Origin of the sequence: Paenibacillus sp. S-38 (assembly GCF_049942825.1) — a bacterium.
GTDB lineage: Bacteria > Bacillota > Bacilli > Paenibacillales > NBRC-103111 > Paenibacillus_G.
Genome location: NZ_CP187970.1, coordinates 7002381 through 7060051, shown reverse-complemented (window position 1 = coordinate 7060051; position 57671 = coordinate 7002381). Strand labels below are relative to the sequence as shown.

Below are 57671 nucleotides of genomic sequence, written 5' to 3'. Positions count from 1 at the left end.
CCGCCGCCTTCGAGCCGAAGGCGCAGACCCTTCTGCTTGATTGGCTGCATCTGGGTGCGGCCGCCGTTTGGGCCGGCGGGCTGGTCATGCTGCTCCTGCTCTGGAGGACGGAGCGGGAGCAGGCGAAGCGCCTGCTGCCCCTGTTCTCCACCGCGGCGCTGCTCAGTCTGCTGCTGCTGACCGTTTCGGGCGTGCTGACGACGTTTATTTTTCTGCCGGATATCCGCTACATCATCGAGACCTCCTGGGGCCGTCTGCTGCTTGTCAAATGTGTGCTGGTGCTCGCAGTGATCCTGACGGGTGCCTTGATCCGCTTCTCTTACCGAAGAGTGCGGGACCGCACGTCGGGCCGTCTGCTGGTGCTGGATGCCCTCCTGATGACCGCAACGGTCGGGATCGTCGGGGTATTCACCTACTTGTCCCCGCTGCCGGCCAATGAGCCCTTGCACTGGCACGTGATGGGGGAGAAAATCCATATGACCGCGCAGATTTCGCCGAAGGTGCCGGGGGTCAATGATTTTACAGTTAAGGTTTGGCTTCCCGAGAAGCTGGGGAAACCTAAGCATGTGATCATGAAATTGCATTCTCTGGATGGGCCGGAGATCGCGCCGCTGGTTGTGCCTGTTGAGCCGTTCGAGGATGCGAGCTTCGAGGATTCCTACGATATGAAGCGGTACAGCTACCGGGTCCGCGGAGCCTACCTGCCGTATGCAGGGCGCTGGAAAGTGGAAGTGCGCGTGATGGACTCGGAGGATAACGAGACGGTATACGACTCCGAAATCCGTGTGTATTAATTGCCCAATGGACTCCGGCGCGAGACCTCTAATAATTCCGCTCCGTTCTGTCGAAATATAAGGTGAACTATTCTAGAATCTATTGTCCATTTCCACCACTGAAATAACAATGGAAGTACACCTTTCAAGAAGGAAGCAGAGGATTGACATGGTCTATAAGGACAGCCGAGCCGGCGAAGGACCGCCTAAGAACGCTTGGCGGGACTGGATATTTCAACATGCTTCATTAATTCGATTATGGTTTACGCTGTCCGGGGCCGAGCTGATCTGCCTCGCTCTCGGGCAACTGATCGGTGAGAACAATGATATGCTGGACATGGTCAAGTCGGGTATCGTGATCCTGCTGACCGCTCCGGTGTTCTACTTCACGATCCACCGGTACCAGGTGAAAATATCGAGCATCTGCTCAGCAGCGCTGTTCATCTTGTTTGCGTCCGAACTGCTGGAAAACCTGACGAGGCTGGTTATCGAAGGCACGGTGAACTGGAGCGATTCCGGATTGGATCTGCTCTTGACCTTGATCCTGGTGGGGCCGCTCATGATCTGGATCGCGTCGGATATCCGGCGGCGGGAGTTCACCGAGCGCCAGCTGAGCTATCTGGCTTATTATGATCCGCTGACCGGTCTGCCGAACCGCCAGATGTTCCAGCAGTCGCTGACGATGGCGGTCCACTCGGCGAACCAGGACGGCCGCAAGCTGGCCGTCATGTTCATTGACCTTGACCGCTTTAAGAATGTCAACGATACGTTCGGGCATGCATTCGGCGACCAGCTGCTTGTCGAAGCGGCGGACCGTTTGAGGTCGGGGCTTGGCGCGAACGATGTGGTTTCACGCCAGGGTGGGGACGAATTCACCGTACTCGTCATAGATGCGGAGCGGCCGGAGGACGCGGAGAAGGTGGCGAGCCAGATCATCCAGCTGCTCAGCCACCCCTTCACGATCGAGGGGCATGAACTGCGGGTCGGCTGCAGTATCGGCATCGCGATGTATCCGCAGGACGGGGAAGACTCCATCACCCTGATGAAAAACGCGGATACGGCCATGTACCGGGCCAAGGAATACGGGAAGAACGGCTGCCAGTTCTACAATCCTGAGATGAACGATACGGTCATACAGAAGCTGGTGATGGAAGAGTGGCTCAACAAGGCCATCGAACTCGGGGAGTTCGTCCTGTACTACCAGCCCCAGGTAGATATCTTCACGGGCAAAATGAACGGCATGGAGGCGCTCCTCCGCTGGAAGCATCCCCGTCTCGGCTTCATCTCGCCGGGAGAATTCATTCCGCTGGCGGAAGAGACCGGCCAGATTATCCAGATCGGCGAATGGGTGCTGCGGGAGGCCTGCCGGCAGAACAAGGAATGGCAGGACGCGGGCTATGCGCCGCTCAAGATGGCGGTCAATATCTCGCCTATCCAGTTCCATCAGCATAACTTCGTTCAGATCGTGCTCCAAGCGCTCGAGGAGAGCGGCCTCGATCCCAAATACCTGGAGCTGGAGATCACCGAGGGTATTGCCATGTATCACGTCGATCAGGTGATCGAGAAGCTGTGGACACTGAGAGGGCATGGTCTTCATATCTCCATAGATGATTTCGGGACAGGCTTCTCCTCGCTGAGCTATCTCAAGAAGTTCCCGATTACGAAGCTCAAGATTGCGCAGCAGTTTGTCCGTGACATTCCCGAAGATCCGGACGACGCGGCGATTGTGCAGGCCATCATGGCCATGGCGCTAAGCCTGAAGCTTAATGTCATCGCCGAAGGCGTGGAGACCGACGCGCAGCTTTCCTTCCTGCTCGACATCAAGTGCCGGGAGATTCAGGGCTACATCTTCAGCCGGCCCATCCCGGCGGCGGACTTTGTGGAGCTGCTGAAGCAGAACGCGGATTAAGCGCTTTGGGGGTGTGCGGCACCTGCGGCAGGTTGTGAGACAGTATTCCGATGCGGCAGGCAGCTGGTCAACCTAAGGTAACCGGTTGTTCGTTTTGAAGAATCGGGCGTGGATGGTTCGGTCTGTGCAGTTCGCTGTAGGAAGCTGTTGGCCGAAGCAGGATGGCTTTGGCTTCGGCACAGCCCCATCGAAAAAGAGTCCCTATCCGTTGCTGGATAAGGGACTCTTTGGTTTGGTGCGGCGGAGTGAAGCGGTGAGGGCGGATTACCAAAAGTGTGAGGCCGCGGGCCTCCTTGAGAGCCCAAAAGAGATGCGTGAGCTTCGGAGGCTGGGCTCAGGCTGCTCTTCGGAAGTCCGGAGGCAGGACATTCTCTATCCAGCAAACGCTCCTGTATCGGCTGTATGCCGGGATAACGGGCAGGTACCCGAGGAATCGCTGCTGTACTTAGGCTTACTCACCGCTCCAGTGCTGCGGATGGCCTTCACCCACGTAGGCCGCTGCCGCGGCGTTAGCGAGCACCTGCTCAGGACTTTTGCAGCCTGGGATAACCGCTGTAACAGCCGGGTGCTTGAGGCACCAAGCCAGCGCCCACGTCGGCATCGCCATGCCGGCCGGCAGCTCTTCGGCCTTGATGCGCCGCACTTCCTCGAGCTTCAGGCGGGTCTGCTCGGGGTCATGGCGGCGGCGCACGTCATCCTCGGAGAACGTGTCGCCGGGCTGGTACTTGCCGCTGAGGTAGCCGCTCGCCAGCGGCACACGTGCCAGGACGCCAAGGTTCTGGCGGATGCAGGAAGGAAACACGCGCTCCTCGGGTTTGCGGTCCAGCCGGTTGTAGACGACCTGGATGACCTGCGAACCCACTTTGCCCGAGGAATCGGTCTGGTGCAGGTTGTCGTTGCTGGCAATCGACGTGCCGAGATGGCGGATTTTGCCCGCATTCACCTGCTTGTCGAGCAGGGTCCAGAGCTCGTCCTGGTCGAAAGCTTCGTCTGAGCCCGAGTGGAACTGGTAGAGATCGATATAATCCGTCCGCAGGGCCTTCAGGGAAGCGTCCAGCTGATCGAGCACTTCCTGGGGGGACCAGTGCTGGCTGCGGTCCAGATGGGCGTGGAATTTGTGCCCGAACTTGGTGGCGATCACCCAGTCCTCCCGGCGCCTGCGGGACACATAATCGCCGATGAGCGATTCCGACGTGTGGTCGCCGTAGCATTCTGCGGTGTCGATCAGATTGATCCCTGATTCGGCCGCCTGGTCCAGAATCGCGTCCACCTCCGCCTGGGAGAACGGCTTGCCCCATTCGCCCCCGAACTGCCACGTGCCTACGCCAATAACGGATACTTTGAGATTCGTCGAGCCCAGCTTGCGGTATTTCATCATTCGTCCCCTCCTGCGGGATAGTAGTATGGTTTTGCCTGAGCATCCGGTCTGGCAAGCAGCAGGTTTCGTGCTTCAGCATCGTCGACATGCCATCGGTTTAGCTTGCCCGGCCGCCAGACGTTTCTTCCAGTTTTTATGGAAGGTATTCGTCTTTCATTGTACAGGGCAGGAGAGCGGGGATGCAATGTTCCTGGGGAGGGGGAGCAACTGGAAAGGCCGACGGTGCCCCCTAGACAACCTAAAAGAAACCCGATATAATCTTGTGTAAGCGAAGCAAATATTTGGTATGCCGAAGGCTAAGAGCGTTAAATATCACTCCTATTAGCTAACGGGCAACCGAGCTGCACGCTCATTCATGCGGGTGTAGTTCAATGGCAGAACTCCAGCTTCCCAAGCTGGTGGCGTGGGTTCGATTCCCATCACCCGCTTACCGAAAAACCTTGAGAGATCAAGGTTTTTTTCTTTTTATTAAGCAGGTTTTATCATAGCGAGGTTACGAACTTCACCTCCGGAAAGCGGTGATCCGGTCCTTTCATTAAGATTCCGCCTTGATGCTTCAGATACATATCGAAGAAATCCAGCATATAGGCATTGATCACGGAGTTCGCTCTTTCGGGCGCAATCTTTCCTGTAATGCCCAGCATTTTGAAAACCGGAGAAATGAACTGTACGTCGGCAAAATTCAAATGCTCCGTATGGTCGATGTAGAGGACTTGTCCCCCTTCGACGACCGTTTCGCGCATCCGTTCAAGCTCCAGCTTTTTATCTTCCGTTACTTGATCCTCCCACTCTCTTGTTGAGCCCATACGGTTAAGCTCTGCATCCGTGTAGACCCGGTTATCCATCACCCTTTTTAATTGTCCGAAGTAGCTTTCCGAGTGGATGAACAAAAACGGCTTTCGCAGACCCTCTTTGTCACGCAGACGATAAAGCCCTCCATCAAGGTCTATTCCAACCGCGATTCGCGGATCGTAAGAAGCGTCATAGGCCGTCGCTCCGCCGATGGAATGACCGAACACCCCGACATGACCGAGATCCATCCTCCCCTTTAGATGACTTGGAATCTGCCCCGATTGGATGAGCTCGAATTGATCCAGGACAAACGCCACATCGCCGGTTAGAACTTTTCCGAGCTTGTCGCGAATTTCTATGCTCGTCCGGTAATCATCGTGGGGCGAAAATAAGTCGTTGGTCGTGCTGGTCGTGATTCGCCCGTCCGGAAACTCGGTTGCAAATGTATTGTAGGTGTGGTCGATCACGGCCACGATATATCCGTGACTCGCGAGATATTCGGCTTGCGACGTGTGGAGGAACCTGGAGGAGCCGTTGCCGGGATTCGCAAGGATCAGCGGGTATGAAGTCTGTGCCGAAGAGACTTCGGCCCCCGGATAAGCATGACTGGACACGTACTTCAGGTGTTGGAAAGTAAATCCGGGCAGGCCATAGTCCGCGGCCATATAGCGTAAAATCCGGGGATCGGGAACAAAGGGAGCGTACTTGCCGGTGCCGGCTTGAGCCGGATACCATACCTGAACCATCAGTTCTCTCTTCCCGTCTCTGGCATCGCCGAAAATCTCTTCCCTCTTTGTATCCACGAAATGAAAAGTTTGCGTTCCTACCTTCCATTCGCCTGTCGGTTCAGGTAGTTTAAATACAGGAAAAGCATACAGGAGACCCGCTGTTCCGACCAGCATGATCGCTAGAGCGGTATATGCTGAACCCAACATGAATCGCGGGAATTTTTTTGGGCGCGTTTTTTTAAAATAGCTGTAACCTGAAACGGCTAAAAAAACGATCGTTATGCAATATGGGAAAAACAGCTGAACTCTGTATCCTTCCACCGTCCAATGAATGACCAGCAAAAGTGTGGAGATCCCGCTTGCAGCGAATACTGGAAAGCTACGCCGTCCTTTTTTTAACCGGACCGTTAATGCAAACAAGCCGGTGTTTGACAAAAAAAGCAGCAGTTCAAACAGCCTCATCTCAGTTCTCCTTTTAACAAATTTCTATTTTCTTTGGTTTCAATCTTATCCTGCCAAGCTGGCCTAAGCTATCGATTTGCCTTACATCTACCTTACAAGGTTGTAATTCGATCTTGCTCTTCGGCGAAGGCATGCCGGTGTTTTTTTGAATCAGAAAAGGAGCCAAGTCCTATGTCTAGTATCCTGATTGTTGAAGACGATCTTAAGCTGGCGCAGCTGCTTCAATCCTATATGGAGAAATACGGGTATCGAGCTGAAGCCGTCCAGGAGTTCGACCGGGTGATGGAGGTGTTCCAGGGCATTCGTCCGGATCTCGTGCTGCTCGACGTCAATCTGCCCCGTTACGACGGCTACTACTGGTGCAGGCAAATTCGCACGGTCTCCACCTGCCCGATTCTGTTTATCTCCGCCCGCGACGGCAAGATGGAGCAGGTCATGGCGCTGGAGAACGGGGCGGACGATTATATCGCCAAGCCCTTCGATTATGAAGTGGTCATGGCCAAGATCAAGAGCCAGCTTCGCCGTGCTTACGGCTCATACGCCCTGAGCAAGAGGGAACGGACCGTGGAATGCACAGGACTCGTGTTGTATCCCGAAAGGCTCGAGCTGACCTTTTCCGGCAAGACCGTAGATCTCAGTCCTAAAGAATCCTTGCTGATGGAAGCACTGATGGAAAGCAGCTCCAAGGTGGTCAGCCGCGATTGGCTTCTGAACAAGCTGTGGGACGGTCAACAGGTAGTTGACGACAACACGCTTAATGTCAATATCACGCGCATCCGCAAAAAATTATCCGAGCTCGGCGTTGAAGAAGCGTTGGAAACCGTGCGGGGAGCCGGGTATAAACTGCGGCCTTGCTGGAGGGAGGAGCCATGAGGCTGTTTTGGAGAGAGCATGTTCCGTTAGTGTTCATGTATGCCGGACAGCTTCTGCTGACGGTTTATATGTGCCGCTTATCCGGTTTCCGAAATACCTCCGATCTTGTGTACATCTGCTTGGTCAATACGGCCTTGTTCGCTTTTTACTTGATATACCGTTATATCCGCCATGTTCGATTTTATCGGAGACTGACTCGTCCTCTACAGTCCATTGACGAATCGGCCGAATTTGTCGGGAACGCACCCCTCGCGAATGCACTTGGGCATCTGCTCCAGGGAGAGTATCGACTTTATCAGAACGATATCGGGCGATACCGTAAGAAACTAAACGATCACATCACCTTTATCCATCAGTGGGTGCACCAGATGAAAACCCCGCTATCCGTTATGCACCTTGCGGTTCAGGAAGAAACCGACCCCTTCTTTGACAGCATGCGAGAGGAAATAGACAAGCTGAAGAAGGGGCTTGACACGGTGCTGTACACCTCACGATTGGATGCGTTCGAGCAGGATTTTGTGGCGGAGCCGGTGCATCTTCGTCAGCTGGTCGGGAAAGTGGCGGCTGAACACAAAAATTTATTTATCCGCAATAAGGTCTTTCCGGAAATCCAGGTGGATGACCGATTGATGGTCATGTCTGATGACAAGTGGCTTGCCTTCGCACTCGGCCAATTAATCACCAATGCGGTACGGTATTCGGCCGGCGCAAGCAGCCGTGTCCTGATTACCTCTGCTGTGCGAGGACAGCGAGCCGCTCTTGAGATTCGGGACAACGGCGCCGGAATCCCGAAGCAGGATATCAAGCGGGTGTTCGACGCGTATTTTACAGGGGAAAACGGAAGACGGTTCGGCGAATCCACCGGCATGGGGCTCTACCTGGTTCGGGAGATCGCCTCGCGGCTTGATCATCACGTCGAGCTTGAATCCGAGCAGGGACAAGGAACGGCAGTACGTATATGGATGGGAATCGCGCATGTTCAAGCTCCTTGAACATGCTTGGTTTTTTTATTACAGCATTGTAAGGTTGGTTTAAGAATCATCGATGGGATCACGACCCAGGATCGGTTATGATTATGCGAGAGAGCCTTGGACCTTCGAAATTCTGATGGTATGAAAGGAGGAATGTTTGATATGGATATGTTAATCGTGCGCAATCTGGGAAAAGTTTATGATGGCAGCATCGCGTATAGGGCGATGAGCGACATGAACCTGGTTGTCGAGAAAGGCGAGTTTGTCGGCATTATGGGGCCTTCAGGCAGCGGCAAAACAACGCTGCTGAACGTAATATCCACAATCGACACGCCTACCTCCGGGGAAGTGCTGATTCATGGGGAAAACCCCCATTTGTTATTGAAGCACGATCTGGCCCTGTTCCGCAGACGGAAGCTGGGCTTTGTCTTTCAGGATTTTAATCTGCTGGATACGCTGACCATCGGGGAAAATATCATTCTCCCTCTTACGCTGGATGGGAAAAGCGTGAAGGAGATGGACGCCAAGCTTCATCCGGTGGCCGAAAAACTGGGCATCACCCCAATTCTGAATAAACGAACCTACGAAGTGTCGGGAGGGCAGCGGCAGAGGGCCGCCATAGCAAGGGCCATCATACATTCCCCTTCGCTGCTGCTGGCCGATGAGCCGACGGGAAATCTCGATTCCAAGTCCTCACGCGATGTCATGGAAACGATGGAGGCCATCAACCATACCGATCATACGACCATGCTGCTGGTCACCCATGACGCTCTCGCGGCCAGCTACTGCCACAGGGTCGTATTCATCAAAGACGGTCGGCTCTATAATGAATTGCACCGGGGGAACAACCGGCAGGCCTTCTTCCAACAGATTATCGATATGCTTTCGCTAATGGGAGGGAATGCACATGAGCTTTCACCGCTTCGTGTCCTTTAAGAGGAGTCCCCGGCTTATCCTGTCCATGATGACCGTAACGGTAAGGGGGCGGGAGGGTCAATAAATGACGCTGCGACAATTTGCCTTCCGCAATGTTAGCCGGAACAAACGAACCTATGCCGCTTTTTTTCTGAGCAGCACGTTTTCGGTGATGATCTTTTTCATGTATGCTGTTTTTATTTTTCACCCTGCCATTCAAAATTCCGGATTCCATTGGTCGGCGGCTCGGGCAATGACGGTTGCGGAATATATCGTCTATGTGTTCTCGATCTTCTTCGTATTCTATTCCGTCAGTGCCTTCCTGAAATCCCGCAAACGGGAATTCGGTGTGCTCATCATGCACGGCATGACCTACAATCAGCTGCGAGGGATCGTCTTTATCGAAAGCATGGTGATCGGGTTCGCTTCCATTGCGGCAGGTCTTGCCGCCGGCCTGCTGTTCGCCAAGCTCTTCATGATGATCGGAGCCGATGTGATGCAGATGAGCCCGCTGCCATTCTACATGCCAAGCAAAGCCATTCTGCTCACGCTGTCCGCATTCGTGCTGTTGTTTCTCGTCATCTCCACGTTCACTGCCGCATTCGTACGGGCCAGCAAGCCGATCGATCTGCTGAAAGGCGGCGCCAAACCGAAGACGGAGCCCAAATCATCTGTTTTTCTTTCCATTACCGCGTTCTGTCTTCTTCTTGCCGGATACATCATATCGTTCCTGGTTAAAGGCGTCATGGTCGTTTTCGCTCTTTTGCCGGTCACGGTCATGGTCATCATCGGCACTTATTTGTTGTACACACAGTTGAGCGTGTTCGTGATTCACACTTTAAGAAGCAGCCGCGCTGTCTTTTTGCGCAAAACGAATGTGCTCGTTTTTTCCGATATGGCTTACCGCATGAAGGACAACGCGCGCATGTTCTTTCTCGTGACGATTGTGTCGACAGTCGCCATTTGTGCCATGGGCAGCATGATGGGATTTCTGGAAACCATCCACAAACAAATCTCGGATGCGTACCCGTTCGCCTATAACTACATTCAAACCACCGGTGATGCCGGGCAAGCAGCCCGTCAAACGAAAATAATCGAACAAGTGCTCAAAGAACGGGGAATTCGTTATGATAAATGGTCCGTCCATGTAGCGACCTTCGATTCGATCAATGGACAATCGCTGAACTTCATCCGCCTGTCCGAGTATACCAAGCTTGCCAATGCCTTGGATTACCCGGTACTATCGCTGCAGGGCAATGAAGCCGCGATCATCTGGACCATGAAAAACCGGCCGTTTCCGGAGCAAGAGTGGTCAGTAAAGGGAACATCCATCACATTCAACATGAAACAAACCGTCGGAAAGGCGCTCACGCCTCTCATTGTCGATGAGCCCCTGTTGATCGTTCAGGATCGGGTGCTTGACTCTCTTGGCCATCCGAAAAAAGAACAGCTTTTAACCGTTTACGATACGGACAGCGCCGATTCAACGGCGGACACGGGGGAGGCCATCGCCGGGCAGCTCGGATACGCACAAACCTCCGGTTTTTGGTTTGGATCTCCTGCCTATTTGGAGGAACAGATGAAGCGGGCCTATCATCTGATGCTTTTCGTCGGGTTGTTTGTCAGCTGCGTATTTTTTGCTGCATCGGGAAGCTTTCTATATTTCCGGCTGTTTACCGACCTGAACGATGACAAGCAGAAGTACCGTTCCCTAACGAAGATCGGACTGACCGACAAGGAGCTTGAGAAGGTGGCGAATCTACAGATGGCGCTGTTGTTTTTCGTACCGCTCGCGGTTGCGCTTCTCCACAGCTCGGTTGCGCTCTACGCTCTGCATAACCTGCTTCATTCGCCGGTGATTCATTCGGCCGTAACGGTCTGCATCGGGTTCCTTGCCGCGCAATTCCTGTACTTTCTACTGATCCGTGCCCGTTATGTAAAGCATTTGAAACAATCGGCGGGATTTAACTGATTGCTCCTCTTTCTGAAAGGACCGTCGGCTTGAAAGCGGAGCAAGACTTTAACAAAGGCGATTGATTCATCCAGACCATTTTGTGAAAAGAGAAATTTTTTTCCGTTGGCTTAGGTCATTCAGCCAACGAGAGACGATAGCACAACAACCAGGGAGCAGTTCGCCACGCGGCAACGGCTCCCTTCTTCATTGAAGTAACGGGCAGGATAGTTCCAATATATGGTATTATAAAGGGGTAACGAATGTATTATGAATATAAGGGCAACAGGAAACTCAAAACAAAAAAAGTAGTACTGGAGAAGTCGTATGCTTATCCATAATTATGAAAGGAAGGATGATGATAGTGGATGAGGTAGATGAGGACGTAAAGAATGGCCTTGCCAGTAAAAAGGCAGGTCTAATCACCATAATAGTCATCCTTGGTATTTTGAGTTTGTTTTCTGTATTCCCTATTATGCTGCATTTTGCTATGCCTTCTCTATTAAAAATGGATCGTGGGTATGTAACTTTGCCTAATAAATGGTTTGTTACTCAGACTTCGGATGGGGGACCGGGCCCTTATATTATTGAACGATCAGGAAAGGAAATAATATCACCAAACATTACTGAAATAGCTTGGTACCAAAACTATGTAATTTTTAAAAGAGTTCAACCTGATGATTCTGAGTCGGTGGGAGTAATCGATACCTCCCTCCGAAGGAAAAACCTTCATATCCTACAAAATACAAAAGAAAACCTGGAGTTCCTACATAATCAGTATGCAATTCCCCAAGAGATCAAACTAAAGCCAGTGGAAGAAGTGTGGTTCAAACTCAAGCGATAGGCAACGAATGTTAGTGCAATAAGCGCAGGGTAACGTGCTTACCAGACAAAGGGAGTGGCATACCGAGAGTTTAATAAAGAGCTAGGTGAAGTCAATTGAAAAAAGTAGTCAGGATATTTTGGGTGTTAACCTTAATATTATTTTTTTCCATTTTAGGTTACTTGGGGAAAGTTGGTACAAAATCAATTCAATCTACAGATTTATCAGGTGAAAACATCAATGGTATTACAATACTTCAAAGTATACATTCTGAGGAATTAATCAAGAAAAATATAACGCCTGTAAAGAGATTAGAGAATTTATTAGACTCTAATTATTATGAACTAAGTAACGGATTGATTATTGCAATAAATAAAGATGACCTAATTGAGAAGATAATTGTAACATCGTCGACAAGTAATAAAACTTTTAAGACGGCAAGAAGTATCTCTCTCGGAGATTCACTTGAGAAAGTCATTAAGACATATGGAGGCAACTACTATAAGCAGGAAAGCGAATTAACTTCTGAACCTATAACCGGATATATGGATATTGATGAAAAAATCAAAATAGAATTTTGGTCTTATGAAGGTAAAGTTGACGAGATAAGAATTGAACTTACTAATTATTAGAAGAAAATGGAATGAGTAATGAATATCTATTTCGGGTTATGTGCAAGAAGATGGATTAGTGGTACCAAGGACGGAGAGATTACTTGTGGGTCAAGATTTATGGAAAAACCGCTTGTTTCTGCTGCTTTGGATGGCACAAATGACTGCCAATATCGGGAATCAGTGTTACAGCTTTGCCCTGTTCTGGTATTTGTTGAAAACTACCAAATCAGGAACTGTTCTAAGCCTTCTGGCCATCCCGGAGATGGTGGCGGGTCTTTTGTTCTATTTGATCGGTGGCGTTCTCGCAGACAGATACAGTCCCCGGTGTCTGATGGTAGGCTCGGATATGGCACGGATTCTGGTTGCAATATCCGTAGGCATCATGGCGGCGATGGGAGTCGAACAATTATTATACTTTTTGGCGGCTCAATTTCTACTCGGTGTGTTCTCAAGCCTGTTTCAACCAGCCCGGACTGTCGCGTTGAAGACAGTAGTTCCGCTGGAGCAACTGGGCAGGGCCAATGCGATCCTGGACACGACAATGCGGATCATACGGATTTTGGCTCCGATGGCGATCGGTTTGTTCGCTTCATCATTACCGCTCTCCACCCTGTTCTTTGTCAATGCCGGCAGTTATCTCTTATCCGCCTGTTTTCTATACGCTATCCGGGGTTCGCTCCAAAACAAGCTCGGGACTGCGACAATCAAAATGACCCCGGTACAATATCTGCGGGATATTGTTGAAGGACTGGGTGAAATGAAACGAAGCCGCTGCCTTTTCCTCATCCTATTGTTCAGCAATCTGGGATTTCTCGTCTGGCAAGTATGCTGGAATGTGGGTTTCCCCTTTCTCGCAGATGGGATGGGACACGGTGAGGTCAGCACGCTTGCCGTACTGATCGGCTCTTATGGAATCGGCAATCTGCTGGGAAGCCTCTACATGGCACGTGCTCTCTACACCCGTCATTTATTCGTCATTTTGGTGGGATGGGCGCTTCAGTCCGTAGGATGCCTGCTCCTCACATTAGGAACCTCCCAGCACTGGATTGCCTACCTGGCGGCCGTTGTGGCCGGAGTGGGTGGTCCGTTGATCGGGATCCCGACTGTTACCGCCATTCAAATGAACACAACCGATGGAACCACAGGAAAGGTTTACGCTATCTACATGCTGATGTTCACGTTTTTCTGCATGCTTTCAAGCAGCTTGGGTGCCCTATGGCTGGGAAAGTGGCCCGTAGAGCAGTTGTTTCTGGTCAGTGGTCTATTTTTGGCCCTCATGACCGCCACAGGCTTTCTGCTTGAACGGCGAGGTACCGATGCACAAGTAAAACATCAATCCATTTCTCCTTAAGCAGAAATTCGTCCTTGACTCTAATTGGCTCCCAAAAAGATATCCTAATTATTAACTAGTGGGGAGAAGAACCTTTTCATTGAAACAGTCAGCCTTCATTGAACTATCTGGGAACGATAGCTGAGTAAAGATACCGCGGTAGCCGATTATCATAATTTTTTGCCTTTTTTTCGTTGGGGTAATGGGGCAGTTTAGCGTGGAATTAGCAAAGGAACGTACATTCGCTAATCTGTAGTTATACTTAACATATTTAGGGGGGGACGTTAAGGAATGCTTCGTTCTCGTTAAAGAGAATAGGGGGAATATATCCGATTGTTCGATGCGCGAAAACCACCGTTGCGGCCTGGTTCTGTATAGAGCGGAATACCCATCTCACTTATTCAGTCACTTTCGATGAGCCCTCCGTATGGAAACATTGAATTCATGAGCTACATCTTGAGCGGTAAAGGGGGACTGGAATTTACATACATAATAAGGTCGAACAGCAGCTTGTCTTTGGACATCAATGAAGCACTCCTTTCCTATTAACTATGACAATTATTGACATGTTATTATGATAAATTGTTTTATGCAAGATAAACATGTGTTGATTGGAGGAGGTAAGCATGAATAAGAGTCCAGATAAAATGAAAGCTGTAGTTCTGCATAGATTTGGCGGTCCAGAAGAGTTACGCCTGCAGGAGATCGATGTGCCTAAAATTGGTCCGGATGACGTGTTGATTCGATTAGCATATGCCGGTGTGGGAGAGTGGGACGCATTCGAACGACAAGGCGGATACGCGGAAATGCTAGGTACAAATCCGGAATTACCTTACATTCTCGGTTCGGAAGGATCTGGTACGGTTGTTGCACGGGGTGAGAAGGTTTCAAATGTGAACTTGGGAGATCTGGTCTATGCACCTGGGTTTCTGAATCCTAAAGGAGGCTTCTATGCAGAGTACGCAGCCGTTGAATCCCAACATGTGTCCCGTATTCCAGATGGATTAACCAAGCAGGAAGCTGCGGTCATATCTGGAGTCGGGATTACCGCTTTGCGCGGGCTGGAAGATGTACTGAAACTTCAACAAGCAGAGTCTGTTATGATTTTCGGTGCAAGCGGAGGGGTAGGACATATGGCGGTTCAGCTCGCGAGAAGCATGGGAGCCCGTGTATTTGCAATTGCTTCGGGTGAAGACGGTGTTGCCATGGTAAAGAAGCTTGGTTGTGATGCGGTTGTAAATGGTAAAGGCGGGGATATCACTTCGATGGCAATGAAATTTGCCCCAGATGGATTCGACGCTGCTCTGTTCACCGCAGCAGGAGAGACCGCGAATCATGCACTCGGTTGTATCCGTGCAAGCGGACGCGTCGCATATCCTCATGGGATACGCCCTGAATTACGGATATCCTCAGGAATCAGAGTAGAAGGATATAACGGCGAACCGGATCCTGAAATCATTGGCAGACTTCATCGCTACATCATCCAAGGTAGACTATCGGTTCACATCAGCCATACTTTTACTCTGGAGGATGCCTTTATAGCTCATGCAACGCTCAACAGCCATTACCTGGGGAAAATCTGTCTGCAAGTTAATCCCTAATGGAGATGCAGAGGGATGAATTGAAAAGCTAATAAAATAGCACTCTTAAGAGTTTAGTTTGAGCTCACAGGGGGCGATAGCTTCATTCACTACAACAGGGCGGCAGCCGCATATCGATCGGCAGCATTGTTGAAGTAAACTGGGAACGATAGCGTAATAATCCGGGAGCCGGGAGCGGATCTCCCGCCGCATGATAGCTAGAGGCTTCTGGAGTAAATCTGTATCTCATTCACAATAGGATGTTGACAAATGTATAGATGTCACCTATACTGTTCCAATAAATCCCATATTGCAAATGTGTTGATTAGAAATAGTAGAAGTGATCAAACTTTCAGAGAGCCGCTGGGTGGTGGAAAGCGGCAGTGCCGATCACTTTGAACTCGTCTATGAACAGCTTCCTGATAATGTAGGGGTAGCCGGGTTTCCGCCGTTACAAGGATAGATGGTGTTAGCCGTCGAAAAAAGATCATTTCGCATGTTGCGGAATGAATTAGAGTGGTACCGCGGGTTCAACCTCGTCTCTATTGCAGAGACGGGGTTTTTTTGTTGATTAAATTCCGGGTTTAATCAACCCCGCTTTATATAGATCATATTATTCATTTTGGAGGAATTGCAGATGAGCCGTAAGATTACCGTGCTTGACACAACGTTACGTGACGGGGAACAAGTTCCCGGTGCTAAAATGAATGCTAGTCAAAAAGTGGAGTTTGCCCAGCAGCTCAAGCGACTCCGTGTAGATATAATCGAGGCAGGTTTTCCAGCTTCTTCAGCAGGAGACTTTCAAGCGGTACAGGAGATTGTACGGAGCGTGGGCGACAGCGTATCCATTACTGCTTTGGCCAGAGCGGTTAAAAACGATATCGACGCGGTATATGAAAGTATCAAGCTGGCCCAAGACCCGCTCATCCATATTGTGCTCGGCACCTCGAACATCCATGTGGAGAAGAAATTCAGCAGATCCAAGGATGCCGTTTTGCAAATGGGAGTCGACGCCGTCAAATATGCCAAGACGCTGCTGCCTCAAGTGCAGTATTCTACAGAGGATGCATCCCGAGCCGATTTTGAATATCTGTGGAAAACCATCGAGGCCGTAGTCAAGGCCGGGGCCACTGTCATTAATGTTCCTGACACCGTTGGGTATGCGGAGCCTGAAGAATTCGGCGATTTGTTCCGCAGACTTAATGAACGCCTGAAAAACGTCGACGACAAAGTCATGCTAAGCGTACACTGCCATAACGATCTTGGGCTGGCCACGGCGAATACACTCAGCGCGATCAAGAACGGAGCGGATAAAATCGAGTGTACGATCAATGGGCTTGGTGAACGGGCGGGCAATACCTCTTTGGAGGAAGTGGTTATGGCGCTTAAGGTACGGGAGGACCGCTACCATTGTACAACCCGTATTCAAACAACGGAGCTGCTTCGTACCTCCAGACTGCTGACTTACTTGACGGGACTAGATGTACAGGTGAATAAGGCCATCACAGGCGATAATGCATTCGCCCATTCCTCAGGCATCCATCAGGATGGGCTGCTCAAAGATAAGAATGTCTATGAAATTATGTCGCCGGAAGAAGTAGGGGCGGAGAGCATGGAGTTGGTTTTGACGGCGCGTTCCGGTCGTCATGCATTTAAGCACGCTGTCCAAAAGATGGGCTTTGAACCAGGCGAAGATGCTGAGTTTGAAAAGCTGTTCGAGAGTTTTCTCGCTCTGGCCGATTTGAAAAAAGAAGTATATGATCACGATGTTTTCTACCTAATCCAGAGCCAACGGGAAAAAACGGAAAGCAGCTCTCCATTGTATGAACTGGGATCGTTTCAGGTCATAACAGGCGACCTTCATCCGACCGCTACGGTTGAATTGAAGCAGGGAGGCGTAACCTTGAAGGGGAGCGCCATCGGCGACGGACCGGTTGATGCTTTGTACAGCGCGATGAAAGCCTTGATTGGTCTGGATGTTCATTTAAAGCATTATAAAATAAATAGCATATCCGGCGGAAAAGAAGCCATAGGCAGAGTAAACATCCAAATCGATGTTCAAGGCAAAACCTATTCAGGACGCGCGATGGACACCGATATCATCAAAGCAAGCTCGCTTGCTTTCTTGAACGGCATCAACGCAGCACTGCTGGATGCAGCTCATAGCGAATTGGATAGTCAAAAATTATAAGGAGACTTAAAAACGCGGAGAACGGAAAAAACGGATCGTTTTTGAAATGTTGAGCCGATTGGGAATAAGAACAACCGGGAATAGCAGGAGAGTAAACGATAGATAAACAATCCTGGAGCAGTTCGCAGCAGCAGCTGCTCCGGCTTTTCAGAAACAGCAATTTTCGTTGGTCATAGCAACATTTATTCGCGCTCAGCGTCTATGCAGTATGAAATCATCTTCTGTGTAACTGGAGGATCGTTTATGAGAATGAGATTAGTCTGCTTTTCCTTTGCGTTATCTTTATGCTTCAATTTGTTAGCCCCTGGCGGAGCCGGTTTGGCATCTGAAGCAGGTTTGCGAGTGACCTTGCCGCAGTTTTCTGTGAAGCTGAATGGCAATGTGGTGGATAATCAATACAGAGAATATCCGCTGTTGGTCTATAAGGATATTACCTATTTTCCAATGACTTGGGACGATTCGAGGATGCTGGGACTGGAGTCGTATTGGTCACCGGAGAACGGACTCCACATTAACCAAGCCCAAGTGACCTCCTCCTATAATCCCTACAAGTCCGATCATCGCAATGCGACCGTCTACAACGCCCAGTTTCCATTAACGGCTATTACGATAAACGGCAGTTCGGTCGATAATTCACACGAAATGTACCCGTTATTAAGCTTCCGGGATGTTACGTATTTCCCGCTGACTTGGCGGTTTGCTCATGATGAGTTTGGGTGGGATTATCAGTGGAGTGACTCCGAGGGTCTAACCATTCAATCCCATCAAAGCGACTATCAAGCGCCTTCCTCCGTACCGTTGAACATCATTGACGGAAAATGGGCATTTGAGCACCAATATGAGAATGTAAGTTTTAATATACTTTATTCTACGGGTAATAACGTAGCTCCGAACCTCTTTTACCCTCGTGAAGGAGTTAATTTGGGTGAACCTGTTCCTTTGCGTCTCTCCCTTATCAATAGAACCCCAACTCCTGAGGCAGAAGTAACGGTAATCAACCATGATTTTGAGATACAAATTTTCAAAGATCAAGCATTGATATGGAGAGGTAAACCACCTGCGCCAGCAAATATCCCACTTAAAAACTTAGGGACGATGGGGATTCCGTTCCAATGGGATCAAAGGGATTCAGATGGAAAGCAAGTTCCTGCCGGTCAGTATTCCATTTATTTGCAAACCCCTACAACTATAGAATATACGGTTGATGGTAAAGAAGGCACATTTAAGGAGCATATTGAAAAGATGTCCGATAAAACTTTGGGCGGAGTATTTACCATTAAATAATGTGATTACAGTGAACGATTAAGTCCGAAGGGAGCAGGCCAGAACCGATAAATAATTAGGACGTGGCCCGTCTTCTGGCCAGCCATAAATGTATTATGCCGATTTTGTTCTGTGCGCCATTGGACGACAACGTTTATAATTCGCCGCCAGCACTCCTCATGATTTCCTTACGCCTTCAATTATTCTGATTCCGCCAGCTGCCTTTGCGCCTCTTTAATAAAGGCGGCTGCGACTGGGGAGACCATGCGCTGTGAGAGTACAGCTATTCCTATTCTACGAATAATAGGAGGATGTAACGGTTTAACCGCTACATTTGCTGGTACAGCCGGCAGTATCATGGAAGGTACGACGGACACTCCGATGCCTGCCTCAACCATGGAGACAATGGTGGAATTCTCCGCAACCTCGAGCTTCTTATTCAGGCTAAGCCCCTTCTCTTGAAAAGCACTCATCACAAGACGCTCACATCCGGATTTGAGCGAAAGAAACGGTTCATGTGTAAGCTGCTCGATGGAGATCAGCTCGTGCTCCCGCAAAGGATGGTTTGCCGGGAGTACGGCCACATAGGGATCGCTAAGCAGCTGCACGATGTCTAACCCCTCACTTGGATCAGCCAGAAATCCAAGGTCCACGATACCTGTCTTGAGCCATGCTTCAATCTCTGCATAACTCCCTTCAAAAAGAAGCAGTTCTACACCCGGGTAATGGCTCCGAAACGCTTGAAAAATACCTGGAATTACATGGGCCGAGAAACTGGGGAACGCACCGATCCGCAGGGTCCCGCTATTCACACCTCTTGATGCGGCCGCAGCTTGATTGATCTGTTCCTTATGATTCATGATCTCACGAACATGGGTTAAGATTTGTTCTCCCGTATCCGTCAGCTTAACGCCACCCCGATTGCGCGTGAAAAGAAGAATACCCAGCTCTTTCTCCAAATCACCGATGCTGTGGCTAACACCCGATTGGCTTGCATTCAAAAGCTCCCCTGCTCTGGTGAAACTGCCAGTCTGCACGACAGCAAGGAATACTTCTAATTGAAACAGTGTCATTGTCGCCCCTCACTCCCATGAATATTTCTTCATGTAGGATATGGTAAATTTTCATTTTACGCAGGATGGGAACTTCACTATCATGAAAAGTTAAAAGGGAGTGATTCATGACGAGGAAGCAGATACGAGTGTATCATGCTGATGCCGAACCTGCCAACGGGCTAAACCTGCACAGACGGCATATCTATTGCCGCCTACGGAGCCGAAGGCAAACTTTCGAATCCGTTTTCTTCACTCCGCAGGAAGAACTGCGGTTAACGGAAAGTCGAACTAAAAATCAGTTGAATGTCGGAGGGATCCCCATGGTGGAACTGATTAAGGACGTAATGGAAGACATGAATAAGCAGCTTGATCGAATCGAACGAAGCTTACATCTGCTAAACGATGAACTGATTTGGAGACGATTGAAAGATTCCATGAATAGTATAGGTAATATCTGCTTGCATTTGGCGGGAAACGAATATCAGAACTTTGTGAGCGCCATCGGCGGCAGACCGTTCATCCGGGAGCGTTCCCGCGAATTTACTACGGATGGGGGACTATCCAAGGAGGAGTTGATTGGCCTTCTACGCAGAACTCGATCCGAGTCGGAGCGTGTATTATTGGCTTTGGTCCAGGAGGATCTATCCCGGGAAGTCACCATCCGCTATGAACCAGAGGATTGGAGGCGCATGCACCGAAGTGATTCCCCTGTCGGTGAAACCTGCGATACCAGAGTCATCGGCCGACTTCTTGTGCAGGTATGCGCACACTACGGGTACCATGCGGGGCAGATTGTAGTGCTCACCAAAATGTTACGGGATACGAATGAGCATCTAACGGGCCAATACCACTAAACCCGGAGTATATAAACCATCGATCGCTTCTGCAGGTTACTAAATGGGGAAGGAAGGATGTTCGTGATCAAACTGGAACATTTCGAACGTACCGACTTTGCACAGCTTATAGAATGGATCGATTCACCAAAGTTTCTGTTTCAATGGGGAGGCCAAACGTTCAGCTTTCCATTAAATGAAGAACAATTGGAGGAATATATCAAAAACTCAAATACCCATGCTGCTGATGTCCTCATCTATAAGGTCGTACTTGAAGAAAATAAGGAGGTCGTTGGGCATATCCATTTACAAATCGATCGGATAAATGAAGCTGCAAGGATAGGTAAGGTGTTGGTTGGTAAAAGAAACTTAAGAGGACAAGGCATAGGGCAAATGATGATCAAAAAGGTATTACATATTGTTTTCGAAGAATTAAAATTACACAAAGTGAGTCTGGGTGTGTTAGAGTTCAATCTTTCGGCTATTGCATGTTACGAGAAAGCAGGGTTTGTAAAAGAAGGGTTAATCCGGGACAAACGAAGAATAGACAACGAGTTCTGGAGTGTGTGGGAAATGAGCATGTTAGAAAAGGAATGGCTGAAATAAATAAGAAAATTCATATTCAACAAGATTCGGCCCGATCGATAAGATAGGGCCGATTTTCTATTTGAGCGATCCATACAGCATCCTTGAAACAACTTGGTTGCTGTCGTACCAAATGTCTTTACTTTCTGTTTCGGCTTCGCAACAATTGGCGATCCTCGAAGCCATGTGGAATTAGACTGAACATAAAATGAAACAGCGGCCGACCAAGACTGAGAAATCGTCTTGGTCGGCCGCTGCTTTTATTAAACCCACGTTTCCTTTAGTTTGAGAATACGAGGACCGAGCTAGTCATATCATTAAAACCGCTTTTGCCAAATATTTGGAAGCTGGCAGTGAGACTCGGAATATCGCCTGAGAAGGTGCCTGTACTACGCCCCGAAAAACCTAGACCTTCGTATAACGACACTTTGTATTGGGATTGCCCGGTTGATGCTGCACGTGTGATGAGAAGGGAACTCGCTCTATCATTAAAGCTTAGTGATGCAAGGTCAGGCGTATTTGCAGTAATCTTTACCCAATCCCCATGGTAATAATCATGTTCGAATAAATATACACCAGTATATTCAGTATAATTTATGGTTCTTACTTTCAGAGAAGAGAGCCTATCATTACCGACCGCATCTTGGCCTAATTCATCTGACCCAAATCGAATTGTACTTTTTGCCCCTTGAAAATTGGAGTTATCATATACGGCAGCCTCATAATATAGACCTGAAGATGGGTTATTGATAATTTTAATGGAAGACGCAGAGTCATTAGGAATACCCAGAGAAGTTAAATCTGCGTAATCACCAACAGCCACACGGGTACATGCCCCGGAATAATGACCATCTTGGTAAATATAAACCCCAGGACTACCGTCACAAGCATAACCTCCGGCAGCCTCGACTTGACCCGCTGGCAATACATGTAGTGCTGCGATGGACAAGGCCGTTAACATCAATACTTTTGCTTTCTTAAGTAACATCATATGCCTCCTAAAGTTTGTGTTGTACTGCTAAAATGAATTAGTTACATATCGGAATAAGTTTCACCCCCTTCATAAATGGAAAGCTCATTTCACCGGCAAGGTTATAGTATCACTCTCGGATGGATGATATCTTTCCAATTCTTGTGGATTGTTTTAACTATTTTTGCTTTTTGCAGACCTTTCCGTGTGTAATCCGTGTGTAAACTTATCTCCTCACCTTAGTTGAATGGGGATACAAAATTCCATACGAACCGGCTGGAGATTTTCCCACGAGTTGTCCGGGAATATCGCAAGCATACGTCTACTTTCATCCCATTGATAAGGACTGAGTCGAAGCCATTGTAGTGACACCATATGTATGAGCGGGTGCAGCTCATCAATGTGTCCGGTCAGTGGAACAACGGCATACATCCCACCCTTAAGCGTAAGGGGCTGTATCTCTGTGGCAGAGGGGACGGTCTTTGATGTCGTGAAGCAAACCGCATAACGCTGCTTCGAATCCGGGGTAATATAAGGATCGTCAAGTATAGAAACAACCGCCTGACTGTCGTTCTCGATCTGTTCATGAACTCGCATCCAAGTATAGAGTCTGTCGAACTCTAGTTCGACAATCCGCTCGGCCACGTCACGGATAAGTGTCCCTACACGTTGAATGCAGGCCGCACGCCTTTCAGGAAGCCGCCGGATCGTGATTCCCAGGCTCCGGTACTTCTCTTCCATCTTCTCCTCCATTTCTCGAGTCAGGTAGCTCCCGGTCGCTTTAGCCACCCGCGCTTTATCATACCGCTCTTTGGTGGAGTCCATAGAATCCCTGTATTCGGAAGCGCTCATCCCCATATAGCGGCGGAACGTCCTCGCCAGATGAGCGGGAGAATGCAGACCGCAATCAAGCGCAATCTGGGTTAAGCTGCACTCCGGTTTATGATGGATCATTTTGATAACCAATTCCACCCTCAGCCGGTTTATGAACTGAAGCACATTCTCGTTCATCACGCGTTTGAATATACGATGAAAATGATGGACTGAAAAAGCGGAAACGTTGGCCAGTTCCTCTACGGTAAGCGGAGAAGCCAAATTCTCTTCGATGTAGCGGACCACCTGATATATCCGGACTTTATATTCTTTTTCCATACTACCGCAGTCTCCTTTACTATTTTTGGGCATAATTTTACCACAAAAAACCATTTCTTTGTTATTGGACTACATCTGGTTTTTATGGAAGAAGTCCGTTTTCCTTCGCCGTCTCGATGACCCTGTAGATCGCCGCATTTGCCTTCGCGCCGCGAGGCGTATTCGCAAATGACCAGTTCTTTCTCCCGATTACGAATGGCTTGATCGAGCGCTTACTGCGATTCTTATCGATCTCGAGCCGACCATCCCTTAGGAAGGCAGTCAATTTCCCCCAACTGGAAGCTTCATCGTGAGGCCACTTGCCCGATAGGCTGCGATACGTGTGTGCCAATCTTGTCTGCGTTGTTCTTCAGGTTAATCTCATGTATTTGATGCTTACTTTTCTATCCACTATTTGATACAAGCTTAATAAGCCCCGGGATCGTATCGTTATCGGTTGCCATCGTTTGCTGCCGGAGTGCATATGTCTATCATCGTTACAACTGTTATTTTGTTCGGCGGGAGTTTGCTATCGTTTGAAATAGTTTTAGTGGGGGTGTCCTGGTATGGTAAAATATTGAAATCATTCTCGAAAAAAATAGGAGGAAACCGCATGGGAGAACCAATCGTCCAAATGGAGTCCCTGACGCCGATCCTGCGAATATTCGACGAGGAGAAGGCAAAACAATTTTATTTGGGATTTTTAGAATTTCAACTCGACTGGGAGCACCGCTTTGAAGCTGATTTTCCGCTGTATATGCAAGTCTCTTGTGGGCCATGCGTCATTCATTTGTCGGAACACCATGGTGATTGTACCCCTGGAGCGGCGCTCAGAATTGAAGTCAAGGGAATTCGGGAGCTGCATGCGAAGTTATTGTCCAAAGGGTATAAATATGCCCGGCCCGGCCTGGAAGAGGCGCCATGGGGCGGTTTGGAGATCCGAGTGGACGACCCATTCGGTAACCGGTTAACCTTTTATCAAGGAGACTGAACTAACGACGATTATCGCAATAACGAGGCGCGGCAGATGATTCCTGGTTTAACAGGATAAAGAGCACGCTGAACAGTGGATGTGCGGTATGAAAATATTCATTGTGAGCAGCTTAGACATCTTATCGGCGAATGATCAGCTCCATAACATCAGAAGAAGGCTGCCGGCATGGTTCGGCAGCCTCGTTACGTTACCGGTCAGAATAGTGCAACAATCACCCAACAATTCCCGTCAGAGTCATGTGGGATATTATGGATTATTAAGGGAGATGAGTAGTGAATTATAAGAAATTTGTTCAATGCACAAGATCTATAGTCAGCTTTACAGTCATGATCGCAGTTATCATGGCGATAACGGGTATCTCTGAGCCTGCAGCAGTAAGGGCTGAGAGTGCCAGCATTGATACGGCTAAGATTGATAATCTAATGGATACAGCAATGACTAGACTTCGAATACCGGGAGCTTCCTTGGGTATTGTTGTTAAAGGTGATCAGTTGATTTATCAAAAAGGGTACGGAATTGCAGGCCCAGAAAATAATCCGGTTACACCTCAGACTTCCTTTGTTATCGGCTCTGTTAGTAAATCTTTTACAGCAATGGCCATCATGCAGTTGGTCGATCAAGGCAAGATTGATTTGGAGTCACCTGTACAGAACTACTTGCCGTGGTTTCAAGTTGCGGACGCCGAGGCCTCCCAAAAAATAGCAGTCAAACATTTGCTCCACCAAACCAGCGGTCTTTCTACATATGACGGACAAGCCTCGCTAACAAAAGGAAATAAGCCAATAGAGCAGCACATTCGAGAGCTTAGCCGGACCCAACTTACTGAGCCTGTAGGTACCGTATTTCAATATTCGAATTTGAACTACGATATTCTTGGCGGAATTATTGAGGCTGTATCCGGCATGACCTATGCCGAATATATAGAGAAGAATATTTTTAGACCACTGAGCATGGACCACAGCAGTGCTTCTCCTCAAGGGAGCAGCAATCTGGCCTCAGGGTATCAGCCTGTTTTCGGCTTCATGCTCCCAACAAAGCAGTTAAATCATGAGGGAACCGTTCCGTCCGGATATTTAATTTCGAGTGCGGAAGATATGTCCAAGTACTTAATCGCTCAAATGAATCATGGTCGTTTCCAAAACAAAACCATCGTATCCGAACAAAGCGCAGCTCTTATGCATCAACCAGCCGCCGCCATGTGGGGCGATCAATTCTATGCCATGGGGTGGGCGGTCGACAAAAACATAAACATGATCTATCATGACGGATCTACGGAGAATACCTATTCGAAGATGATCATAGATGGTGATTACGGCGTTATCCTGCTTATCAATTCTGTAGATTTCTTTCATATTGATTCTTATGACCAATTGATGGTCGGGGTAAACAGCATTCTCCACGGTAAAGAACCCTCAATAAATATCGCCAATCCTACTAAAACCTATCTGATCATAGGATTCGTTGCATTGGCAATCATAGGATATATTGTTTATTCCGTATACGGCATTTTCGTATGGAAATCCAAATTTAAATCAACAAAATTAAAGCTTGTATTCCATGTATCGGAAATCCTGCTGATCAATCTTTCTATTCCAATTATGATCTTGCTTTTTTTACCGAAACTGGTAGTTCCTTGGTCAGTTATTTTTGTGTTCCTCGTTGGACTCGGCCATTTCATGTTTTTTGTACCCATGATTTTGCTGGTTCTTGGAGTCATGAAAACAATACTCCTTACCAAAAGTATTCGGCTTTACAAGCATGTTGTACAGGCATAATCCAGTGTCACTTTTTTCTCCAAGCCGAACGGTATGTATTGTGACTAACTTTCTTTTCTCTGGGTACCGTATTCAGGTAGACCCAGGAAAGGAGGGGAGCAGGATGTCGAGAAACACGACGAACAACAACGGCAAAGGAAGACAGCCGGGCAACAACCAGGACTCCGACGCAGCCGAGTCGACGAAGGAGAAGAAGTAAACAGCATGAACCATTGAAGTCCTAAAAGAAGCCCCGAACGGGATCTTTTAGGGCTTCTTCTGCTGCGGCTGTTTGTGTGTCAGCTCATCGGATGAAACGACGCTCAGCTTGAGGAGATAGGCCCAAGGTGCTTTTTGGGCAGATTGAAGCGGATCGGTACTGACGCCTGTGCCACCAACCAATGCGAAGATATAAGCTCCCTCGGATTCCGGGGCGGTCAACGGCTGACTTATGGGACTCCAGATGTGATCCATGCTCTCGGCAGTGAAAGGAAAGGTAGCGCTGATGGAAGAGTAACCGCTGCTGCCCGGAACAGCATAAGTGGTTTTTATTTTCCAGGCGGATTCCTTTTCCAAAGAGAGATGTTGAATCGAATAGAGGAGTTCGCCGGTCTTGGGAGGCGTGTCCGGGGGGCTTAGATGAAAGTTAAATATTGCTTGTGCCCCTTTATTCTCCCCATCTTCCCACAATTCCACTTCAGCAAGCAGAAACTTATCCGCTGCGGTGCTGCGAATCCGCACCCCAGCGGCATTGCCGTCGACGAGGCCCTTGAATTTGGCGTTGTTCCCCTGGAAGGGATCGAAAGGCTCGATCGAGAACTGGCCGGGCGGGGGAGTGTTTTTCACACTGGGAAAGGACTTGCCGGTAACCTCGCAGGAGGAGAGCAGAGGAAGGAGCAGTCCGAGCGCCAGGCCCAAAAGGGACGGATTACGATACGATGATAAGCGGGTGGGTACCATGGAGCGGCCTCCTTTGCTGCTGTATTCTTCTATAAATATAGACCGGCATAGGGGGCGAAAAGTTACACAAAAGTTACAGAAAGGAGCCGGCTGTCACCGGCATAAACCTGCAGACAGCAAAAAGGACGCTACCCCAGCGTCCCGGTGTAAAACTCGGTTTCCCTCCGGATATGCTCGACGAAAACCAGCGGCAGCTTATCGAGCACGAGATTGCCGGCTTCAAGCTGTTCCAGCTCACGAAGCGACACTAGGAAAGCCTGGGTCTCCCGCCGGACGATCTCCCTAAAGCGGGTAATGGCGGGAAAATCGGTGAGCCCGGTCCGCAGGAATCCGGCCAGCTCGACTGCATAGGCATACGCATCTTCGAAGCGCTGGGCATGGCCGATGTAGGTGCGGACGAGCTCTTTTTCCACCTCGTCGAGGGCTCCTTGGATGACAAAGGCGTCACCGGCGAGAACAGGCAGCCAGAGCAGATGGCTTCGAAGCTGCGGATCGGTGCTGCCTGAGCCTGGAGAGCTGCCGAGCACGCGCAGGGCTTCTTCGTTCTCCGACACGGTGTGGCTGATATAAGTCGGGGTGAGCAGGATGCCGAGCCCCTCGGTGAGCTGTCTTCTCAGCAGATGCAGCAGAAACATCCGCATGGACTCCGCACCGGGCAGCAGCAGCCGCGGATTGGCGGCGGGACCTTCCTTCAGCCGCGTATCGAACCAGCGCAGGTAATACAGCGCCCTCTGGCGTTCGGCCTCTTCCTGGGGCGAAAGCGTATCGTATACGAACAGCGCGTGGTCCCGCAGATTCCGGGTCCAGAAGGCGGCTGTGTCGGCGTTCAACATCATTCGTTCCTCCCTTCGGGCAGACATCACACGTCTTGTATCATATGTATGTCGCACGGGGTAGGATGATGTCGGCTGAGGCCGAAGTGCCTGGCTTGGCTAGCGGCGGGGAGGTGCTTTAGCGGCGCTCCTGCTGCCCCGGGGGGCGTTCCGCTTTGGGCAGGTTCCGGCAGACGAGCAGGTAGGATTCGTCCAGCATGTCCAGCATCTCGCTGTCGCTTAAGCTGCCGTCGAGCAGAACGGTGTTCCAGTGCCGCTTGTTCATGTGGTAGCCGGGAAGGATGGTGTCCGGATGACTCTCCCGCAGGACCCAGTTGGTCTCGGGGTCCCCTTTGAGATTGACGCTGGGCCGACCGCCATGGGTGCTCAGGAGGGCAAACATCCGGGAGCCGACAAAGAGCACCGGCATCGCCGGATCGAACGGATATCGGAGGCTGACGCCCGGCTTGGCCAGTCCCTGTTCGATGAGATCTGCATGATTCATGCGCGCGGTCTCCTTTTCATATAAATTCGGTCAGTGACAAGCAGGTAATGCAAAGCCGCCGATGCTGTCTACTTGAGCATACCTGATCCTGCTCTTGTTGAACAGATTGCGAAAGCGGGGCCCGAGGTACGCATGGCTTGTGAGACGGGGATCGATAAGGAAGACGATACAGTTCGTTAGAGCAGGGCCAGGTCTGGAATGGAGGGGGTGCCGGTTCACTCAGAAGAAAAGAAGGGATCCCCGCGGTGCGGTTGGCCTGAAGCCCGGCTGTGCGGTAGACAGCTTCGGAACGGACGTGCTATCATGAAGAGCAGTGCAGGATTTACCAAGCTGATGACCAAACCGACAATTTCATATATGGTAACGAACAGGTGACGATATCCCTGCCGGAAGGCGGAGGATTCGGATGAAAAGGGAAGCCGGTGAAACTCCGGCACGGTCCCGCCACTGTAAGCGAGGAGCTTCACCGAGACGACAAGCCACTGTTGAGCATTCGATGGGAAGGCAGCGGAACGAAGCGACGAGACGCAAGTCAGGAGACCTGCCTGTTCGGCTGCGGCTGTATGCCCCGGGGATCCCGGGGGTGCAGTCCGCATCCATTCACCATGCGACCTACGCGGATAGGGAGGTGAACGAGAACGGCAGCAGGCAGTACCCCGCTGGCCGGCAGGATTGATCGAGCCCTAGAGGCTGGGCTGTCCGCCGCCGGGACCCGGGTACGTAAGACCATGAACCGCATTCGTCCAAGCATCTTCCATAAGGAGGATGCTTTTTTTGATTGTTCCGGATAGATCCGTGAGGCTTGCAGGGAAGCGGGAAGGTTTGGCAGAGCGGAGAGGGGGAGCAGGATGAAAGGCAAATTATTGATTATCGGCTTCGGGCCGGGGAGCTTCGAGCACATTACGCAGCGGGCGCGGGAAGCGATTCAGGAAAGCGATGTCGTCATTGGATACAACACTTACGTGGATCTGATCCGGGGGCTGCTGAGCGACCAGCAGGTGGTGCGTACGGGAATGACGGAGGAGGTCTCCCGGGCACAGGAAGCGGTGCGTCAGGCGGAAGCGGGCCTGAAGGTGGCGGTCATCTCGAGCGGTGACGCCGGCGTGTACGGCATGGCCGGCCTGGTCTACGAGGTGCTGATGGAGCGCGGCTGGCGCAAAGAAACCGGCGTGGAGGTCGAAGTAATCCCCGGCATCTCGGCGATTAACTCGACCGCATCGCTGCTCGGCGCGCCGGTCATGCACGATGCGTGCACGATCTCGCTGAGCGACCATCTGACACCGTGGGAGCTCATCATCCGCAGGGTGGAGGCGGCTGCGGCTGCGGATTTTGTCATCGCACTGTACAATCCGCGCAGCGGAAGGCGCACCCGGCAGATCGTCGAGACGCAGAAGATGCTGCTCAAGTACCGTTCGCCGGACACCCCGGTCGGCATTGTCAAAAGCGCCTACCGCGACCGCCAGGAGATCGAGGTCACCACGCTGGAGGCGATGCTTGAACATGATATCGGCATGCTCACGACCGTGATCATCGGCAACTCGACGACCGTCGTGTATGACGGTCTGATGATTACGCCGCGCGGCTACCAGCGCAAGTATACGCTCGGCGCGGACGTGCAGCCGCTGCGTCCGCACGAGCGGCTGCGCCAGGAAGCGGAGCCGTGGTCGCTGGAGGCGACGGACGGCGGCACGCCGGCACAGCAGGCGGCGGAGCGTGCGTGGCCGGTAGGCGACGAGGACGACGGCTGGGAGGCCGAGGCGGCAGGCGGCGCGGTGGCGCAGCAGGCGGCGGAGCGAGCGTGGCCGGTGGGTGACGCGGACGACGGCTGGGAGGCCGAGGCGGCAGGCGGCGCGTTGGCGCAGCAGGCGGCGGAGCGTGCGTGGCCGGTAGGCGACGAGGACGACGGCTGGGAGGCCGATGAGGCTGACGGCGCGGTGGCGCAGCAGGCGGCGGAGCGAGCGTGGCCGGTGGGCGACGAGGACGACGGCTGGGAGGCCGAGGCGGCAGGCGGCGCGGTGGCGCAGCAGGCGGCGGAGCGAGCGTGGCCAGTGGGCGACGGGGCTGCCGGCGTGCGGTCAGCGGCGCGTCCGGCGGGCGGCAGTCCAGCGCCGACAGGGGGCAGCCCGGCCGCAGCGGCGGTCAGCGCTCCGGCAATTGGCGGCGCGGTAGCCGTAGCCGAGCGAGAAGCGGCATCGGTTGCAGCGGCGGCAGGCGCTGCAGGGCCGCTGGCCCTGGCGCTGGAGGCGCTCGGACGCGTCAGCGGGCAGGGCGCCGCGCCGGCAGCGGCAGGTGCGGCGGTGGCCGCGAGGCTGTTCCGGCAGGAGGCGATCCTTGAGTTCGCCGTCTCGCCGGGCTTGGCCGAGAAGCGGATCACGAGCGCCCAGATGATGCTGCTGGCCGAGGTCGTCGGTGAGAAGGGCTCGATGGAGTATACGCCGCATCACCAGCTGCTTATTCGGCTGAAGACGGCCGATCCGGACAGTGTCACGAAGCGGCTGAGGGCCGCCGGGCTGCTGCTCGCCCCGGTGGGCGACGTCGTACAGCTGAAGGCGTGCGATTTCTGCAGCATGGACAAAGGCGACTCGGTGCCGTATCTGGAGCAGATTCATGGGAAGCTCGGCGGCATGAAGGTGCCGAAGGAGCTCAAGATCGGCTTCAATGGCTGCGGGATGGCCTGCTACGGTGCCGTGAAGGAAGATATCGGCATCGTCTACCGCCGGGAGAAGTTCGACTTGTTCCTCGGCGGCAAAACGGTCGGCCGCAATGCACATCCCGGCGTGCCGGTAGCGGAAGGAATCGAGCCGGACCGGCTGATCGAGACCATCGAACGCATCGTCCACGGATATGCGGACAAAGGGCATCCGAACGAGCGGTTCCATAAGTATTTTGCCCGCGTGAAGGAAGTGGAAGGCTTCAAATACCGCGAACCGGCCGCGTTCGAGATCGAGAATGCCCTTTGCGGCGATTAAGTGAGGGCAGACGGCAGGTTACCTCTGTCATGGACGCCATGATGGCTGTCGTTTCTCGAAGAGAGGCCCCGCTGAGTTCCAGCAGAGCCTCTGCACAACAACTCACTCTTCGAGGGAGTGTCTTATCCGTCGGCAGAGGCGATTGCTCTGAAGGTCAGCGCAAATAACGGAACTGGGATGCCTTATTGAGCGGTTTGAGGTAGCAAAATCGGAAATAGCGGAACTCAGGTTCCTTATTTCGTCTGTACGGGTGGCTCAAACCCTGTCCAAGGCGAAATAGCGAACTACAGTTCCGCTATTGGTGAAAAAGGCCGGCTCGGGAGGCAAATAGCGAACTACAGTTCCGCTATTCAAGAAAGTACCGGCTCCAGAGGCAAAAAGCGAGCTGAAGTTCCGCTATTGGTGAAAAAGGCCTGCTCGGGAGGCAAAAAGCGAGCTGCAGTTTAGCTATTGGCGAAAGAGTCAGGCTCTCCAAAGGCGTATAGCAAGCTGCAGTTTAGCTATTAGCGAAAGGGCCTGGCTTCAGAGTCGAATAGCGAGCTGTTGTTCCGCTTTTTGCGTAAGATCTGGCGCTATGGGTATTGGAGGCATGGAAACACCTATACTCGCATGCTTGACGGTCTGGAATGCCCGTCTTCCAACGATAGATAAGCGGACTACAAGTTCTGATTACCTCAGCTCTAGAGGAGAATACAGCCAACTCTAGTTGGGCTGCTTCCCGCTAGGGTAGGAGCCTAGAGCAGTATGGCGGCATATCAAAATTAATTCAAAGGACAAGTGAAAAAAGACGGCGGGTCCGATCATATAACGAGGCTACAAGGAGGGTGACGTATTGAAGGCGATATTATTTGTTGGACATGGCAGCCGGGATGCGGAAGGAAATCAGGAAGTAAGAGAGATGGTGGACTCCCTGTCGGGCCGGCTGACGGTGCCGATTGTGGAGACGTGCTTCCTGGAGTTTGAAGCACCGTCGATCCGCACCGGCATTGCGACCTGCGTGAAGCGGGGTGCTACGCAGGTAGCGGTCGTGCCGATCACGTTGTTTGCGGCGGGGCATGCGAAGCTGCATATTCCGGCGGCGATCGATGCGGCGCGTCTGCAGTATCCGCAGGTACAATTTGATTACGGCCGGCCAATCGGCGTGCACGAGCTCGCGCTCGACATACTCACGTCCCGCGTTCAGGATGCGGGTTTTGATCCTTCACTGGAGTATGACGATACGGCATTGCTGGTTATCGGACGGGGCAGCAGCGATGCGGATGCGAACAGTGATTTGTTCAAAGTCTCCCGTCTGCTGTGGGAGCGCCTGAAGTTCAAGTATGTAGAAACGGCTTTCATCGGGGTGACGGCTCCCCTGGCGAATGAGGGCATTGAACGGTGCATCCGGCTTGGGGCGAAACGGGTAATCATACTGCCTTACTTCCTGTTCACCGGGGTGCTGATCAAGCGGATGGAGGCGATGATGGCAGAGTTCGCGCTTCAGTATCCGGACCACAGCTTCGTGCTTGCCGACTATTTCGGCTTCCACCCGATGCTGCGCGAGATTCTGCGGGACCGGGCTGAGGAGGCGCTGATGGGTGAGGCAAAGGCCAACTGCGACATGTGCCAATACCGCATCGAAGCGCTGAAGCATGCGGACCACCATCACCACGATCATGAACATGGGCACGACCACCACCATCACGACCACCACCATCACGACCACCACCATCACGACCACCACCATCACGACCACGATCATGACCATCACCATCATGACCATCACCACGACCACGATCATGAACATCACCGTCATGACCACGAACATGTGCATGCGCATGATCACCATCACGGACATGAACATGATCAAGTACATACGCATAAGCACGACCATGATCATCACCATCATGACCATAACTACGAACATGTCCATGCTCACGATCATGGACATGTTCACACGGAAAATCAGCAGGGCCTCATCCATACACACGCCGTAAGCAGACACGGGGATGATCAGGGCCATGCTCACGGCCACGACCATGCTCACGATCAAGATCACGGCCATGTGCTTCATCACAGCCAGGGGCATGAGCAGGCTCATGCTCACGATCATGGGCATGGTCACACGGAAGATCAGCAGGACCGCGTCCATGCGCAAGCCGCCAGCGGTCCCGCGCAAGATCACAGCCACGACCCTGCGCATAACGACGGCACCAAGCCGGCGCCGGAGGCGGGAAAAGGGGTGCCGGTATGATCCTCGTCCTCGCCGGTACGAGCGACGCCAGAGAGCTGGCGCTGCGCATCCAGACGGCGGGCTACCCGCTGCTCTGCACCGTCGTGACCGAAAGCGCGGCCTCCTCGCTGGAGGAGGCCGGCCTGCCGGTACAGACCGGACGCCTGAACGCCGAACAACTCCGCGGGCTGATCGCGGAGCGCGGCTTCCGCGCCGTCGTCGACGCTTCCCATCCGTTCGCGGAGGAAGCTTCGCGCAACGCGATGGCGGCGGCCGAAGCCGCCGGCGTGCCGTACGTGCGCTACGAGCGGGAGCGGGGCCAGTATGCGGCCCACCCGAAGCTCCACTTCGTCGACGACTACGAACAGGCGGCGGAGCTGGCCGCCGAGAAGCGGGGTACGATCCTGCTGACGACGGGCAGCAAGACGCTGCAGATTTTCACCGAGAAGCTGCTGGGGCTGCCGGACACGACGCTGGTCGCCCGCATGCTGCCCCGCAAGGACAACATGGAGAAGTGCGAGGCGCTCGGGCTGCCGCAGAAGCACATCATCGCGATGCAGGGTCCGTTCGGCAAGGAGCTGAACCAGGCGATGTACAAGCATTACGGCGTCACCACGATCATCACCAAGGAGAGCGGGCAGGTCGGCGCGGTGGAGGAGAAGCTGTCCGCCGCCCTTGAGCTTGACATCGATACGATCGTTATCGGGCGCCCGCAGCTGGAATACGGGGTGACCCATTCGGATTTTGAAGGCGTGACGGCCGAGCTGGCCGGACTGCAACTATTACAGGAGGTGCGGGACTAATGGATTTTCGTACGGAGTTCAAGCCGCTGAGCGTTCAGCCGCAGGAGATTGAGGAGATTTCGTTCAAAATGATTACCGAGGAGCTCGGCCCCCATGATTACTCGGACGAGCAGTTCAAGGTCGTGCAGCGCGTTATTCACGCCTCGGCGGACTTCGAGCTCGGCCGCAGCCTGCGCTTCCACCCGGATGCGATCCAGGCCGGCATCCAGGCGATCCGCAGCGGCCGTCCGGTGATCGCGGACGTGCAGATGGTGCAGTCGGGCATTTCGAAGCCCCGCATCGAGAAGTTCGGCGGCGACGTCCGCGTCTACATCTCGGACCCGGACGTCATGCAGGAGGCGAAGCGCCTGAATACGACGCGGGCGATCATCTCGATCCGCAAGGCGGCCCGCGAAGCGGACGGCGCGATCTACGCGATCGGCAACGCACCGACGGCGCTGCTCGAGCTGATCCGCATGGTGAAGGACGGCGAAGCAAGGCCGGGCCTGATCGTCGGCGTGCCGGTCGGATTCGTGTCGGCGGAAGAGTCGAAGGACGAGCTCCTGAAGCTCGACATTCCGTTCATCACCAATATCGGGCGCAAGGGCGGCTCGCCGGTCGCGGTGGCGACGGTCAACGCGATCTCGCTGCTCGCGGAGCAGATGGGGTAAGAGGCCATGGCGGAAGCGCAGAAGGACGGCAAGGAAGACAAGCCGCTGCGCCACGGATACACCACCGGCGCGAATGCAACGGCTGCGGCCCAGGCGGCGCTCGAAGCGCTGATCGTGCAGGAGGGGCAGACGCACTCGACGATCCGGCTGCCCATCGGGCAGGAGGTCACTTTCGAGATCGTCGCGTGCTCCTTCGCGCCGGAGCGGGCCTCGGCCGAAGTCATCAAGGACGGCGGCGACGACCCGGATGCGACGCACGGCGCCCGCATCATCGTGGAGGTAAGCTGGCGCAGCGAGCCGGGCATTGAGCTTGATGGCGGTGTCGGCGTCGGCCGGGTGACGAAGCCGGGTCTGCCCGTCGAGGTGGGCGAGGCGGCGATCAATCCCGTTCCGCGCAAGATGATCCGTGAAGCCGTAACGAACGTGCTTAACCGTTACGAGCTCATGCACCGCGGAGTGCGGGTGGTCGTCTCCGTGCCGGACGGCGAGGAGATCGCCAAGAAGACGCTGAACGGCCGGCTCGGCATCGTGGGGGGCATCTCGATCCTCGGCACCCGGGGCATCGTAGTGCCTTTTTCCACAGCGGCTTACAAGGCGAGTGTGGCCCAGGCGATCCGGGTGGCCGTCAAGGGCGGCTGTACCCACGTCATCCTGTCCACCGGCGGCCGGACCGAGAAGTTCGGCATGGATCTGTATCCGGAGCTGCCGGAAGAGGCGTTCGTGGAGATGGGCGATTTCGTCGGATTTGCGATCCAGCAGTGCGCAAGGCAGGGGATCCGCAAGGTGACCCTCGTCGGCATGATGGGCAAATTCTCGAAGGTGGCCCAAGGCGTCATGATGGTGCACTCCAAGAGCGCGCCGGTCGATTTCGGCTTCCTTGCCAGGATGGCTCAGGAGGCAGGAGCTTCCGAAGAAACGCTGGAGGAGATTCGGGGGGCGAACACGGCGGCGCAGGTCGGCGATCTCATGGACGGGATGGGCTGCAGCGCCTTTTTTGACATCATGAGTACTTACTGCTGCAGGGAAGGCTTGAAGGAAGCGGCGGGCAAGGAACCGCAGCGGGAGATGGACCTCGAGGTCGAGACGGTCATCATCTCCATGAAAGCGAAGCTGCTCGGGAGGCAGAGCCTGAAGTGGGGCGAAGCGTAGACCCGGTGGCCTGAGCGAAAGGCAGAGAGGGTGTGCGAAGGCGCAATGAACGGGGAACAAAGCAGTGAAAAGAAACGAATTACGGTAATCGGCATTGGGGACGACGGGGCGGCAGGCCTGCCGGCGCTCTATGCCGAGCGTATTCGAAGCAGCGAGGTGCTCATCGGCGGTGAGCGGCAGCTGGCGTTCTTCGAAGACCATCCGGCGGAGCGGATCGTGCTCAAAAGCGGGCTCACCGAGCTGGTCGAGAAGCTGCGCGAGGAGGAACGTCCTGCGGTTGTGCTCGCATCGGGCGACCCGCTGTTCTACGGCATCGGCGGGTACCTGGCGGGCAAGCTGCCCGGCCGGGTGGAGGTGCTGCCGCAGGTGTCGTCCGTGCAGCTGGCGTTCGCGCGGATGGGCGAGAGCTGGCATGACGCCTTCATCGCCAGCGTCCACGGCCGCAGCATGAAGGGCCTGGCCCAGCGGATCGACGGCTGCGCCAAGGTGGCGCTGCTCACCGACGAAAAGAACACGCCGGGAGCGATCGCACGCTACCTGCTGAACTTCGGGATGACGGAATACCGCGTATTCGTCGGCGAGAATCTGGGCGGACCGCAGGAGCGTACGGGCTGGCATGAACTGGAGGCGCTTGCGGAGACGCCGGAGGATGCATTTTCGCCGCTGAACGTGGTCGTGCTGCGTAGGCGGGTAGACGCCGAAGCGCCGCCGGCTTGGCCGCTCGGCATAGACGATGGGGAATTCGCCCAGCGCAAGCCGGACAAAGGGCTTATCACGAAGAAGGAGGTCCGCATCCTCTCGATTGCGAACCTTGGCCTGAAGCGTGACAGCGTTGTATGGGACATCGGCACCTGCACGGGCTCAGTGGCGATCGAAGCAGCACGGATTGCCCGTGACGGGGCGGTGTATGCAGTGGAAAAGAACGAGGGCGACCTCGAGAACTTCCACCAGAATGCGCGCAAGTTCCGCACGGATATCACGGCGGTGCATGCAAAGGCGCCCCAGGGGCTGGATGGCTTCCCGGACCCGGACGCGGTGTTCATCGGCGGGAGCGGGGGCGAGCTGCGGGAGCTGCTGGCTCTCATCTGCGCGAGGCTGAGGCCCGGCGGTCGGATCGTGCTCAATGCGGCGACGATCGAGAATTTGGCGGCCGCTTCCAAGGCGTTCGGCGAGGAAGGCTTCGAGACGGACATTACGCTCGCCCAGCTCAGCCGCAGCAAGCCGATCCTCGATATGACGCGCTTCGAAGCGCTGAACCCGATCTGGATCATTACCGCAAAGCGGGGCAGCGCTGCTGCGCAGGAGGGCGATGAAGCCCCGGCCGCCAGTGCAGGCAGGAAAGAGAGGAAGAAGAACGATGAGTAAGCTCGGCACGTTATATGGACTGGGAGTAGGGCCTGGGGACCCGGAGCTCATTACGGTGAAGGCGTTCCGCCTGCTGAAGGAGTCGCCGGTCATCGCATATCCGCGCAAGAAATCGGGGGCGAAGAGCTATGCGCTGCAGATCACGGAGCTGTATGTCGATACGGAGGAGAAAATCATGCTTCCGCTGATTTTCCCGATGACGCGGGACCGTCAGGCGCTGGAGCTGCAGTGGAACAAGACGGTCGACACCGTGTGGGGACACCTCAGCGAAGGGCGGAATGTCGCTTTTGTCACCGAGGGCGATCCGATGCTCTACAGCACGTACATCCACCTCATGCGCCTCATGCAGGACAAGCATCCGGAGGTGCCGTGCGTCTCGGTTCCGGGCATTTCGTCCGTGCTCGGGGCGGCTTCGAGGTTGAACCTGCCGCTGGCGGACGGGGACGAGCAGTTCGCGGTCATCCCGGCTACGGAGAACTACGACGAGATGCGGCGGGTGCTCGAAACCCACGACTGCGTCGTGTTCATCAAGGTGGCGAAGGTCATCGACCTGATGCTGCAGGTGCTCGGTGATCTCCGTCTGACGGACAAGGCGTCGGTGATCACGAAGGTGACGTCGTCCGAGGAACAGGTATGGCGCAATGTGCGGGAACTGGCCGGGCGCGAGCTCGAGTACTTAACTCTGATGGTGGTGAGAAAATGAGCGAACACAACAGCGAGAACCTCAAGATTCAGATTATCGGCGCGGGTCCCGGCGACCCCGATCTCATTACGGTGAAGGGCCTGCGGCTGCTTCAGGAAGCGGACGTCGTGCTCTACACGGACTCCCTGGTCAGCGAGGAGCTCATCGCCCGGGCGAAGCCGGAGGCGGAAGTGCTGCAGAGCGCGGGCATGAGCCTCGAAGAGATGGTGGAAGTCATGGTGGACCGGGTGAAGGCGGGCAAAAAGGTCGTGCGCGTGCATACCGGCGACCCGTCTGTGTTCGGCGCCATTATGGAGCAGGCGGCCCTGCTCAAGCGGGAGGGGGTCGGTATCGAGGTCATCCCGGGCGTCTCCTCTGTCTTCGCTGCGGCAGCGGCCGTCGGGGCTGAGCTGACGATTCCGGACCTGACCCAGACGCTGATCCTTACCCGCGCGGAAGGCCGCACGCCGGTGCCGGAGCGCGAGCAGCTCAAGGAGCTGGCGTCGCATCACAGCACGCTGGCGCTCTTCCTCAGCGCGACGCTGACGAAAAAGGTCGTGCGGGAGCTCACCGAAGCGGGCTGGAGCCCGGAGACGCCGGTGGCGGTCGTGCAGCGCGCGACATGGCCCGACCAGCTCATCGTGCGGACGACGCTCGAAAAGCTGGATGAGGACATGCGAGTGAACGGCATCCGCTCCCATGCAATGATTCTGGCGGGCTGGGCGCTCGATCCGAATATCCATGAGAAGGATGAGTACCGGTCGAAGCTCTACGATAAAACCTTCACGCACGGCTACCGCAAAGGAGTGAAGGCGTAAGATGGGTGACGAAGCGAAGCGTTCGGAACCTCACGAGCCGTCTGTAACCTCCGGGCCGGCCGCCCCGGCCGCCAACGGTGAGGTGGAGATCATCGAGCTGCAGGAGGGCGTCCTTCCTGTGGTGAAGCCGACCCGCAGCTATGCGGTGCTGGCGATCACGAAGCACGGGGTGGAGCTGGCCCGCCGGCTGCAGGACAGCTTCCCGGCGGCGGACGTGTACTACATGTCCAAGTTCGCCCGGGGGGATGAAGCGGAGCGCGGCATCCGGCTGTTCTCCGGCAGCGTGCGGATGCTGTATCCGGCGCTGTTCCCGGCCTATCACGGCATCATCTCGATCATCTCGCTCGGCGCGGTGGTGCGGATGATCGCCCCGCTGCTGCAGGATAAGAAAAAGGACCCCGGCATCGTCGTCATCGACGATCGGGGAGAGAACGTCATCTCCGTGCTGTCGGGCCACCTCGGGGGCGCGAACGAACTGACCCGCGAGGTGGCGGCGGCCCTGGATGCCCGTGCGGTCATCACCACGGCTTCCGACGTACAGAAGACTATCGCAGTCGACCTGTTCGGCCGCCGCTTCGGCTGGGTGTGGGAGTCCGCCGACAAGCTGACGCCGGTGAGCGCCTCCGTCGTGAACGAAGAGCACGTCGCTGTCGTGCAGGAGTCCGGCGAGCGGAACTGGTGGCATCTCGACACGCCGCTGCCGCCGAACATCCACGTCTACGGCACGATCGAAGCGGCCCTGCAGGAGCCGCCCCATGGAGCGCTCGTCGTCACCCACCGCGAGCTGGAGCCGCACGAGGAGGCCATCCTGGCGAACGGGGTGCTCTACCGTCCGAAGGTGATCGTGCTCGGCATCGGCTGCAACCGCGGTACGGCGGCGGAGGAGATCGAAGCGGTCATTGCAGAGACCCTCGCGGAGCTCCGTTTCTCGATCCGCAGCGTGAAGGCGGTGTGCACGATCAACCTCAAGAAGGACGAGGAAGGCCTGCTCGCTGTCTGCGGCAAGTACGGCTGGCCGCTCGAGTGCTATACGCCGGCGGAGCTTAACGAGATGGAGATCGAGGCGCCGTCCGAGACGGTGTTCAAGTTCACGGGCGCGTACGGCGTCAGCGAGCCTGCAGTGAAGCGATATACAGGGGAGAACCACCTCGTTCTCACCAAGAAAAAGAGCGGCAACGTCACGATCTCCGTCGGCCTTCTCTCCTTCCCGGAAGCGGAAGCGGCGGGCACGGCGGAGGCGGCAGCCGGCCGGGAAGTATCCACGGCCGCCGCTTCGGGAGGCCGGCCATGAGCGAACGGAAGGGACATCCGGGCCTCATCATCGCCGGCACGGGCAGCGGAGCAGGCAAGACGACCGTCACGATCGGCCTGATGGCGGCGCTGCAGCGCCGGGGACTGCGCGTGCAGGGCTTCAAGTGCGGCCCGGATTATATCGACCCGACGTACCACCGGGCCGTCACAGGACGCGCCTCGCGCAACCTGGACTCCTGGATGCTCTCCTCCGAGGGCGTCCGGGAGATCTACCGGCGGGCCAGCGCGGATGCGGACATCTCGATCATCGAGGGCGTCATGGGCTTCTATGACGGCAAGGAAGCGACCTCGAACCGGGGCAGCACGGCCGAGATTTCACTCGAGCTCGGCGTGCCGGTGCTGCTTGTCGTGAACTGCCAGAGCATGGCGCGCTCCTGCGCCGCCATTGTGAAGGGCTTCCAGCTGCTCGATCCGCGGGTGCGGATTGCCGCCGTCTTCGCGAACAAGGTCGGCAGCGAGGGGCATTACCGCATCGTGAAGGATGCGGTGGAAGCGGAGTGCGGCATCCCGGTCATCGGCTATATGACCCGGCAGGAAGAGCTCGCGCTGCCGGAACGTCACCTCGGCCTCGTCCCGTCGATCGAGCGCGGCGACCTGAACGCGTTCTTCGGCCTGCTCGCGGACCGCATGGAGGCGAACGTGCAGCTTGACCGGCTGCTGGAACTCGCTTCCGGGAGCGATCCACTGCCGGAGGAGGAGCCGTGCCTCTTCGCGCCTCCAGCGAAGACGTATCCGGTCAAGCTGGCCGTGGCGCATGACGCCGCGTTCCACTTCTACTACCCCGAGAACCTCGAGCTGCTCGAGCTGCACGGGGCGGAGCTGGCGTACTTTTCGCCTCTGGCGGGCGAGCCTCTGCCGGAAGGGGCCCAAGGGCTGTATCTCGGCGGGGGCTTCCCGGAGGAGTTCGCGGAGCGGCTTTCCCGGCAGACGGAGACGGCGGAGTCCATCCGCCGGGCCGTGAAGCAGGGTCTGCCGACGCTGGCGGAGTGCGGCGGCTACATGTATCTCACCGAGAGCATCACCGGTACGGATGGAGCGACGCACCCTATGCTGGGCCTCGTTCCCGGGCGCGTCACCATGCAGCGCAAGCTGGCTGCCCTGGGCCTGCGCGAGGTGAAAGGGGCCGAAGGGAACTTCCTGTTCGAGGGCGGGCTGACCGCCCGGGGGCATGAGTTCCACTACTCGGCCTATGAGCTCCCGGAGGGCGCATCGAAGCTGCCGCCGGCCTACGAGACCTCGGGCCTGCGGGGGACGAAGCCGGAGGGGGGGCTGCTTCACAGCGTCGTGGCCGGCTACACCCACCTCCACTTCGGCTCGCAGCCGAAGCTCGTGGAGCGCTGGCTGCAGCGCTGTGCCGCTTTTGAGCCGGCCGTGCCGGCACAGGAAGAACCGTCTGCGGGATAGCCCGCAGGCGGTTTTTTTCGATATATAAGAATGTAGACCCCGCCAAAATAAGCGCGCATCGTCCATAAAGGACGTCCCCAGGCGTTCATCTCACTTGAATATTCAGTTGAAACGTAAGCCGAAGGCGCCCCTTCTGTCACCACTTCCTGCACGCGAACCGTACTTCAAAGGACATTGAAGCCGTTTATCCCGCGTGAAGCACACCCCCATTCCCCGCTCTCTGTCCGTCGGCAAGTGGGCTGAGCCTCCGGCAGCCTTCGTTCTGCCCGCTTTCCCCCACCGCTTCGGCACCATTTTCGTCCCTATGAGAAAGGTCCGCTGATCCCATAATTCCGAAGCCAACGGTTTGCGGCCGATCTGTAACCGCACCGCCTCTTTTTATTAGGAAACTTTGCACCTGACCTGACCTTATCTGTGATATGATGATTCTCGGAATGCAGACGGAAGTCGAGGGAGGAACAGACAAAATTGGATTTTGTTGGAAATAATGGGCAGCAGCAAAGGGAATCCGACACCGCACACAGTCTGCTGCAGGCTTTTATCCGAAGCATCCCGGACGCCGTATTGATCTGCGATGTTTCGGGAGTTCTTATAGAATGTAACGACGCTTTCACCGAGATGTTCGGCTGGACGAGGGAGGAGATCATGGGGGTCCATGCGACCGACCTGATCTTCCTGCCGGAAGATCAGGACATCCGGGAAGAGCAGAAGAAGGTGTTCCACGGTCTGCAGGAAGGGCATACCTACCGGAATTACCGGACCCGCCGGATGAACAAGCAGGGTGGGGGGGTGGAGCTGACCATCACCTATGCGCCGGTTCGGGATGAGGCCGGCCGGCTGATTGCTCTGTCCGGCATCTACAGGGACGTGACCGACCTTCAACGGCTGGAGGCGGCCGTCACGGCAGCCGAGACGAATTACCGGCTGATCGCCGAAAATATGAAAGACATGATCGCTCTGCTGGATTTGACAGGCGTCGTCCGATACGCCTCGCCTTCTTATTGGAATGTGCTGGGCTTCCGGCGGGAGGAGTTCGAAGGGACGGACTGCTTCCGTCTTGTCCATGAGGAGGACGTGTCCGTTGTTCAGAGCCGGTTTGGCCGGCTGCTGATGACAGGCGAGCAGCAGACCGTCGAATTCCGCTATCTCCGGGCGGACGGCACATACCTCTGGGTCGAGACGCAGGCCAGCCTGCTCGACGAATCGGCAGACGGCCGCTTCGTGCTTGCCGTATCCAGGGATATCGGCGAGCGCAGGGAGCTCGAGGAGCAGCTTGCCAGCATGGCGCTGGAGGATACGCTCACAGGGACAGCGAACCGTCGGCTGTTCAAGGAGCTGCTGGACCAGGCGATCCGCTTCTGCCGGCGGGACCGGGAGCAGCTGGCAATGATCCATGTCAACCTGGATGGTTTCCGTACCGTGAATGAGGCCTACGGGCGCGAGCTGGGCGACCGCGTGCTGAAGGATACGGCGGACCGGCTGCAGGAATGCGTCGGGGAGGAGGGCAAGGTGTGCCGGACGGGCGGAGATGAATTCCTCCTGATGCTCTACCGCGTACAGGATGCGGAGGAGGCGGCCCGGACGGCGGACGAGTGCCTGAACTGCATCCATGAACCGCATGCGGCGGGAGACGGCGAGTTCCGGCTGACCGGAAGCATGGGCATCTCGCTGTATCCGGGCGATTCGGATGACGCCATCGAGCTCATGAACCAAGCCCACCTGGCGATGTTCAAAGCCAAGGAAACCGGCGCGCAGCGCTGCGCGTTCTACTCCGACACGGCGGGGCCGGAAGCATCCGCCGAATAGTTCTTGACGCTTCAGGCGTGCAACCAAACAAGCCGGCCCTTCTTCTCCACAGGGAAGAGAAGGGCCGGCTTTGCTGTGTCCTGAAAGGGAACCCTCACAAGCGAACGCTGGACCTGCAGCCTGGAAGGCCGGTTATACCGTCACTCTCGCTTCGGGAACCATGCCGGTGGCAATGGCCAGACGGTTCCAGCCGTTGATCGCATTCACCGCCATAATCACGGTGACGAAATCGGCTTCGTCCACATGCTTGCGGACGCGCTCATAGAGCTCCTGCGGGACGCCTGCGTCACCGATGCGCACGAGCGCTTCGGTCAGCTCCAGCACGGCGCGCTCTTTCTCCGTGAAGAACGGCACCTCCCGCCAGACGGCGATGAGATGCACCCGCTGCTCGCTCTCACCCATGGCTCGAAGCTCCCGGGTGTGCATATCGAGGCAGAAGGCACATCCGTTCAGCTGCGAGGCGCGGATCTTGATCAGCTCATAGAGCGTGCGGTCGAGGCCGCTGCGGGAGATGAAGCCTTCGAGCTTCAGCATGGTTTGCATGGCTTCCGGGTTGACCTTCGTGTGATCCATACGGGGCTGCATCATGATAAGAATTCCTCCATTTGCGGTCCGGCAGAGCCGTCTTCCACCCTGCCGGCCTTTTTTGTATTTACACTAAGAAGACAACGGAGGATCGCCGTTTGTGACACGTTATCTGCAGTCCCCGAAAAAAAGTTCGAAACGGTTAAGCCGGTCGCGCCCGTGGGTAATAAACGGCTAAGGAATGATGGCAGCAGACTGCCCTTCGCCCGGGCCCCTGTCGAAGCCTGCTGCGCCCCCCAGCTTGTCGGGATTGCTGATCATATAAATCCGCCGGATGCCGCTGCCTTCGGCGTCAGGCACCACGGTGAACGCGAAGCGGGGCCGGCCTTCCTGCAGCAGCAGGATCCCCGGCTGGCCGGAGAGGCGGACCGGCAGCAGCTCGCCGGCGAGAGAGCCCTTCCGGGCGATGCCCTCGAAGAAGGCGTGAATCCGCTCACGGCCGAGGATCGGGAAGAGCGCCGAACGGACCCGGCCGCCGCCGTCGCTCACGAACACCGCATCCTCGCTGAGCAGCTCGAGCAGCGTCTCGAAGCGGCCGCTGGACGCGGCGCCGAGGAACGCCTCCACGAGCGCTTCCGCCTGCGGGGACGGCTCGGCCGGACCGGACCGCTCGGCGGCGCGGTCCAGCTTGCGCCGCGCCCGGGAGCAGAGCTGCCGGCAGCTGCTCTCCGTCCGCCCGAGCAGCTCGGCGAGCTCGCCGTAGCCGAGGTCCAGCGTCTCGCGCAGCACGAAGACCACGCGCTCGGGCGGGCTGAGCTCCTCGAGCAGCACGAGGAACGCGTAGGTGAACGCCTCGCGGTCGAGGACCTGCCGGAGCGGGTCGCCGCTGCCCCCAGCCGGCTCGAACAGAGGCTCGGGCAGCCACGGGCCCGGATACGTCTCCCGGCGGCGCCGGGCGGACTTCAGCACGTTCAGGCAGCGGTTCGACAGCAGCCGGAGCAGGTACGCCTGCTCGCTGCGGATTTCGTCCCATGGCACGGCGGCGGTGCCGAGCGAGGCGAACAGGTCGTGCACCGCGTCCTCGGCTTCGGCGGCGGACCCGAGCATCCGGTAGGCCGTCGTGAACAGCAGCGGCCGATACTGGCGGTACAGCCGGTCAAGATCCATAAAGTCATCCCTCCGTATGAAATGTAAGCTTTTGTAAATCATAGCATGGGAGGCTGGATCCGGGGAGCACTTTTTGTTTTGTCATCGGGCGGATGCAGCGGTATACTTAAGTGATCCGGAAGCTCCAGGAAAAAAGCCCCAGAGGGGTGGAAAGACGGGGCTGCCGGATCGTACGGCTTTCACGCCGCGGGTCCGCTAACGGGCATTGACAATACTAATGAGAACGATTATCATTGAGAAAATGTCAGGTTATCGGAAAGCGGGGCACGGCCAAAGTGAAGAAGATCAGGTACTGCTGCAGAAACTTCAAGCAGGGAACGAAGGGTGTCTATCGCGCATTAAAAGAAGAACACAGCGGACTCAAACAGAAGAAGCGGGACTGTCTCGGACACTGCAGGCTGTGCTCCAAAGCGTGTTTTGCCGTCGTGGGCAAGTCGAAGAAGCTCATCTCCGCCTCTACGGCCGAGGGGCTGCAGAAGAAGCTGGAGAAAGCCATCGGCTGATCCGATCATCATGAATGCGAAAGGTGTGACAAGGGATGAATGAAGCATTGAGCCAGGCGCTGAACGATCAGATGAACTATGAGTTCTATTCCGCACAGGTCTATCTGGCCATGGCGGCCTACTGTTCCGGGGAAAGCCTGGACGGATTCGCGAATTTCTTCATCGTGCAGGCGGAGGAAGAGCGGTTCCACGCCATGAAAATCTACAAGTTCCTGAACGACCGGGGCAAACGCGTCACCGTAGCGGGAATGGAGAACCCGAACAACGAATACGCCTCCGTACTCGACGCCTTCCAGCATGGTTACAACCACGAGCAGATCGTAACGAAGAAATTCTATCATCTCTCCGACCTGGCGATGGACGACCGGGAGCATGCGACGATCAACTTCCTGAAGTGGTTCATCGACGAGCAGGTGGAAGAGGAAGCACTGTTCGATTCGATCATCAACAAGCTGAAGCGCATCGACAAGGACAGCAACGCCTTCTTCATGATGGACGCCGAGTTCGCCCAGCGTTCGTTCACGCCTCCATCCGTGTAAGTAAGCAAGTGTTGAACAGCGGCTATCGTCAGCGGACGAAGGCCGCTGTTTTTTGTTCTCCACTAGGGTGGTTTTCGCAGGCAGCCGTCCCTGTTTGGACAAGCGCATGAATATTTTTGCAGTACGGGTTCATGGCCCTGTAACTTTCCCTGCGCCGTTTCGTCTAAGAGGACAAATCAACGGACATCGAAGAAAAACGGGGGAATCCACATGAGCAAAACCATCATTGCAGCCGCCTTGTGCCTGATGCTGGCCGCAGGAGCGGCAGGAACACATCTGCCGGGCGGCATACCGGCTGTGCCGGGGGCGCCGGCGCCGCTGAAGCCTAAGCCCGGCGGGGAGCATGAGCGTCCGGAACCCGTCGAACAGGGCTTCTCGATCCGGCTGGATGCGGATCCCCGCCTGCAGGCGCCGGTCCGCACGCTGGTGGCGCCGCGGACGCAGACGTTCGCGCTAACCTTCGCGGAAGCGATGGACCGCACTTCTGTGGAGGCGGAGCTCCGGAAGAACGCCGAGCCGGACGGGGCGCAGCCCGGTATGGCGCCCAGCAAAGAGCCGGTCCGGCTGAAGCTCGCATACCGCTGGCATAGCGACCGGAAGCTGCAGCTCGAGGTGGAAGTGCTCTCCGGGCAGCCGGGCCCGTATCCGGTCTACGGATACCATGTGGACGCGAACGGGGCCAGGACGGCGGCCGGCAGCGAGCTCAGCGGACAGCCGGTGTTCGAGACCGTGCTCCAGCAGCCGGCTTCGGTCTGGAAGGTGCCTGTCAGCGGCGGGGCCGTCGTGCGGACGGGCGAGCTCACTGAACCGTATGCGTTCCAGGGGCTTCAAGCGGGTTCCCGGTACGTGCTTGCGACGAAGGCGACAGGCTACTGCAACTGTGATGCGCCTTTTCCCAAGCTTTACTCCCTCTATGACCTCGATAAGGGCATGATGACAGACGTTTCCTTCAAGCTCATGGCGAGCTACCAAGGGCCGGGCGATCTGTATGCGGATCCCCGCGGGTTCTTCTATGGCGCGGAGGCGGCGGGCGCAGCGGCTAAGGAGCTGCCGGAAGGCGCGGTGGCGAAGCGGATCACCATCGGCGGGTATGTGCACGGCAGCGGCTGGAGCAAGGACGGGACGAAGGTCCTCCTGGCGGTCAGCGCGGCGAAGGAGCAGGACGAGAACCTGGATCTGGTGATCTACGATACAGTGAATCTGACCGCTCAGCGGCTCCCCGGTGTACTGAAGGGCAGAGTCGAACACAGCCAGGTCAGCGACGACTTGATTCCGGTCACGTTCCGTGACAATGGCAGGGAGGTGCGGATGGCCCTGCGGGAAGCCGAAACCTTCGCGGAAATTCCGTACCGGTACAGCTGGAGCACCGGGAAGGTAACGCGGTGGAATCCGCCGATGAAGGAGGCCTACAGCTCCGAGTACACCGAGACGGATGACGGCCTTTACCGCCTGTATCAGAACGGGGATGTGTATACCCGGGAGGGCGCCCTGAAGTTCCAGCCGCCGCCCCACAGCTCTCTAAGCTCCTGGCTGGCGGGGTCACACCGGGCCATCGTTCAGGAGTTCGTAGAGACAGGGTCCGGGGACCCCGTCACCTTCCATTATGAGCTGAAAACGTACAACGCGGACACGAACCGGGTGGCCGGCGCTATGGCGAAGCTGTCCGGCCAGTCGTACATCCTGGGAACGGATGCCGGGGGAGAGAGCGTCTATGTCGTTTCGGCTGCAGCGCCCGAGCCGCTGAAATAAGTCCCGGCCGGCACAGCACGATCCTACAACGAATGGAACCGCACGGGGCTCCTCATTGTCTATTCGGACGGATGGGGGTCCTTGTTTGTTTTTTTTCGAGCCTCTTACCTCCGGGGACACAGGACAGGGAGATCGTGTTCCGCCTGACCACGACGGCTGGGAGGGAGCTTTTTCCCCAGGCACGCCTGTTAGAGTCTTCCATGCTCTCCCCGTGTATTCTTCCGCGGAGCCGCCCATACTAAGGGAGATCTGCCATGATCATCCTTACGAAGGAAAGAGGGGGTCCCCATGACGGCTTCGCCCGCACGGCCTTTGGCCATGCTGACCGTATACATCGCATTTTGGACTTGGATGGCGTTCTACCCGAAGGACCGCACGATCTGGATGCTGGAGAATGTTCTCATCGTGATCGTGGTTCCCCTGCTTGTGTTCACGTACCGCAGGTTCCGGTTCTCGGACACTTCGTACTTCCTGATGTTCGTGTTTCTCTGCGTTCATACTTACGCCGCCCATTATACCTACCAGGCGACGCCCTTCGACGTTTGGCTCAAGACGCTGTATCCGACGCAGAGAAGCTATTTTGACCGGATCGTCCATTTTCTCTTCGGCCTCCTGCTCTATGTCCCGGCCAGAGAGCTCTATGTCCGCCGCACGGGGCAGACGGGCCCCTGGTCGTATGCCGTGCCGGCTGCGTTCCTCATGGCAATGAGCGCGCTGTTCGAGGAGATCGAGATGGCCGCAGCCGTGATCGGCAAGGGGGCCGGACAGGAGTACATGGGCATGCAGGGCGACGTCTTCGACAGCGAAAAGGACATGGCGCTCGCCGGTCTCGGGGCGCTGCTGACCCTGGGAATCATCGCCTGGCGCAGCCGCAAACGGGCAAAGGCCTATGCGTCATGATACCGGCCGGCAGAAGAGGCCCTGTAAGGAGCCTCTTGCAACCTGCCCGGGGATTGCATATAATGGTCAGTAATTCCATACCGTCCAAATGCAGCGACGGAGACAAGTACGCAGTGCTTCCTCACAGGGAGGCCGTGCCGGAGATTGAGAGCACGGTCCGTGGAATCAGGCTGCCGAAGTTCGCTCCCGAGCAGTCCTTTGAAACCGTTCGTTCCCTTATCGGGTGGACGGCAAGTAGGAGGAACCGGTGCAAACCGTTATGTTCAATGAAGTGAGAAGTGTTTTTTCTGTGTCCGTTTTCCCCGCGGGGAAGGGCCGGAGAAGCTTCTAACAAGGGTGGTACCACGACTGTTTCGTCCCTTACCTGGGGGAGGAGCAGTCTTTTTTGCGTTGAACGGACAGGGGCAGTAGTGCAGGTACAACCAATCTGAAGGAGGCAGGATGCGATGAAAGAACGGTTATTGGCGCTGAAGGAAGAAGCGCTGCGGGAGCTGGCGGGCGTGGAGAGTCCCCAGCAGCTCGGCGAGCTGCGCATCAAGTATATGGGCAAAAAGGGGCCGCTGACGGAAATCCTCCGCGGCATGGGCGCACTGAGCGCGGAAGAGCGTCCGGTGATCGGCCAGGTGGCTAACGAAGTGCGCGCGGCGATCGAGGAAGTGATCGAAGCGAAGCAGGCGGAGTACAATGCGGCTGAAACGCAGGCGCGCCTTGCGGCCGAGACGATCGACGTGACGCTGCCGGGCCGTCCGGCGGCACAGGGAGCGGTGCATCCGATTTCCAAGGTGATCCAGGAGATCGAAGATATTTTTATCGGGATGGGCTATACGGTGGCCGAAGGCCCCGAGGTGGAGCAGGATTACTACAACTTCGAAGCCTTGAACCTGCCGAAGAACCACCCGGCGCGCGACATGCAGGATTCGTTCTACGTGACCGACGAGATCCTGATGCGGACCCATACGTCTCCGGTGCAGGTACGCACGATGGAGAAGAAGAAGGGCGACGTGCCGGTGAAGATCATCTGCCCGGGGCGTGTGTACCGCCGCGACGACGACGATGCGACCCACTCCCACATGTTCACGCAGATCGAGGGCCTCGTCATCGACCGCAATATCCGCATGAGCGACCTGAAGGGCACCCTGCTGCAGTTCGTGCAGGAGCTGTTCGGCAAAGAGACCCAGATCCGCATGCGCCCGAGCTTCTTCCCGTTCACGGAGCCCAGCGCTGAAGTCGACGTGACGTGTGCGATGTGCGGCGGTGAAGGGTGCCGGGTGTGCAAGCAGACAGGCTGGCTGGAGATTCTTGGATCCGGCATGGTGCATCCGCGCGTGCTGGAGATGGCCGGCTACGATCCGGAGGAGTACAGCGGATTCGCGTTCGGTCTTGGTGTAGAGCGCGTCGCGATGCTGAAGTACGACATTGAAGATATCCGTCATTTCTATACGAACGACCTGCGGTTCCTGAAGCAGTTCGTGCATCTATAAAGAGAGGAGCGTGAGACGGCGATGAAAGTATCTTACCAGTGGCTGTCCCAATATGTGGACGTTAGCGGATTTACGGCCGGAGAGCTCGCGGAGAAGCTGACCCGCAGCGGCATCGAGGTCGATATCGTGGAGAATCGCAATAAAGGGGTTACCGAGGTGTACGTGGGCTATGTGAAGTCCCGCGAGAAGCACCCGGATGCCGACAAGCTCAGCGTCTGTATCGTGGATGTGGGCAAAGGGGAAGACCTGCAGATCGTGTGCGGGGCGAAGAACGTGGCGGCCGGACAAAAGGTGCCTGTAGCCGTCGTCGGCGCGAAGCTGCCGGGCGACCTGGCGATCAAACGCGCGAAGCTGCGCGGCGTCGAGTCCCAGGGCATGATCTGCTCTGCCAAGGAGCTCGGCTTGAACGACAAGCTGCTGCCGAAGGAAATCCAGGAGGGCATCCTGGTGCTTCCGGAGGACACGGAGATCGGCGCAAGCATTCTGGATGTGCTGGCCATTAACGACGAGGTCATGGACCTCGACCTGACGCCGAACCGCTCCGACGCGCTCAGTATGCTCGGTGCCGCTTATGAGATCGGCGCCATCCTGGGCCGGGAAGTGAAGCTGCCGCAGGCGGAGCAGGCCGGGACAGGCGCCGTGCAGGCGTCAGAACGCATCTCCGTTGAGATCACCGCGAAGGAGCAGTGCACGCACTATGCGGCGGCGCTGATCGAAGGCGTGAAGGTCGGCGTCTCTCCGCTCTGGATCCAGAACCGGCTCATGGCGGCGGGCATCCGTCCGATCAACAACATCGTTGACGTAACGAACTACGTCATGCTGGAGTACGGACAGCCGCTGCACGCGTTCGACGCCGACAAGCTTGAGAACGGGCACATCGACGTCCGTCTGGCGAAGGCCGGTGAGAAGCTGGTGACCCTCGACGAGGTGGAGCGTACGCTCGAGCCGCATATGCTGCTGATCACCGACGGCGTGAAGCCGGTGGCGATCGCAGGCGTCATGGGCGGAGCGAACTCCGAGGTGACGGACGGCACGGTGCGCATCCTGCTCGAGTCGGCGAAGTTCGACGGGGGCACGGTCCGCAAGACGAGCCGCCAGCTCGGCCTGCGTTCCGAAGCGTCGCTGCGCTTCGAGAAGGAAGTCAACCCGGAAGCGGTCCTGCCGGCTCTGCACCGCGCTGCGTCGCTGATCGCGGAGCTCTCCGGCGGAACGGTGGCTTCCGGTGTGGTGGAAGCTCGTACCGCGGAGCACAAGCCGGTCGCAATCGAGCTGACGGTGAGCCGTATCAACGGCTACCTTGGCACTTCGCTGACGGTGGAAGAAGTCAAAGAGATCTTCGGCCGCCTGAACTTCACCGCAGAGCCGCTCGAAGCGGACGGACTGCTCGTGCATGTGCCTAGCCGCCGGGGCGACATTACCCGTGCCGTCGACCTCATCGAAGAAGTGGCGCGCCTGCACGGCTACGACAACATCCCGACGACGCTGATGCACGGCGTGACGACGCCGGGCGCGCTGACGAAGGAGCAGAGCATCCGCCGGTTGACCCGCACGCTGCTCACCGGCAGCGGTCTGCACGAAGCGATCACGTACTCGTTCACGCATCCGGACCAGATCGCCGCTTACCCTGGCGCTTATGGCGATGCGCAGCCGGTGAAGCTGGCGATGCCGATGAGCGAGGAGCGCAGCGTGCTGCGCACGAGCCTGATTCCTCATCTGCTGGACGTGGCGGTCTATAACCGCAACCGGAACCAGGACGACGTGGCCGTCTTCGAGATCGGCCGGGTCTTCGTAACCGGCGAGGCTGCACTCAGCACTCTGCCGCAGGAGAAGCTGCTGCTGGCGGCCCTGCTGACCGGCAAGCGCAGCGAGCTGCACTGGACGGGCAAGCCGGGCAGCGTCGATTTCTATGACCTGAAGGGCGTGCTCGAAGGGCTGCTTTCTTACCTGGGCATTGACGCGAAGTATGTGCCGGCGCAGCCGAAGGGCTTCCACCCGGGCCGCACCGCCGAGATTGCGGTGGAGCGGGACGGCGTTCGCAAGGTGGTCGGCGTGATCGGCCAGCTGCATCCGGAGCTTCAGCAGCAGAAGGACCTCTCCGACACCTATGTGCTCGAAGTGGAGCTGGAGACCTTGGCGGAGCTCGTAGACGACTCCTTCACCTACAAGCCGCTGCCGCGTTTCCCTGCGATCTCCCGGGACACGGCTGTAGTTGTGGACCGTACGGTGGCTGTCGGCGACCTCGTCGCCAAAGCGCAGGAGACGGCCGGCGGACTGCTGGAATCGATCCAGGTGTTCGATATCTACACGGGCGAACGCCTGGGCGAGAACAAGAAGAGCGTAGCGATTTCTCTCGTCTACCGGACGCTGGAGCGCACGCTGACCGACGAAGAAGTTAGCGAGCTGCACGGGCATGTCGTGGCCTCGCTGGAAGAGGCCTTCGGGGCCGAACTTCGCAAGTAGGACGCGGCATCCCGGCTTCGGGGCCGATTAGAAAGTTCGACAAAAGGTTAAGGGGTACAGCAGGAAAAGCGATTCTCCGTATCGAATGCTTTAGGATACGGAGAATTTTTTTTGTTTTGCGCGAAAGGGGGAGCAACTTTAGTGAGCGGTGAAGAGAAAGTACGAATGACCGTCGACATCTATGGCACCCAGTATAAGCTGGTTTCGAGGTCTACGCCTTCATATATAAAAAAAGTCGTTGAGGTTGTTAACGACCAAATGCACCGGATCGCTTCGGGGAGCCCGAGGCTCGATCTCCCGAAAATCGCGGTTCTCGCCGCCGTCAATATGGCGGACGAATGGACACGCATGTCCCAGGAGCTCGAAGGGGCGGCCGATAAGATGCGGCAGCTGGAGATGGCCCAGCGGGAGCTGACGGTGCTGCGGGACAAGCATGCGGCGGCCCAGCAGGAGCTCCTGCAGTCGCAGGACCGCCTTGCGGAGCTGACGGCTGAGCACGAGAATCTGCAGCTCGAGAAGGAGCTGGCTGCAGAGGAGACGGCGGAGCTGCGCACCGAGCTCAGCGGCCTGCAGGAGCGCAGGGCGGCACTGGAGGCTGAACTGGCGGAAGGCCGGGAGCGGCTGACGGGCCAGCTCGAGCTGACCGGCGACCTGGAGCGCCAGCTCTCGAATGCGCTGGAGAAGCTGCGCGAGACGCAGGGCCTGCATGCCCAGGATGCGGCGGAGGCCGAGCGGCTCGGTAAGCGTGTACAGGAGCTCGAAGAGGAAATAAGCGTGCTGGAGCTCCGCGGTGTGGAGTTGGCGGAAGAACGGGACGCATTACATAACCGGATTGAGGGGCTTGAAGCCCGGCTGGCCGAGCGGGCCGAAGCCGAGCAGGCCGTACGGGAGCAGCTGGCGGTACAGGAGGCACGTGCTGCCGGACTGGAGGAGTCGCTGCGGGCCGGCGAGTTGGAACGGGAAGAGCTCACGGGGCGTCTTGCGGCACGGGAGGCCCAGTATGCGGAGCTGAGCGAGCAGCTCGACTCTATGCAGGAGCAGCTGACCGCCCAGCAGCAGGAAGTGGAGCTGCAGGTGGCGCTGTACAACGAGCTGCTTGAGCAGAGCGGTGCACGTGAGGGCGAGCTGCAGCGCCAGCTGCAGGAAGAGCGGGAGCGTCTGCAGCGGGAGGCGTCGGAGGCGGCAGCGGTGCTGCGCGGAGAGATCGACGCGGCGCTTCAGCAGGCTGCGGCGGCCCAGAGCCAGCTCGCCGAGCGGGAGCTTGAGCTTCAGCTGGAGCTCGAAGCGCTCGAGGAGGCGCGCCGGGAGCAGGCGGAAGCGGCGGCGGCCCGGCTGGCAGAGCGCGAAGCGGAGCTGCAGGCCGAGCTTGAGAGCCTGAGGCAGGCCCGGCGCGAGCAGGCCGAGGCGGCAGCGGTGCAGCTGGCCGAGCGCGAGGCGGAGCTGCGCGGCGAGCTGGAGCTGCTTGCGCAGCGCGGACGCGAGCAGGCGGCGGAAGCGGAGGCGAGGCTGGCGGCGCGTGAGGCGGAGCTGCGGGGTGAGCTGGAGCTGCTCGAGCAGCTGAGCCGGGAGCAGGCGGCGGAAGCGGAGGCGAGGCTGGCGGCGCGTGAGGCGGAGCTGCGCGGTGAGCTGGAGGAGCTGGAGCAGCGCGGACGCGAGCAGGCAGCGGAAGCGAGGCTGGCGGCGCGTGAAGCGGAGCTGCGGGGTGAGCTGGAGCTGCTCGAGCAGCTGAGCCGGGAGCAGGCGGCGGAAGCGGAGGCGAGGCTGGCGGCGCGTGAAGCGGAGCTGCGCGGCGAGCTGGAAGCCAGGCTGGCGGCGCGTGAAGCGGAGCTGCTCGAAGCGCTGGCTGCAGTGCAGCAAGCGGGCCGGCAGCGGGCGGCGGAAGCCGATGCCCGGCTGGCGCAGCGTGAAGAAGAGCTGCGCGCGGAGCAGGCGGAGCTGGACCGGCTCTGGCAGCAGCAGCTGGCGGAGCGTGAGGCCCAGCTGCACAGCGAGCTGGAGCAGCTGACCCGGCGTGGAAGCGAGCAGGCAGCGGAAGCGGAGGCGAGGCTGGCCGCCCGTGAAGCGGAGCTGCGAGGCGAGCTGGAGACGCTGCGTCGGACGGTGCAGGAGCAGGCGGAAGCGGCTGCGGCACGGCTGGCCCAGCGCGAGGCGGAGCTGCTGGAAGAGCAGCGCGAGCTCGAGGCGCTGTGGCAGGAGCAGCTGGACGCTCGCGAGTCGGAGCTGCAGCGGGAGCTGGAAGCGCTGCGCGAGGCCGGACGCGAGCAGGCCGAAGCGGCGGATGCCCGCCTGGCGGCACGTGAGGCCGAACTGCAGGAGGCGCTGGCTGCCGTGCAGCAGGCCGGACGCGAGCGTGCGGCCGAAGCCGAGGCGCGGCTCGCGCAGCGTGAGGCGGAACTGCTGGAAGAACAGCGCGAGCTTGAAGCGCTGTGGCAGGAGCAGCTGGATGCGCGCGAGTCAGAGCTGCAGCGGGAGCTGGAAGCGCTGCGCCATACAGGACGCGAGCAGGCCGAAGCGGCCGATGCCCGGCTAGCGGCACGTGAAGCCGAGCTGCGTGGCGAGCTGGAGGCGCTTCAGCGGACGGCGCAGGAACAGGCGGAAACCGCGCAGGCACGGCTCGCGCAGCGTGAGGCGGAGCTGCTGGAAGAACAGCGCGAGCTCGAAGCGCTGTGGCAGGAGCAACTGGACGCGCGCGAGTCGGAGCTGCAGCGGGAGCTGGAAGCGCTGCGCGAGGCCGGACGCGAGCAGGCCAACGCGGCCGATGCCCGGCTGGCGGCACGTGAGGCCGAGCTGCAGGAAGCGCTGGCTGCAGTCCAGCAGGCGGGACGCGAGCGTGCGGCGGAAGCCGAGGCACGGCTCGTGCAGCGTGAGGCGGAGCTGCTGGAAGAGCAGCGCGAGCTCGAGGCGCTGTGGCAGGAGCAGCTGGAGGAAGTGCAGGACAAGCTGACGGAGCGGGAAGCGGAGCTCGAACGGAAGCTCGGCGCGCTGGAGCGGGCCCGCCAGGAACAGGCGGAAATCTCCGAAGCGCGGGTGGCTGAGCTGCAGGGGCAGCTTGAAGCTCTGGAGCTGACCTCGCAGGAGTTTGAAGAGGCTCGTGCGGTCAAGCTGCTTGAACGGGAGGCCGAGCTGCGCAGGGAGAAGGAAGAGCTTGAGCGGCAGTGGCGCGAACAACTGGAGGGAGTAGAGGCCAGGCTGGCGCAGCGCGAAGCGGAGCTGCAGGAGGAGCTCTCCCGCCTGAAGCAGCAGCACGAGGCGCTGGAAGCGGTGCGTCTTGCTGAAGCGGAAGCGGCGGCAGCCCGGCTGGCCGAGCGTGAAACTCAGCTGCTGGGCGAGCAGCAGGGGCTTGAAGAGCTCTGGCAGGAGCAGGCGGCGGAAGCGGAGGCATTGGCTGCCGAACGGGCGGCGGCTCTGCTCGAGCTGGAGGCTCAGCGCGAGGCGGACCGGACCGCCCGGGAAGCGCTGGAGCTGCAGCTGCAGCAGCAGGAAGAACGCAGCCGGCAGCTTGAAGAGGAGCTCGCACGCCTCGGCGCCCGTCACCGGGAGCAGGAGGAAGAGCTGCAGCTGCAGCAGGAGCTGTACCAGGAGCTGGAAGCCGAGCTGGAGACGCAGCGGAGCCGGCGTTCGGAAGAGAACGCTGCGGCCGAGGAGCGGTATGCGGCGGAGCTGGCCCAGGCCAGAGAGGCGGCGCAAGCGGAAGCCGCCCGGGCTGCAGAGCTGCAGCTTGAGGTAGAGGTGCAAAGCGGCTATGCCGAGGAGCTGAGCGCCCTTCAGGCCAAGATGCAGTCGGAGGGGGCACGGCAGCGGGAGCAGCTGGAAGCTCTGGAGCGCATCGCAGCGGGCCAGGCGGAAGAGCAGGAGCTGCTGCGCAGCCGGGCGGCCGAGCTCGAAGCCGAGCTGGAGCGCCGGGCCGAAGCCGAGCGTGCAGCCCTGGAGCAGCTGGCGGCCAGACAGGCGCGCGAAGCCGAGCTGCAGCAGGAGCTCGAAGCCCGTGAGCAGCGCAGCCGGCAGCTGGAGGACCAGCTCTCGCAGCAGCAGGCTTATAACCTGCAGCTGCAGGAGGGCAGCGCCCAATGGCAGCGGCGCAGCGAAGCGCAGGCTGCCCAGGTCGACGAGCTGCGGGGCAAGGTGCACGAGCAGCAGGAGGAGATCGAGGTCCAGCAGGAGCTCTATGACGAGCTGCAGGAGCTGCATGACCGGCTCGCCGAGGAGCTGAGCACCAAGGAGGCACAGGCCCGGCAGGAAGCGGAGGCTCTGGCCGCACGCGAGGCGGAGCTGGAGCAGCTGCGACAGGCCCAAGAGGCTTCGGAGCAGCTCGGCCGGGCGCTTCAGGAGCAGTGCGCGGCCCTGGAGCTTCAGCAGGGCAGCATCCTTCAGGAGCGCGGCCGGCTCGAGGAGCGTATCGGCATGCAGGAAGCGCGCATGGCCGAGCTGGAAGCCGAGGCGGCTGCCGTCGGCTCGCTTCGGGAAGAACTGGAGCTCCAAGTCGAGCTGTACAACGAGCTGCAGGAGCAGCTGGACGCCCAGGTGCAGCAGTACAAGACGCTGCAGGCGGAATATGAGATGCAGCAGGAGAAGGCGGAGCAGGTCTTCCATGAACTGAAGCTGCTCCAGATCGAATATGAGAAGCTGCAGACGGAGTATAACGAGTGGATTGAGCTCGTAGAGAAGGATTAGCAATGCCGGCACCTTTGGCCTTATGGAACGGGCTGGATTGGGCGCTGCTCGTGATTGCGGCCGCCGGGGCGGCGCTGGGCTTCTCCCGGGGCATCGTGGGACAGCTCGTCTCGGTGACGGGCTTTGTCCTCGGCTGCCTCGCGGCCTTCACCTTCTACGACGAAACCGCCCCGTTCATACGCAGTGTGCTGGCTCTGGCCGGCATGCAGGCATGGCAGAGCTCATCCGGCCTTCTGGCGCCGGGGAGCAGGCTGGAGACGTATGTCTGTAACGCACTGGCTTTCGGCCTGCTGCTCTTCGGGGTAAAGCTCGCCTGCAGCATCGCCGGACGGATGCTGGGCTGGCTTGCGGCGGT

General features: G+C 56.7%; 46 protein-coding genes, 1 tRNA gene, 2 pseudogenes, 1 riboswitch and 1 other annotated feature (2 of these 51 cut by a window edge). Of the genes and pseudogenes, 37 read left to right on the top strand and 12 right to left on the bottom strand.

The window, feature by feature from the left end; translation table 11 throughout:
* Nucleotides 1-794: the end of a copper resistance CopC/CopD family protein gene (locus tag ACP26L_RS30810; protein ID WP_426449303.1), read on the top strand. The gene continues 823 nt to the left of window position 1, outside the view; the window shows 794 of its 1617 coding nt (coding positions 824-1617); its start codon lies beyond the left edge, outside the window; its stop codon occupies nt 792-794.
* Between the two features lie 148 nt (nt 795-942).
* Nucleotides 943-2682: a putative bifunctional diguanylate cyclase/phosphodiesterase gene (locus ACP26L_RS30805; protein WP_426449301.1), complete on the top strand. Its 1740-nt coding sequence runs from the start codon at nt 943-945 to the stop codon at nt 2680-2682.
* 451 nt (nt 2683-3133) lie between these two features.
* Here the strand turns inward: ACP26L_RS30805 and ACP26L_RS30800 are convergent, their stop codons facing one another.
* Nucleotides 3134-4057: an aldo/keto reductase gene (locus ACP26L_RS30800; RefSeq protein ID WP_426455168.1), complete on the bottom strand. Its 924-nt coding sequence runs from the start codon at nt 4055-4057 to the stop codon at nt 3134-3136.
* 360 nt (nt 4058-4417) lie between these two features.
* On the opposite strand from ACP26L_RS30800, the gene ACP26L_RS30795 reads away from it, so the two are divergent.
* A tRNA-Gly gene (locus ACP26L_RS30795) sits at nt 4418-4488 on the top strand.
* Between the two features lie 54 nt (nt 4489-4542).
* Here the strand turns inward: ACP26L_RS30795 and ACP26L_RS30790 are convergent.
* Complete coding sequence (locus ACP26L_RS30790) at nt 4543-6042, bottom strand: alpha/beta hydrolase family protein (RefSeq protein WP_426449300.1); 1500 nt, start codon at nt 6040-6042, stop codon at nt 4543-4545.
* 171 nt (nt 6043-6213) lie between these two features.
* Here ACP26L_RS30790 and ACP26L_RS30785 point away from each other — a divergent pair, with 171 nt between their 5' ends.
* The 3 genes from ACP26L_RS30785 to ACP26L_RS30775 all read left to right on the top strand — a co-directional run bounded on the left by ACP26L_RS30785 (nt 6214) and on the right by ACP26L_RS30775 (nt 8822).
* Nucleotides 6214-6915, top strand: coding sequence for a response regulator transcription factor (locus ACP26L_RS30785; protein WP_426449298.1), 702 nt, complete (start codon nt 6214-6216; stop codon nt 6913-6915).
* A 35-nt stretch (nt 6916-6950) separates the two neighbouring features.
* Nucleotides 6951-7907, top strand: a complete 957-nt coding sequence (locus ACP26L_RS30780) for a sensor histidine kinase (protein WP_426449296.1) — start codon at nt 6951-6953, stop codon at nt 7905-7907.
* Nucleotides 7908-8048: 141 nt separating this feature from the next.
* Nucleotides 8049-8822 carry an ABC transporter ATP-binding protein gene (locus ACP26L_RS30775; RefSeq protein ID WP_426455166.1) on the top strand — a complete coding sequence of 258 codons (774 nt, stop codon included), beginning with the start codon at nt 8049-8051 and terminating at the stop codon, nt 8820-8822.
* Here ACP26L_RS30775 and ACP26L_RS30770 read toward each other — a convergent pair.
* On the bottom strand, nt 8758-9165 hold the full coding sequence (locus ACP26L_RS30770) for a hypothetical protein (RefSeq protein ID WP_426455246.1): 408 nt from the start codon (nt 9163-9165) through the stop codon (nt 8758-8760). The two genes, ACP26L_RS30775 and ACP26L_RS30770, sit on opposite strands and share 65 nt — an antisense overlap.
* Here ACP26L_RS30770 and ACP26L_RS30765 point away from each other — a divergent pair.
* From ACP26L_RS30765 to ACP26L_RS30735, 7 genes are all read left to right on the top strand, one after another.
* Entirely contained in the window at nt 9055-10773 is a 1719-nt protein-coding gene (locus tag ACP26L_RS30765) for an FtsX-like permease family protein (protein ID WP_426449294.1), read from the top strand. The two genes, ACP26L_RS30770 and ACP26L_RS30765, sit on opposite strands and share 111 nt — an antisense overlap.
* Before the next feature lie 343 nt (nt 10774-11116).
* On the top strand, nt 11117-11596 hold the full coding sequence (locus tag ACP26L_RS30760; protein ID WP_426449292.1) for a hypothetical protein: 480 nt from the start codon (nt 11117-11119) through the stop codon (nt 11594-11596).
* A 95-nt stretch (nt 11597-11691) separates the two neighbouring features.
* A complete protein-coding gene (locus tag ACP26L_RS30755; RefSeq protein ID WP_426449291.1) occupies nt 11692-12207 on the top strand; it encodes a hypothetical protein in 516 nt (171 codons plus the stop codon).
* 85 nt (nt 12208-12292) lie between these two features.
* Nucleotides 12293-13540 (top strand): MFS transporter, encoded by a 1248-nt coding sequence (locus ACP26L_RS30750; protein ID WP_426449289.1) that lies wholly within the window; start codon nt 12293-12295, stop codon nt 13538-13540.
* A 605-nt stretch (nt 13541-14145) separates the two neighbouring features.
* A complete protein-coding gene (locus tag ACP26L_RS30745; RefSeq protein WP_426449287.1) occupies nt 14146-15120 on the top strand; it encodes a quinone oxidoreductase family protein in 975 nt (324 codons plus the stop codon).
* A gap of 291 nt (nt 15121-15411) precedes the next feature.
* Nucleotides 15412-15646, top strand: a binding site (T-box leader).
* Between the two features lie 90 nt (nt 15647-15736).
* Nucleotides 15737-17290, top strand: coding sequence for a 2-isopropylmalate synthase (locus ACP26L_RS30740; protein WP_426449285.1), 1554 nt, complete (start codon nt 15737-15739; stop codon nt 17288-17290).
* 243 nt (nt 17291-17533) lie between these two features.
* Nucleotides 17534-18574 (top strand): hypothetical protein, encoded by a 1041-nt coding sequence (locus ACP26L_RS30735; protein ID WP_426449283.1) that lies wholly within the window; start codon nt 17534-17536, stop codon nt 18572-18574.
* A gap of 179 nt (nt 18575-18753) precedes the next feature.
* On the opposite strand, the gene ACP26L_RS30730 is transcribed toward ACP26L_RS30735, so the two are convergent.
* On the bottom strand, nt 18754-19626 hold the full coding sequence (locus ACP26L_RS30730) for a LysR family transcriptional regulator (protein ID WP_426449281.1): 873 nt from the start codon (nt 19624-19626) through the stop codon (nt 18754-18756).
* A 302-nt stretch (nt 19627-19928) separates the two neighbouring features.
* Here ACP26L_RS30730 and ACP26L_RS30725 point away from each other — a divergent pair, with 302 nt between their 5' ends.
* Together ACP26L_RS30725 and ACP26L_RS30720 are read left to right on the top strand one after the other, a co-directional pair.
* A complete protein-coding gene (locus ACP26L_RS30725; RefSeq protein ID WP_426449279.1) occupies nt 19929-20462 on the top strand; it encodes a DUF1572 family protein in 534 nt (177 codons plus the stop codon).
* Nucleotides 20463-20519: 57 nt separating this feature from the next.
* Nucleotides 20520-21047, top strand: a complete 528-nt coding sequence (locus tag ACP26L_RS30720) for a GNAT family N-acetyltransferase (RefSeq protein WP_426449277.1) — start codon at nt 20520-20522, stop codon at nt 21045-21047.
* A gap of 259 nt (nt 21048-21306) precedes the next feature.
* Here ACP26L_RS30720 and ACP26L_RS30715 read toward each other — a convergent pair whose 3' ends face one another.
* From ACP26L_RS30715 to ACP26L_RS30705, 3 genes and pseudogenes are all read right to left on the bottom strand, one after another.
* Complete coding sequence (locus ACP26L_RS30715) at nt 21307-22014, bottom strand: hypothetical protein (protein WP_426449276.1); 708 nt, start codon at nt 22012-22014, stop codon at nt 21307-21309.
* Nucleotides 22015-22230: 216 nt separating this feature from the next.
* Nucleotides 22231-23148 (bottom strand): AraC family transcriptional regulator, encoded by a 918-nt coding sequence (locus tag ACP26L_RS30710; protein ID WP_426449274.1) that lies wholly within the window; start codon nt 23146-23148, stop codon nt 22231-22233.
* 85 nt (nt 23149-23233) lie between these two features.
* Nucleotides 23234-23479 (bottom strand): annotated as a pseudogene (locus tag ACP26L_RS30705) (IS66 family transposase); the annotation flags it as partial.
* Between the two features lie 261 nt (nt 23480-23740).
* On the opposite strand from ACP26L_RS30705, the gene ACP26L_RS30700 reads away from it, so the two are divergent.
* Nucleotides 23741-24118, top strand: a complete 378-nt coding sequence (locus ACP26L_RS30700) for a glyoxalase superfamily protein (protein ID WP_426455164.1) — start codon at nt 23741-23743, stop codon at nt 24116-24118.
* Between the two features lie 275 nt (nt 24119-24393).
* Nucleotides 24394-25896 carry a serine hydrolase domain-containing protein gene (locus ACP26L_RS30695; protein ID WP_426449272.1) on the top strand — a complete coding sequence of 501 codons (1503 nt, stop codon included), beginning with the start codon at nt 24394-24396 and terminating at the stop codon, nt 25894-25896.
* Between the two features lie 246 nt (nt 25897-26142).
* On the opposite strand, the gene ACP26L_RS30690 is transcribed toward ACP26L_RS30695, so the two are convergent.
* From ACP26L_RS30690 to ACP26L_RS30680, 3 genes are all read right to left on the bottom strand, one after another.
* Nucleotides 26143-26835, bottom strand: a complete 693-nt coding sequence (locus tag ACP26L_RS30690) for a hypothetical protein (protein ID WP_426449270.1) — start codon at nt 26833-26835, stop codon at nt 26143-26145.
* A 128-nt stretch (nt 26836-26963) separates the two neighbouring features.
* Nucleotides 26964-27668: a DUF2935 domain-containing protein gene (locus ACP26L_RS30685; RefSeq protein WP_426449268.1), complete on the bottom strand. Its 705-nt coding sequence runs from the start codon at nt 27666-27668 to the stop codon at nt 26964-26966.
* A gap of 118 nt (nt 27669-27786) precedes the next feature.
* Nucleotides 27787-28152 (bottom strand): MmcQ/YjbR family DNA-binding protein, encoded by a 366-nt coding sequence (locus ACP26L_RS30680; RefSeq protein ID WP_426449266.1) that lies wholly within the window; start codon nt 28150-28152, stop codon nt 27787-27789.
* Between the two features lie 352 nt (nt 28153-28504).
* Nucleotides 28505-28715, top strand: a riboswitch (cobalamin riboswitch).
* 96 nt (nt 28716-28811) lie between these two features.
* On the opposite strand from ACP26L_RS30680, the gene ACP26L_RS30675 reads away from it, so the two are divergent.
* The 12 genes and pseudogenes from ACP26L_RS30675 to ACP26L_RS30620 all read left to right on the top strand — a co-directional run bounded on the left by ACP26L_RS30675 (nt 28812) and on the right by ACP26L_RS30620 (nt 43321).
* Nucleotides 28812-28943 carry a hypothetical protein gene (locus tag ACP26L_RS30675; RefSeq protein WP_426455162.1) on the top strand — a complete coding sequence of 44 codons (132 nt, stop codon included), beginning with the start codon at nt 28812-28814 and terminating at the stop codon, nt 28941-28943.
* 57 nt (nt 28944-29000) lie between these two features.
* Entirely contained in the window at nt 29001-31121 is a 2121-nt protein-coding gene (gene cobJ / locus ACP26L_RS30670) for a precorrin-3B C(17)-methyltransferase (protein WP_426449264.1), read from the top strand.
* An 832-nt stretch (nt 31122-31953) separates the two neighbouring features.
* Nucleotides 31954-32976 (top strand): annotated as a pseudogene (locus tag ACP26L_RS30665) (sirohydrochlorin chelatase); the annotation flags it as partial.
* 374 nt (nt 32977-33350) lie between these two features.
* Nucleotides 33351-34136: a precorrin-6A reductase gene (gene cobK, locus ACP26L_RS30660; protein WP_426449262.1), complete on the top strand. Its 786-nt coding sequence runs from the start codon at nt 33351-33353 to the stop codon at nt 34134-34136.
* Nucleotides 34136-34786, top strand: coding sequence for a precorrin-8X methylmutase (locus ACP26L_RS30655; protein WP_013920495.1), 651 nt, complete (start codon nt 34136-34138; stop codon nt 34784-34786). Before cobK ends, ACP26L_RS30655 begins: the two co-directional genes overlap by 1 nt.
* Nucleotides 34787-34792: 6 nt before the next feature.
* The gene (locus ACP26L_RS30650) at nt 34793-35935 is read left to right on the top strand and encodes a cobalt-precorrin-5B (C(1))-methyltransferase (RefSeq protein ID WP_426449260.1); all 1143 of its coding nucleotides are present in this window, start codon (nt 34793-34795) and stop codon (nt 35933-35935) included.
* A gap of 45 nt (nt 35936-35980) precedes the next feature.
* The gene (gene cbiE / locus ACP26L_RS30645) at nt 35981-37300 is read left to right on the top strand and encodes a precorrin-6y C5,15-methyltransferase (decarboxylating) subunit CbiE (protein ID WP_426449258.1); all 1320 of its coding nucleotides are present in this window, start codon (nt 35981-35983) and stop codon (nt 37298-37300) included.
* The gene (cobI, locus tag ACP26L_RS30640) at nt 37293-38003 is read left to right on the top strand and encodes a precorrin-2 C(20)-methyltransferase (protein ID WP_426449256.1); all 711 of its coding nucleotides are present in this window, start codon (nt 37293-37295) and stop codon (nt 38001-38003) included. Before cbiE ends, cobI begins: the two co-directional genes overlap by 8 nt.
* Complete coding sequence (gene cobM, locus ACP26L_RS30635) at nt 38000-38800, top strand: precorrin-4 C(11)-methyltransferase (RefSeq protein WP_426449254.1); 801 nt, start codon at nt 38000-38002, stop codon at nt 38798-38800. Before cobI ends, cobM begins: the two co-directional genes overlap by 4 nt.
* A 1-nt stretch (nt 38801) precedes the next feature.
* Nucleotides 38802-40091: a cobalt-precorrin 5A hydrolase gene (locus tag ACP26L_RS30630; RefSeq protein WP_426449252.1), complete on the top strand. Its 1290-nt coding sequence runs from the start codon at nt 38802-38804 to the stop codon at nt 40089-40091.
* Entirely contained in the window at nt 40088-41515 is a 1428-nt protein-coding gene (locus ACP26L_RS30625; RefSeq protein ID WP_426449250.1) for a cobyrinate a,c-diamide synthase, read from the top strand. Before ACP26L_RS30630 ends, ACP26L_RS30625 begins: the two co-directional genes overlap by 4 nt.
* Nucleotides 41516-41983: 468 nt before the next feature.
* On the top strand, nt 41984-43321 hold the full coding sequence (locus ACP26L_RS30620; RefSeq protein WP_426449248.1) for a PAS domain S-box protein: 1338 nt from the start codon (nt 41984-41986) through the stop codon (nt 43319-43321).
* Nucleotides 43322-43453: 132 nt separating this feature from the next.
* Here ACP26L_RS30620 and ACP26L_RS30615 read toward each other — a convergent pair whose 3' ends face one another.
* Together ACP26L_RS30615 and ACP26L_RS30610 are read right to left on the bottom strand one after the other, a co-directional pair.
* Entirely contained in the window at nt 43454-43909 is a 456-nt protein-coding gene (locus tag ACP26L_RS30615) for a carboxymuconolactone decarboxylase family protein (protein WP_426449246.1), read from the bottom strand.
* Between the two features lie 171 nt (nt 43910-44080).
* The gene (locus ACP26L_RS30610; RefSeq protein ID WP_426449244.1) at nt 44081-45013 is read right to left on the bottom strand and encodes a sigma-70 family RNA polymerase sigma factor; all 933 of its coding nucleotides are present in this window, start codon (nt 45011-45013) and stop codon (nt 44081-44083) included.
* A gap of 275 nt (nt 45014-45288) precedes the next feature.
* On the opposite strand from ACP26L_RS30610, the gene ACP26L_RS30605 reads away from it, so the two are divergent.
* The 8 genes from ACP26L_RS30605 to ACP26L_RS30570 all read left to right on the top strand — a co-directional run.
* On the top strand, nt 45289-45516 hold the full coding sequence (locus ACP26L_RS30605) for a DUF1450 domain-containing protein (protein ID WP_426449242.1): 228 nt from the start codon (nt 45289-45291) through the stop codon (nt 45514-45516).
* A gap of 35 nt (nt 45517-45551) precedes the next feature.
* On the top strand, nt 45552-46055 hold the full coding sequence (locus tag ACP26L_RS30600; RefSeq protein WP_426449240.1) for a ferritin: 504 nt from the start codon (nt 45552-45554) through the stop codon (nt 46053-46055).
* Between the two features lie 210 nt (nt 46056-46265).
* On the top strand, nt 46266-47804 hold the full coding sequence (locus ACP26L_RS30595; protein WP_426449238.1) for a hypothetical protein: 1539 nt from the start codon (nt 46266-46268) through the stop codon (nt 47802-47804).
* 288 nt (nt 47805-48092) lie between these two features.
* Complete coding sequence (locus ACP26L_RS30590) at nt 48093-48704, top strand: DUF2238 domain-containing protein (RefSeq protein WP_426449236.1); 612 nt, start codon at nt 48093-48095, stop codon at nt 48702-48704.
* A gap of 446 nt (nt 48705-49150) precedes the next feature.
* Nucleotides 49151-50185 carry a phenylalanine--tRNA ligase subunit alpha gene (gene pheS, locus ACP26L_RS30585; protein WP_426449234.1) on the top strand — a complete coding sequence of 345 codons (1035 nt, stop codon included), beginning with the start codon at nt 49151-49153 and terminating at the stop codon, nt 50183-50185.
* A 21-nt stretch (nt 50186-50206) separates the two neighbouring features.
* Nucleotides 50207-52645 (top strand): phenylalanine--tRNA ligase subunit beta, encoded by a 2439-nt coding sequence (gene pheT / locus ACP26L_RS30580; protein WP_426449232.1) that lies wholly within the window; start codon nt 50207-50209, stop codon nt 52643-52645.
* A 141-nt stretch (nt 52646-52786) separates the two neighbouring features.
* Nucleotides 52787-57316, top strand: coding sequence for a hypothetical protein (locus tag ACP26L_RS30575; protein ID WP_426449230.1), 4530 nt, complete (start codon nt 52787-52789; stop codon nt 57314-57316).
* A gap of 2 nt (nt 57317-57318) precedes the next feature.
* Nucleotides 57319-57671, top strand: partial view of a CvpA family protein gene (locus ACP26L_RS30570; protein ID WP_426449228.1) — the 5' portion only. Its footprint extends 253 nt past the window's final position; 353 of the gene's 606 nt are visible here — the first part of the coding sequence; it begins with the start codon at nt 57319-57321; its stop codon lies beyond the right edge, outside the window.

Coding starts and splice junctions, on each gene's coding strand:
- ACP26L_RS30805 (WP_426449301.1), top strand. CDS start 943: ATGGTCTATAAGGACAGCCGAGCCGGCGAAGGACCGCCTAAGAACGCT.
- ACP26L_RS30800 (WP_426455168.1), bottom strand. CDS start 4,057: ATGAAATACCGCAAGCTGGGCTCGACGAATCTCAAAGTATCCGTTATT.
- ACP26L_RS30790 (WP_426449300.1), bottom strand. CDS start 6,042: ATGAGGCTGTTTGAACTGCTGCTTTTTTTGTCAAACACCGGCTTGTTT.
- ACP26L_RS30785 (WP_426449298.1), top strand. CDS start 6,214: ATGTCTAGTATCCTGATTGTTGAAGACGATCTTAAGCTGGCGCAGCTG.
- ACP26L_RS30780 (WP_426449296.1), top strand. CDS start 6,951: ATGTATGCCGGACAGCTTCTGCTGACGGTTTATATGTGCCGCTTATCC.
- ACP26L_RS30775 (WP_426455166.1), top strand. CDS start 8,049: ATGGATATGTTAATCGTGCGCAATCTGGGAAAAGTTTATGATGGCAGC.
- ACP26L_RS30765 (WP_426449294.1), top strand. CDS start 9,055: ATGACGGTTGCGGAATATATCGTCTATGTGTTCTCGATCTTCTTCGTA.
- ACP26L_RS30745 (WP_426449287.1), top strand. CDS start 14,146: ATGAATAAGAGTCCAGATAAAATGAAAGCTGTAGTTCTGCATAGATTT.
- ACP26L_RS30740 (WP_426449285.1), top strand. CDS start 15,737: ATGAGCCGTAAGATTACCGTGCTTGACACAACGTTACGTGACGGGGAA.
- ACP26L_RS30735 (WP_426449283.1), top strand. CDS start 17,534: ATGAGAATGAGATTAGTCTGCTTTTCCTTTGCGTTATCTTTATGCTTC.
- ACP26L_RS30730 (WP_426449281.1), bottom strand. CDS start 19,626: ATGACACTGTTTCAATTAGAAGTATTCCTTGCTGTCGTGCAGACTGGC.
- ACP26L_RS30725 (WP_426449279.1), top strand. CDS start 19,929: ATGGTGGAACTGATTAAGGACGTAATGGAAGACATGAATAAGCAGCTT.
- ACP26L_RS30720 (WP_426449277.1), top strand. CDS start 20,520: ATGTTCGTGATCAAACTGGAACATTTCGAACGTACCGACTTTGCACAG.
- ACP26L_RS30715 (WP_426449276.1), bottom strand. CDS start 22,014: ATGTTACTTAAGAAAGCAAAAGTATTGATGTTAACGGCCTTGTCCATC.
- ACP26L_RS30710 (WP_426449274.1), bottom strand. CDS start 23,148: ATGGAAAAAGAATATAAAGTCCGGATATATCAGGTGGTCCGCTACATC.
- ACP26L_RS30700 (WP_426455164.1), top strand. CDS start 23,741: ATGGGAGAACCAATCGTCCAAATGGAGTCCCTGACGCCGATCCTGCGA.
- ACP26L_RS30690 (WP_426449270.1), bottom strand. CDS start 26,835: ATGGTACCCACCCGCTTATCATCGTATCGTAATCCGTCCCTTTTGGGC.
- ACP26L_RS30685 (WP_426449268.1), bottom strand. CDS start 27,668: ATGTTGAACGCCGACACAGCCGCCTTCTGGACCCGGAATCTGCGGGAC.
- ACP26L_RS30680 (WP_426449266.1), bottom strand. CDS start 28,152: ATGAATCATGCAGATCTCATCGAACAGGGACTGGCCAAGCCGGGCGTC.
- cobJ (WP_426449264.1), top strand. CDS start 29,001: ATGAAAGGCAAATTATTGATTATCGGCTTCGGGCCGGGGAGCTTCGAG.
- cobK (WP_426449262.1), top strand. CDS start 33,351: ATGATCCTCGTCCTCGCCGGTACGAGCGACGCCAGAGAGCTGGCGCTG.
- ACP26L_RS30655 (WP_013920495.1), top strand. CDS start 34,136: ATGGATTTTCGTACGGAGTTCAAGCCGCTGAGCGTTCAGCCGCAGGAG.
- ACP26L_RS30650 (WP_426449260.1), top strand. CDS start 34,793: ATGGCGGAAGCGCAGAAGGACGGCAAGGAAGACAAGCCGCTGCGCCAC.
- cbiE (WP_426449258.1), top strand. CDS start 35,981: ATGAACGGGGAACAAAGCAGTGAAAAGAAACGAATTACGGTAATCGGC.
- cobI (WP_426449256.1), top strand. CDS start 37,293: ATGAGTAAGCTCGGCACGTTATATGGACTGGGAGTAGGGCCTGGGGAC.
- cobM (WP_426449254.1), top strand. CDS start 38,000: ATGAGCGAACACAACAGCGAGAACCTCAAGATTCAGATTATCGGCGCG.
- ACP26L_RS30630 (WP_426449252.1), top strand. CDS start 38,802: ATGGGTGACGAAGCGAAGCGTTCGGAACCTCACGAGCCGTCTGTAACC.
- ACP26L_RS30625 (WP_426449250.1), top strand. CDS start 40,088: ATGAGCGAACGGAAGGGACATCCGGGCCTCATCATCGCCGGCACGGGC.
- ACP26L_RS30615 (WP_426449246.1), bottom strand. CDS start 43,909: ATGATGCAGCCCCGTATGGATCACACGAAGGTCAACCCGGAAGCCATG.
- ACP26L_RS30610 (WP_426449244.1), bottom strand. CDS start 45,013: ATGGATCTTGACCGGCTGTACCGCCAGTATCGGCCGCTGCTGTTCACG.
- ACP26L_RS30600 (WP_426449240.1), top strand. CDS start 45,552: ATGAATGAAGCATTGAGCCAGGCGCTGAACGATCAGATGAACTATGAG.
- ACP26L_RS30595 (WP_426449238.1), top strand. CDS start 46,266: ATGAGCAAAACCATCATTGCAGCCGCCTTGTGCCTGATGCTGGCCGCA.
- ACP26L_RS30590 (WP_426449236.1), top strand. CDS start 48,093: ATGACGGCTTCGCCCGCACGGCCTTTGGCCATGCTGACCGTATACATC.
- pheS (WP_426449234.1), top strand. CDS start 49,151: ATGAAAGAACGGTTATTGGCGCTGAAGGAAGAAGCGCTGCGGGAGCTG.
- pheT (WP_426449232.1), top strand. CDS start 50,207: ATGAAAGTATCTTACCAGTGGCTGTCCCAATATGTGGACGTTAGCGGA.